The sequence below is a fragment of the Kosakonia sp. WA-90 genome (assembly GCF_039871955.1).
In the GTDB taxonomy this organism is placed as follows: domain Bacteria; phylum Pseudomonadota; class Gammaproteobacteria; order Enterobacterales; family Enterobacteriaceae; genus Kosakonia; species Kosakonia oryzendophytica.
The window spans coordinates 519043-576713 of sequence record NZ_JBDPLJ010000002.1 but is presented as its reverse complement, the minus strand read 5'-3'; the positions used below and the strand labels follow the sequence as shown (position 1 = coordinate 576713).

The window sequence follows — 57671 nt, the reverse complement described above, 5'->3', positions numbered from 1 at the left end:
CTGACGATATTGCCGCTGGATATCACTTCCGAGGGCAGCATTGCGGATGTAGTGAAAAAGGCTGGCGCGATTGACCTGCTGGTCAATAATGCTGGCTTTGGCGCCCCCGTCCCCGTTGAACTGACGCCCCTGGCAACCGCGCAGCAATTAATGAACACCAATGTCCTGGGCACACTGTCATTAACGCAGGCATTTCTCCCGCTGATGAGAGCGAAAAAATCAGGGGTGATCATCAATGTTTCTTCATCCGTGACGACCAAAGCGATGCCGCTGATTGGGCTTTATCGTGCCAGTAAAGCGGCGTTGAATGCATGGAGCGAATCATTAGCCATCGAAGCCAGGCCTTTTGGTATTCGCGTTCATGTTGTGTTACCGGGCCGCTCGCCCGAAACGAAGTTTGGCCAAAATGCGCAGGCTTATTTTGGTGGGCGAGACGATCCTGCGTATGGAAAAATGGTCGATGAGTTTATCCAGATGGTTGGCAATTCCCACGCGCCAGTAACGCATGCCGAAGATGTGGCGGAGGCCATTTTTGCCGTCGCGAACGATCAACACGCCCCGCTGTATACCGCTGCCGGTGAAGATGCCCTGCATTCTCTCACCGAAGCGCAGCATCGCTCCCCTTTTTCATACTGATTGTTCCGGGCGAAGATGAGACAAGTAAAGGCAGAGAGAGGGTATCCCTCTCTCTGTTTCTCAGCCACGCGCGGCAAGAAAGTGGCGGCGACTGTCAGTGAAACTCACGCTGCGCAAGCTGCGTTGTGAGCGTTTCGATACGCTCGGCCATTTGTCGGGTCAATTCGGTCAGATGAGTATTCTGTTTCAGCAATTCCAACAATTGTGCCGACTGCTCCTCAGCGACCATCTGGCGCTTCGCCATTGCATCATCCAGATCTTCGCGGTGTTGTGCATCGGCCAGCGCATGTGCCTGATCGCGCTCCGCCTGTCGGGTTTGCGCCAAAAGGATCAGTGGAGCTGCATAAGCAGCCTGAATACTGAACGCCAGGTTGAGCAAAATAAAGGGATAGGGATCAAACGTCACAAAGCCCGCAGTATTGAGGACAATCCACACGATCACCGCTATAGTCTGCCCAATAAGGAAAGTCGGCGTACCAAAAAAACGTGCGAAGGCTTCTGCTCTCAACGCAAACCATTCTTCGCCAAACGTATGCGTAATACCTTTCAAGGGGCGATATAAACGAAATTCTTTATCTGTATGCATATCAAAACTTCCTGCTTCGGGGCATTGCCAGCATCGCCAAAAATTCAGGTATCCGCGGAAGCTGATACCCAACTGTTCGAAAATAGAGAGTACCCTGATGTATACCTGACACTTCTCCTTCAGAAAGATCCCGGCCATTTAAGATCTGCTCATCGCGCATTGTCGCCTGTCGTGTTTTTTGTAGAGAATGGTTTTGAAGGGGAAAGGTTAATGAGTTTCCCCTAACCAACGCCCCCCGGTATCTTTTAGCCTGTACACAGATCGGCAACAACAGCGTAGAGCCAATAAGGAAGAACTGACTGGGCGCGCCAACAAATGCCCGGTCGAGGCTGTAAAGTGGATTACAGGTGTTCCGGGGTCGATAACCCGCGATCCGTCGCGGTGGTGATATTCACCGGCATGCCCGATCGTCGTTCTAACTCGTCCGTTGCCCGGTTCACATTCACCTCACTCCCCTGCATCACGGCACGCAGCGCTGGCGTAATGGGCAGTGGCACTTTGTTCGTTGATTCAAATTCAGTGCGGTTGCGCGACAACGGCTCGTGAACTTCAATCCAGCGACTGCCGTCCGGCTCGGTGGTGGCTTTCACCGGTTGATCGATAATCTGCACGCGGGTGCCGACAGGCACATTATCGAACAGGTATTTAATGTCAGCATTGCGTAACCGAATGCAACCCTGGCTGACACGCAGCCCGATACCAAAGTTGGAATTGGTGCCGTGAATGGCGTACAGCTTGCCAATATAAATGGCGTACAGCCCCATCGGATTATCCGGCCCGGCCGGAACAAACGCTGGCAGGGTTTTCCCCTGTTTGGCGTATTCACGTCGGGTATTGGGCGTCGGACTCCACGTCGGTCCTTCCTGCTTACGCTCTACGGCGGTGACCCAGTTGCGCGGCGTTTCGCGCCCCGCCTGGCCGATGCCAATCGGTAAAATCTCCACCGTATTCGTCTCTTTCGGATAATAGTAAAGGCGCATTTCCGCGACGTTCACCACAATGCCTTCGCGCACCGTGGCAGGCAAAATAATCTGCTGCGGTATGGTCAGTTGCGATCCCGCTTTCGGTAGAAAGGGATCGGCATCGGGATTGGCTTCAAGCATATTACTCAACCCCTGACCGTATTTCGCGGCGAAAGCTTCGAGCGGCAACGTGTTGTCATGGGGAACGGTGATAATTTGCGGACTGCCCACCAGCCGGCTGCCCTCCGGCGGCAATGGGTAGCTCACCGCCAGCGCGTTCGGCGCAGAAAACAGCGCAAGCAGACTGCACAGCAATGTGAATCGGGGCATCATTTCCTTCCCTCAGGGCCAGCAGATATTTTTTATATCATAGCCCGGTTTATGCTTTTTCTCCCTTTTTACAGGGCGTTACCCTCCCGGGCACCAAAACGTCATGCACGATCGCCGACAGTTCAATCCGAAAGAGAGCGTTCACAGTAAAAAACCCCGCCGGAGCGGGGTTTGCGTTTTTGCAGTTTAGCGTCAGGCTTTGGCACGGCTGGCGATAATGTCGTCCGCCACGTTGCGCGGCGCTTCCGCGTAGTGGTGGAACTCCATGCTATAGGTTGCACGCCCCTGCGACATGGAGCGCAGCGTGGTGGAGTAGCCAAACATTTCGGCCAGCGGCACATCGGCGCGGATAATCTGGCTGCCGAAGCGCTCTTCCATCCCCTGCACCATACCGCGACGGGAAGAGAGGTCGCCCATAATGTTACCGGCGTACTCTTCCGGCGTTTCCACTTCAACATGCATCACCGGTTCGAGGATCGCCGGGTCCGCTTTGCGTGCGCCCTCTTTAAAACCAAAGATCGCCGCCATGCGGAAGGCCATTTCCGAGGAGTCGACATCGTGATACGAGCCAAACGTCAGAGTCGCTTTCACATCCACCACCGGATACCCCGCCAGCACGCCGGTGCCCATGGCTTCACGCAAGCCTTTTTCCACTGAAGGAATATACTCACGCGGCACCACACCGCCTTTGGTGGCGTCTTCGAAGACAAAGCCGCTACCCGGCTCCAGCGGCTCGAGGGTTAACACGACATGGCCGTACTGCCCTTTACCGCCAGACTGGCGCACAAACTTACCTTCAATGTCTTTCACCGTTTTACGCAGGGTTTCACGGTAAGTGACCTGCGGACGACCGATGTTCGCTTCCACGCCAAACTCGCGTTTCATACGATCGACGATGATTTCCAGGTGCAACTCACCCATCCCGGAAATGATCGTCTGCCCGGACTCCTCATCCGTGTGCAGGCGGAAGGAGGGGTCTTCAGACGCCAGCCGTTGCAGCGCGATCCCCATTTTTTCCTGATCCGCTTTGGTTTTCGGCTCAATCGCCAGCGAAATCACCGGCTCCGGAAACTCCATGCGCTCCAGGGTGATCACCGCATCCGGATCGCTTAACGTGTCACCGGTGGTGACATCTTTGAGACCTACGCAGGCGGCAATATCTCCCGCGCGCAGTTCATCCACTTCGTGGCGATCGTTAGCATGCATCTGCACGATACGCCCGATGCGCTCTTTTTTGCCTTTGACCGGGTTGTAAACCGCGTCGCCTTTTTTCAGCACGCCGGAATAGACGCGAATAAAGGTCAACTGGCCAACATACGGGTCGGTCATCAGTTTGAACGCCAGCGCAGAGAATGGCTCTTCATCGCTGGGATGACGCTCAGCAGGCTGACCTTTTTCATCCACGCCCTGAATGGCCGGAATATCCAGCGGCGACGGCATCAGTTCCACCACCGCATCAAGCATGCGCTGCACACCTTTGTTTTTAAAGGCGCTGCCACACAGCATCGGCTGGATCTCCCCAGCAACGGTGCGTGCACGCAGCCCGGCGATAATGTCAGCTTCGTCCAGCGAACCGGTTTCCAGATATTTATCCATCAACGCTTCACTGGCTTCCGCTGCCGCTGAGACCATTTTTTCCCGCCACTCCTGCGCGGTCGCCAGTAATGCCTCCGGCACCGGGCCATAGCTAAAGGTCATGCCTTGTGTGGCGTCATCCCAGATGATTTCGCGCATCTTGATTAAATCCACCACACCGGTGAAATGCTCTTCTGCGCCAATCGGAATAACAATCGGCACCGGGTTAGCTTTCAGGCGATCGATCATCATCTGCACCACGCGGAAGAAATCCGCGCCGGGGCGGTCCATCTTGTTAACAAACGCCAGCCGCGGTACGTGATATTTGTTGGCCTGACGCCACACGGTTTCCGACTGTGGCTGCACGCCACCAACGGAGTCATACACCATCACTGCGCCATCGAGCACACGCATGGAGCGTTCCACTTCAATGGTGAAATCCACATGCCCTGGGGTGTCGATAATATTGATGCGGTGCGGCTCAAAGCCACGATCCATACCTGGCCAGAAGCAGCTTACCGCCGCAGAGGTAATGGTTATCCCACGCTCTTGCTCCTGCGCCATCCAGTCAGTCGTTGCCGCGCCATCGTGTACTTCACCCAGTTTGTGGCTCATCCCGGTGTAAAACAGGATGCGCTCAGTGGTGGTTGTTTTACCGGCATCGATATGCGCGGAGATACCGATGTTGCGATAACGTTCGAGAGGAATGGGTCGGGGCATGATGCGTCCTTAGTCTTTTGACTGTTCGTTCGCGGCCGGAATTGGCCGCTATTCATTCACGGCACTTATCATAGTACAACTGTACGAGTATATTCGAACTATTTTTGCTATTCTAACGATTGGTTGAGCTGCAATTGACGACGTGGCTTAAACAACGCAGTTTGCGTATAGTACCGGCCAGCCGCCGATACGGGCCGCTGCTGAAACCAGCAGCGCTACCGCCGACACAGGAAGATTATGATCGCTAACCACCCTGAACGTGAGCAATTTCGCCTCGAAAATGTGCTCTTTGCCCTTGGCAACCCTCTGCGACTGGCCATTATCAGGCGACTTGCCGACGGCAGCGAACTCAGTTGCAATGCACTGCGCCCGCAGGACGTGGCGAAGTCCACCATGACCCATCACTGGCGTGTATTGCGCGACAGCGGCGTGGTCTGGCAACGGCCACAAGGTAGGGAAAATATGATTTCGCTGCGCCGGGAAGACCTGGATATCTGTTTTCCCGGCTTGTTGGATACGCTGTTGCAGGTAATGCAACGCGAAGAGTAAGCGTTATTTCGTTTCCGGCAGCACAATGTTGCTGCCCGCCAGTGTGCCCATGTTGTTGTAAATGGCGCAGGCGGCATCCACCAGTTGCATCGCCAGCGCCGCACCGCTGCCCTCACCTAAACGCATTCCCATATTGAGATACGGTTCCAGTCCTAAGTGCTCAAGCGCAATGCGCGCGCCTTTTTCGGCGGAAAGATGCGACGGAATGAGATAAGGCTTGATCTGCGGCGCAATGCGGCACGCCGCCAGCGCCGAAGCATAGGAGAGAAAACCGTCCAGCACCACCGGCAGCCCACAGGACGCCGCGCCAAGGATCACCCCACACATCCCCAACAGATCATACCCCCCGACTTTAGCCAGCACTGCAAGGCCATCGGCAGGATCCGGTTGGTTAACCGCGATCGCTTTACGCACAACCGCCGCTTTATGACCCAGCTGTGATTCCGGTAGATTTGCGCCGATACCCACCACCGATTCAGGCGCTTCGCCGGTCAGTACGCTAACAATCGCCGCCGCTGGCGTGGTGTTCGCCATCCCCAGTTCCCCAACGCCGAACAGGTTTACCCCCTGCTTCGCCAGTTCACGGGTATAGCGGACGGTTTCCAGCAGCAGTTCTTCTGCCTGCTGCGTGCTCATCGCCGGGCCAGCCGCAATATTGCCGCTGCCGCGCGCCACCTTCATATTCACCACACCGGGGATGGGATCAGCGTCGATACCGACATCCAGCACATGCACTTTTGCCCCAGCCTGCGCCGCCAGCACACACACGCCGGTGGTTGCCTGGGTCATATTCGCCGCCTGAATAGCGGTGACCTCGCGCGGGGAGACCGCCACGCCTTCGTGCCATACGCCATGATCCGCGCACATCACCACAATCGCTTTTTCCCCTACCTGTAGGGTGCCCTTCAGTCCAGGCATTCCCGCCAGTTGAACCGCCAGCGCTTCCAGCCGCCCCAGGCTGCCAAGGGGTTTCAGTAAGCCATCAAGATGCTGCTGCGCGTGTGCCATCGCCATGTGATCGGGGGTGGGAATCGCTGCCAGGAATGCGGTCAATGTCTGCATAGTGTTTCTCATTATGTTGCGGGCTGTTTATAACAGCGCCAGAAGGAATACCAGTTCGCCAAGCTCGATTGCCGCGCCCAGTGTGTCGCCGGTCTGCCCACCCAGCGTACGTTTCAGCATCTGACCGAGCACGAAGATAGCCAGCAGGGTTGCCGCCAACGCGATCCCCCCTTTTGTCCCTAACAAACCGACCACCGCCAACGCCGTTATCACCAGAGTGACCAGCGTATCCCGACCGGAAACCTTGCCAATAAACAGATTCCCCAGCCCCTCATCGCGGGCATAGCGATGGCCGAACATCAGTAATACCGCTCCACCGCGCCCCACTGCACAGGCGGCAGCCAGCGCGGCAATCATGCTGGTGTCGCGCAGTTGCAACTCGCTGAGGGTCAGGATCTTCGCCACCACCACAAACACCAGCGCCAGACCACCGTGGGTACCAAGGCGGCTGTCGCGCATGATCTCCAGCATCCGCTCACGTCGGCGGGCGGAAAACACGCCATCGCAGGTATCCGCCAGACCATCAAGGTGAAAACCACCCGTCAGCAACGCCAGTGCCAGCACACAGAACAACGCCGCCAGCGGCCCACCGCACCAGGGTTGCAGCCCCACCAGCACGATGCCGCTGAGCGCGCCCAGCAGCAGCCCGACCAGCGGAAAAGTCACAATGCCACGCACATAATCCGCCACATCCAGCCCCTGCACACAGCGCCCGGGCACGGGTATGCGGCTGATAAACGACAGCGTGGCGAAAAAAAGCTTCATCATTTGATTTTGACTCCAATACCGGACACCACCAACCAGACATGATCCGCCGCCTGCGCCAGCCGTTGATTCACGCGGCCAGCGATGTCGCGAAAGTGACGTGCCAGACGGTTTTCCGGCACGATGCCCATCCCCACTTCATTGGTCACCAGCACCACCGGCGACGGGCAGGCCGCACAGGCGGCAATCAGCATATCAATCTCATGCTGCACCTGTGCTTCCAGCGTCGTGTAATCCCAGCTATCGGGATCGTCAGCGCCGCCATAAGCAAACAGTAGATTGGTCACCAGTGTCGTGATGCACTCCAGCAACACCGCTTCATTGGGGGCATTGTCAGGGGTAATAATTTCAGCGAGCTGTTGCCATCGCTCTTCAGTGCGCCAGTGCGCCGGGCGACTGTCCCGGTGATGCTGAATGCGCGCCGCCATCTCCTCATCGAAAATGTGCGAGGTAGCGATATACAACACCCCGTCGGCGCTGGCGACCAGCGACTCGGCATGGCGGCTTTTGCCACTGCGCGCACCGCCGGTAACAAGGGTTAACATGCTGGCTCCTGATGTTGCTGCATAATCTGATAAATGCGTTCAATATCCACATGCTCACGCATGGCGCTGGCCAGCAGATCGAACTGCTGCGCTTTATACTGCGCATAACTGACGGCGGCATCCAGCGGTGGCATGCCTTTACGCTGACGCAGGCCGTTGATGAACGCGCGGGTAAAGGCATCGCTGTCAAACAAACCGTGCAGGTAAGTGCCGAACACCTGCCCATCGTCGCTGACTGCGCCATCCGCCACGCGCTGCCCCGCTTTGTGCAGCCACAATGCCGGACGGCACCCACTGTGCAATGTGGTTTCTCCCAGATGGATTTCGTAACCACGCAAGCCAAGCCCGGCGCAGCCCGCCATCCAGCCAGGCAACGTCTCCTGCAAGGTCGCGTCGACAAGCGTTGTGGTTTTGTCACGGGCAAAACGGGTGACGGTATCCAGCAGCCCCAGACCTGGCAATGTCCCCAGCCCGGACTCCACCTCGTCAATGATCATCTCACCAAGCATCTGATAACCGCCGCAAACGCCGATCACCGGTACGCCCGTATGATGCGCATCCAGCACCGCTTTTGCCAGCCCGCACTCACGAAGCCAGGTTAAATCGCTAAGGGTGTTTTTACTGCCCGGCAGAATCACTGCATCGGCGCTGTGCAGCGCTTCCGGGGTGCGCACATACTGCACGCGCACATCCGGCTGGGCCGCCAGCGCGTTAAAATCGGTAAAGTTAGAAATGTGTGGCAACTGCACCACTGCAATCTCTACCGCCCGCTCACCGGTGCGCAGATATTTACCACGCTGCAACGCCACGCCATCCTCATCTTCCAGGTCGACGTCCAACCACGGCATCACGCCGATCACCGGCACGCCGGTCAGTGCTTCAATCTGTTTAATGCCGGGGGTAAGCAGCGCCACATCGCCGCGAAATTTATTGATAATTACCCCTTTGACCCGCCAGCGCTCATGCTCCTGCAACAGCGCCAGCGTACCGTAAATCGCGGCAAACACGCCGCCCCGGTCGATATCTGCCACCAGGATAACCGCGCAACCGGCCATCTCCGCCATCCCCATATTGACGATATCCCGGTCGCGCAGGTTGATCTCCGCCGGGCTACCCGCTCCTTCCAGTACCAGCGCGTCATACTCCTGTGCCAGGCTGTGATAAACATCGATAATCTGCTGGCGCAGACGCGGTTTATAGTCGTGGTAGCTCACCGCGTCCATATCGGTCGCGACTTTGCCCATCAGCACCACTTGCGCCTTGCGGTCGCTGGTGGGTTTAAGCAGCACCGGGTTCATTCGCACATCGGGGAGGATACCTGCGGCCTCGGCCTGAAATATCTGCGCACGTCCCATCTCCTGGCCGTCCGGCGTAATCCCCGAGTTGAGCGCCATATTTTGCGACTTAAACGGCGCGATCCTGAGTCCGTCCTGATGAAAAATACGGCACAGCCCGGCGACCAGCACGCTTTTGCCCACATCCGAAGCGGTTCCTTGCAGCATAATAGCCTGCGTCATGACGCCTCCTTCACCGGCATCGCCCGCATACGGGCATAAAATTCATCTTCGCTTTTGCACAGCGGAAACCCCAACTCGCTGTGCAATTTAACCAACCACGGCTGCGTCAGCCCGGCTTCTTCTATCAGCGCCCGGCGGGCAAACACCTCGCCTGGCGCACCGTGCGTCAGCAACTCGCCGCGTCGTAGCACGTACACGGCGTCGCAGATTTCATACATTAAATCAATGTCATGACTGGAAATCACCACATGATTTCCTTGCGCAACAATGCGCCGGATAAGGGTCAGCATCTGCGTACGCCCGGCGGGGTCAAGCCCGGCAGTAGGTTCATCCAGCAGCAGATATTTTGCCTGCAACACCAACGCGCCTGCGATGGCCACGCGTTTTTTTTGCCCGTGGCTCAGGCACTGAATAGGCTGATGACGAAACGACTGTGCATCCACCAGTGTCAACGCATCCTCTACGCGGCGGGCGATCTCGGCTTCCGGCACGCCGATATTGCGCAAACTAAAGGCAATATCGCTATCAATATCGGTATAGAAAATTTGCTGATCGGGATCCTGAAATACGGTCGTGACCTGCTGGCGCAGCGCCAGCAGTGCGCGTTTACTGTAATCCAGCGGTTTCCCCTGCCACTGCACCGTCCCCTGTTGCGGGCGTAAAATGCCGCTCAGGTTCATAAACAGCGTGGATTTGCCGCAGCCGTTCGCACCGACCAGCCCGGTTACCGGCTGGCGGGAAAAGTCGAGGCTGAGCCCTTTCAGTATGGGTTCATCCTGGTAACGGAACCACAGGTTATCGGTGGCCAGCATGCCAGATCCTCACAGGTGAAAATCACCCTGATAAAGTTTGATATCCAGCGTGGTCGCCAGCGCTTTGTAGCGCAGCAGCACGCGGGTAAATAACAGGCTGACCAGCATCGCCAGCGAGCGGTACCCCTGGGGCAAGGTGCGGTAACCAAAACGCAGCGTCTGCGCCCGGTGAATCGCCGCCGCTTCCTCCAGCAGGATAAAGATAAAGCGCCAAATGAGCAGGATCTGTTCCGTCAACAGGCGCGGCACGTGCGCGCGCTTCAGCAGCAGAATCAACTGCGGAAACGGCAGATTCAGCACCAGCCAGAAGGTCGCCGACAACGCCGCCAGACTACGCCACAGCGTGGCGTTCGCTGCCGCCAGCCCTTCCGGCAGCACACCAAGCCAGACGTGCCCCAGTTGCACGCCAAACAGTAAATGCAGCGGTTCTCGGGTCACACTGAACAGGATCGTTACGATGCCCACCAGTAAAAATCCCAGCGGAATTGCCATCCAGCGCAGCCAGCGCCACAGCGACATGCGCAGCAGCCAACAGGTGAACGCCGCGATAAAAACCAGCAAAATCCCCTGTCCGAGTGGCGGCAGAGAAAACGCCAGCGCCATCATCAATAGCCAGCAGAAGAACTTGCGCTCCGGCGCGAGCGTAGCCCAACGGCTCTGGTAGCAGAGCCGATCAAGACCGTTCGCTATCATGCTGTCTGCCTTTCATATAACCGAGAATGTAGAAAATCACCGCTGCGCCAATCGAGCCTTGCAACGTAAACAGCAGGCTTTCGATCTCGCCGCTTGCCGGTTTATACAGCGGCTGGAACCACGGCTGGTAATGCGGCGCAACCGCCTGGATCTGGCTTTCCGCTTGCCCATCGGAACCACCGTATTCGCCGCCATGGTCGATAAAGAAAGGCATGATCACCAGAGCAATCACCATCGCCAGTAAAATCAGGGTCTTTTTCATCTTACTCCTCCTGTGAGGTAATAAGCTGTCGCCGGGTAAGCTGATCGTCGATCATCACGGTCAGCAGCCCTTCAGCAATGGCAATGGGGATTTGCGTCAGGCAGAAGATGCCCATAAATTTCACCACCGATCCGGTCATCCCGTGCAACGGATCCGGAAAGGCGACACCCAGTTGCACCGATGTCACGAAATAGGTCACCAGATCGGCGAGCATGGCACAGAGAAACACCGCCACATCACGGCGGAATCCCGCACGGCAAGCCAGTTTCCACACCAGGTAGCCCGCCACCGGACCAATCACAGCCATCGACATGCCGTTAGCGCCAAGCGTGGTTAATCCGCCGTGCGCCAGCAAGAGTGCCTGAAACAGCAGCACAATCGCACCAAGGACCGCCACCACGCCCGGACCAAACAGAATCACCGCCAGCCCCACGCCAGTTGGATGGGAACAACTGCCGGTCACCGAGGGAATTTTCAGCGCCGACAAGACAAAAATAAACGCGCCACACAGCGCCAGCAGCACTTTCTGGTTGGTGTCATCCGCGACAATGCGGCGCAAGCGCACCAGTCCGTACCACAGGCAGGGCAGGAATAACAGCCACCAGGCCAGCGCCCACATTGGCGGCAGGAAACCTTCCATGATGTGCATGGCAAACGCCTCCTGCGGCACCACCATCAGCAACATGGCGGCGGCGAGGCCACTGAAGGACAACGGTTTCAGTTGGTGCACTTTCATACCCTCACCCACTGTTTATTGACCAGGATAGTCGAAAAATAGGGTAGCGGCTGATCGTCGCTAACCTCACCCAGATGCCGCCAAGATTGCTCTCCCGGTAGCGTGGCTTCCGACATCATCAGGGCGCAGTTGAGCAAGCCCGCCTCATGCAGCAACGTTTTGATGCGGGCAAAACGGCCATACACTTTCATCAGCACCAGGCTGTCGTGCTGCTGTAACGCCCGCCGGATATCACTCTCCGACGCGGTGCAGGAGAGAACCGCCAGCGACTGCTGCTCCATGGCCAGCGGCGTCTGTGTGCGCGCGGCAATGGCGGCAAACGATGTCACGCCTGGGACGATCTCCACGTGTTCCGGGTGTTGCAGGCGTTGCAACAAAAACACCCAGGTGCTGAATAACATCGCATCGCCAAGGGTGATAAAACCGACCTGCTTACCGGCCTGCACTTCCGTGTCCAGCGCGGCGGCAACCTCATCCCACACGGCTTCTTTTTCCGCGCTGTCGGCGCTCATTGGGAAATGGCAACAGCGCACGTCAGTCTGTTCGCCCAGGTATTCCCGCACAATGGAGAGTGCCAGGCTGTCTCCCCCTTTGCGCCCGGCAGGGGCATAGAGCACATCCAGGTTACCGAGGATACGCGCGCCGCGCACGGTGATCAGATCCGCCGCGCCAGGACCGGTGCTCAGGGCGTAAAGTTTGCCGCTCATGCTGCGGCCTCCAGCGTCTGCGCCAGTGCCTGTTGCAGATGGCGGACAAACATCGCCCGCACATCGGCGTTTTCCCCCAAGCCTTGCAACCACGGTGTGGCGGCAATACCAACCCGTTCAAACTGTGTTTTCCAGGAGTCGTCATCGTCAGACGCCATATCGTTGATCGCGTGATCGCCTGCCACCAGCATCAGCGGCATCAGGTGGACGGCGTTGACCCCTTCATGGCGCAACCCATCAATCAGCAGATCGATCTCCGGGTAACTCTCCACCGCGCCAACCCGCGCAGGAAAACGATGAGCGGCCATCATATGGTCGAGACAGGCGTACGCGGAAAACGCGTGATGACTGGCACCATGGCCCATAAACACCACTCGCTCATTCGGGCCAACCTGTGGCATCTGGCGGGATAGTGCCTGCATCAGATGCAGATAATCGTCATGACTGCTGAGCAGCGGCGCGCCAATCACCAGCCGTTGAAACAGCGGGCGCAGGCTCTGCACTTCGCGGACAATTTTTTCGTACTCATCACCGTTAATGATGTGCAATGACTGGATCGCCACATCCTGGTAGCCCGCGTCAGCGAGTTTTTGCAGCGCCTGCAATGGGGTATCGATATGCAGGTTGTCGCGCTGTTTCAGTTTGCGGATGATCATGCCGGAGGTGAACGCACGAAACAGCGTGCGCTCCGGGCAACTGGCCGCCAGCTCACGCTCACAGGCAACAATATTTTTCTCACACGTGTCGTGATAACTGGTGCCAAAGCTCACCACTAAAAGTGCTTTTTTCATTCTGTTCTCCTCACTGTGTCGCCAGCCAGCGTCGCAACCGCCGTGAAAATGCGTCCTGACTGTCCAGTCTCTCTTCGCCCACCACGACTGTCTGCGGACGGGTAATAACAATGCACGGAATGCCGGCTGCAAGTGCAGGCTCTATTTTTTCCAGGTACCCCCCTTCTGCACCGGAGGCTTTGGTGATCATTACTTCGACCCGGTACTGGCGGTAAAAGGCGGCGTTAAACTCCGCGCTGAACGGACCGCAGAGCGCAAAAATATCGCCCACGCCAAAGCCCTGCGCCGCACAATGCGCCACCACGTCCGGCACCGGCAACACCCGCGCCAACAGCGTTTTGCCTGGTAATCCCTCGCGCCAGCGCGCCAGATCTTTACTGCCGGTGGTGAGCAAAATGCGCTCGCCCAGCTCACGGGCTTTCTCACAGGCGTCTTCCAGCGAGGCAACATAAAACAACAACGGATGCGTTAAATCCGGCACCTGCTCCGGACGCTGGTAGCGGCTTAACAACACCTGCGCCTGTTCACAGGCATGGGCAATATTGCGGCTTACCACATCAGCGTAAGGGTGAGAGGCATCAATCACCCAGCGGGTGCGATTTTGTTGCAACCAGGCCACCATCTCGCTCGGTTCCATGCGGCCGCAACGCACCTGACCGCGAATATTCCCCGCCAGTTGTTGCCCGGCTGGCGTCGCCACCGACAGCGTGTACTCCACACCCGCCGCGTCCAGTTGCTGGCAAATCTGCCGCGCATCGCTGGTTCCGCCAATCACCAGTACGTCGCCCGCCTTCACAGGCTGTAGCCTCGCGGGGTGATCATCAGCCCGTTTTGCACATAGGTGGCGCGGTTGCCGACGATCACCAGGCTGGTCATATCAATAGGTTCAAAGTCCATCGTGCCCAGCGTAGTCAGCCACTTCTCCTCTTTTTTCCGCCCGGCGGATTTCACCACACCAACCGGGGTATCTGCGTGTTTACTGGCCGCCAACAGGTCAAACGCGCGTGCCAGGTGGCCTTCACGACCCCGGCTGCGCGGGTTGTAGAAACAGATCACAAAGTCCGCTTCACCGGCAGCAACGATACGCTTTTCAATCACTGACCATGGCGTCATCAAATCGCTGAGACTGATATGGCAGAAGTCATGCATCAACGGTGCGCCAAGCAATGCGGCGGCAGCGATACTGGCGGTCATACCCGGTACCAGACGGACGTCCACATCCCGTTGTTGTTTGCCGACCAGCTCCAGCACCAGCCCGGCCATACCGTATATCCCGGCGTCGCCGCTGCTGATCAGCGCCACGTTATGCCCGGCCTGCGCCAGTTCAATCGCCGCCTGGCAGCGTTCGATCTCTTTGCACATGCCGGTTTTGATCACCTGTTTATCACCGGTAAAGGCTTTCACCAGATGGGTGTAGGTTTTATAACCAACAACGATGTCCGCCGCTTGCAACGCTTCGACCGCTTCCATGGTCATCATTGCCTGTGAGCCAGGGCCAATCCCGATTACCGTTAACATCAGTGTGAAACTCCCAAAGTAATAGTCACGCCCTGCTCGCGCAGGGTCTCGCCCACCAGTTGCCCCCGACTCATCAGCCAGGCTGCCGGGCCGGAAACGCTCCCGACACCGGCGGTTTGCCGCACAAATTCGGAGGCGGGAAAATGGTGTTCGTGCTGACGCAGCATGTCAGCGCTGAACACTTCAAACGGCACATGCAGGCTTTGCGCAAGCTGCACCAGCCCTTGCTCATCTTGTTTAAGCGTGATGCTTCCCACCGCGCGTAGCGCCAGCGGATCGAAAGCGTGTGCATGCAGTTGCCGCTGCAACAACAACGACAACAGCGCAAACGGCGTATCCCGCCGACAGCCAATGCCCGCCACCACGCGCCTGGGCACCAGCTTGTAGACCGGTAGTGAAAGCGCAGGTAACTCAGCCTGCGTCGTCACACAGACCAATGCATCCAGCTCCGGTAACGCGTCCAGATCCGCCACCGTAATAAAGCCACGCGTATCACAGCCTGCAACGTCTTCGCGCATTGGTGCGTCGCACCACAGGCCGATGCGTTTACCGCTCACCAGCATGTGGTTGATGGTCTTTACCGCCGGGCGGAAGCCATCCATCCGCGCGTCAAGCTGGCTTGCCAGCATATCCAGCGCCGCCAGTTCGTTAACATCTGTGGCGGTGGTGATCACCGGATCGGCGTCCAGCACCCCGGCCAGATAGCGCGCCAGCGCATTGGCCCCGCCGTAGTGCCCGGAAAGCAGGCTGATCACATGCTGCCCGCGCTCATCAATCACGATCACCGCCGGATCAAAAAACTTGTCATTGACCAGCGGGGCGATAACGCGTACGGCGATGCCCGTCGCGCCAATAAAAATCACCGCCGAAGAGTGGCTGAACGCCTCACGCAAGGTCTGTGCAAAACCGCCTTCAAAGGGCGCAAACCCCTCCCTGTGCAGCTTCTCACTGGTAAAGCAGGTCATCGGCAGCGCCGGTTTCAGGCGCTCAGCCAGCGCCATACCGGCGGGCGTCAGGCAAAACAGCGCAATAGATTCAGGCTTTACGGTATTCATGGCTAAAGTCCGCCGCATAGAGCCGGGAGTAGTGATACTCCTCCCCCAGAAACGCGCCCACGAGGATCAGCGCGGTTTTGCGGATCCCGGCCTCGCGTACCTTGTCGCCGATATCGGCCAGCGTGCCGCGTACGGTCTGGCTCTCCGGCCATGTCGCTTTGTAAACAACGGCGACAGGCGTAGTGTGTGGATAGCCGCCTTCGATCAATCGCTCCGCCACGCGGTGAATGCGTTGTACGGAGAGGTAAATCGCCATGGAGGTCTGATGAGTGGCGAACGACTCCAGCTGTTCGCGTGGCGGCACCGGCGTACGCCCTTCCAGGCGGGTGATGATCAGGCTCTGCGACACCTCCGGCACGGTGTACTCCACCCCCAATTCCGCCGCCGCGCCCAAAAACGCACTGACGCCCGGGACCACCTGCCAGCGGATACCACGGCGGGTTAACACTTCGCCCTGCTCGCGCACTGAGCCATACAGCGAAACATCGCCGGTTTGCAGCCGCACCACCACTTTTCCGGCTTTAACCCCGGCTTCCATCAGATCGATAATCTGCTCAAGGTGCAGTTCAGCGCTGTCATAGCACTCGGCATCCGCCGGGCAATAATCCAGCAGTTCGGTGTTGATCAACGACCCGGCGTAAATCACCACCTGCGCCTGTTGCAACAACCGGTAGCCTTTGAGCGTAATCAGTTCCTTATCGCCCGGCCCCGCGCCAACAAACCAGACGGTATGCGCCTCCACGGTCTCAGCCATGGTGTTTCTCCTTTTCGCAGGAAATCAAATAAACGGGATTATTCGGTTTGAAGTAGTGACCACTGCCAAGCCCGGTGAGCCGGGAGACTTGGATCTGCTGGCACTCCAGCGCGGTTACATGGCGGGCGGCAAGGTGCGACAGTGCAGTGTTGAGGTTTTCCTGCAGGATAAAGGTCATCACCAGTCGGCCTCCGGGATTCAGTTGCGCCAGCGACCAGTCAATCAGTTGCGTCAGGTTGCCGCCGCTGCCGCCCATAAACACGGCGTCTGCCGGTTGTTCAACAAACAACGGTGCGACTCCGGAAACAATGGCAATGTTGCGGCAGCCAAAATGCAGGCAGTTCTCTTCCAACAGCCCAAGCGCTGCCGGGCTGCGCTCAATGGCGGTCACCCGCAACTGTGGATGAGTGAGCGCCGCTTCAATACTGACGCTGCCGGTTCCCGCGCCTATATCGATCAGGTGGCGCGCCTGTTGTAGATCCAGCTTTGACAGCGCCAGCGCACGCACCGCCTCTTTGGTCATCGGCACCTTTTCACCGCGAATAAACAGCTCATCTTTCATTGAGGATCACCACCACATTCATCTCGTATTGCGCGTGAACATCCGCTGGCCGTAACCACTGGATACGTTCGTTGTCCATGCCAAGATTTTCGCCAATCACCAGCCAACGATCGGCGGCACCACGGGCGATAAGCGCATCGGCAATGACTTTCGGACCACAGCGCGCGTCGGTGACCATCGCCACTTTGGGTTCGCGGGCAAGCCGATCAAAATCCACCTCACGCCCGTGGCTGCTGGTCAGCCAGATGTCGTTCATATCGATCCCGGTGCGCGAGCAAAGGTACTGCGCGGCGCTGATGCCGGGGATAATCTGTAACTGCGCAATGCCAAAGTGCGCGACCAGCCGGGTACCGATGCCGTAAAACAGCGGATCGCCGGAGGCCAGCACCACCACCCGTCGCGCTGTCTGTTGCTCCAGCCAGGCAAGCAGCGCGAGGATATCGCTATCCAGCGCGCGCACTTCTCCGCCAAATGCCGGAAATTGCGCCAGATGGCGCTTGCCGCCGACCAGCACATCCGCCTGCGCCACGGCCTCTAACGCCTGCGGCGTCATCAGGGCAAGATGGCCCGGCCCCATACCGGCTACCGTCAGCATTGCAGCTCCCGGGCAATCGCCTCTGGCGAGCGGTTAGCGCCCAGTATTTTGTTTTCAAAAGAGAATAAAATGGCGTCGCACTGCGGTGGGGTTTGCGTAAAGCGCAGCATCTGCTCAATACGCTGGCAAATCCGCCGCGCAAGATGGTCGTAGAGATGGTTAAACCCGGCGGCGTCGATGTGCTCCATCGCTGCTTCGGTGGTATCGCAGTCGCTGACCGCCAGCAGCAACGCGTGCGGCGCACCAAGCAACGCCAGGTGCGCGACCAGAGTTTCCATACGCGCATCAGCAATGTGGCTGTGGGTATGAAAGATACCGGCGGCGATTTTCACCAGCTTGCCAGGGTGACCCACCAGCACAATCTGCCGGTAGCCCATGCGCACCGCTTCTTCGATCATGTAGCCCACGAAATTACTCATCGTCACAACATGCTCGCCGGAGACGCCCAGTTGTTCGCGAACGAAACGCTCGCCGTGGTTGCCAGGAACGAGGATCACCCGCTCCATCCCGCCCGCACGTTTTTGCTCCAGTTCCAGCGACAGCGAACGTTTCCAGCTCTCTTCGGACATCGGCGTCACGATGCCGGTGGTGCCAATAATTGAAATACCGCCAAGGATGCCAAGCCGCCCGTTGTAGGTTTTCTTCGCCCGCGCTTCCCCTTCCGGGGCGAAAATTTCCACCTCCGCGCCGCGCGTCGGGCCAATCACTTCACGCACGGCGGCCTCAATGGTCTGCCGCGGCGTGCGATTGATCGCCGCTTCGCCCACCGCAAGGCCAATGCCTTTACGGGTTACCCTACCCACGCCTTCGCCACCGCGCAGCGTAATGTTGCCGCTGTCGTTTACCGTCACGCGGGCAAAAATCAGCATGCCGTGCGTCGCGTCCACATCATCGCCCCCGTCTTTGCGGATAGCGGCCATCGCCTGTTGCCCCTCAATATGCGGCGATTCCACGTTGAGACGCAGCGTGACGCCGGAGGGCGTGACAATCGACACCTGGTGAATGATGTGTTGGCGCAGCACCATCAGTGCGGCGACTTTTGCCGCCGCCGTCGCGCAGGAGCCGGTGGTGTAACCTTTGCGTAGCGCTTTGCCGTTATGCCACACCGGGTCGTCAAAGGCTGGCTCACTCATTGTGCCTCCCGCAGGCTGTAGAGCAATGCATTGATAATGGCAGCGGCGACGTTGCTGCCCCCTTTGCGACCACGGGCGGCAATCGCCGGTAAACCGCTTTCCACCAGCGCCTCTTTTGACTCTTCCGCCCCCACAAAACCGACCGGCACGCCCACGACGCCACTCACCTGTGCCTTATGTTCGAGCAGACGAAACAGCGCGGTGGGCGCATTGCCAAAGACAAAGATTTTTTCCCCCGCGTCACCCAGGGCCAGATCCACCGCCGCCATAGAACGGGTGATGCCGTCCGCTTTGGCTCTGCGCACCACTCGGGGGTCGGAGATATAACAACGCACTTCGCTGCCAAACTGCGCCAGCAGCGTTTTATTGATGCCGGAGAGTGCCATGGTGGTATCGGTATAGAGGGAGCAACCGCATTGAATCGCCGTACACAACCTGTCCAGCGCATCCGGGGAGAAGTGCAGAATATCCAGCCATTCGAAATCGGCGGTGGTGTGAATGACCCGTTTGATCACCGCTTCATGCAGCGGGCTGGCAAAACGGTAATCAGGACGGGTGTCATGAATGATCTCGCCGATAATGACAAAGCTTTTGGCTTCAATAGCCTGCGGTTGCTGCAGGTAATCCATTTTTTCCATCCTCAGGCTCCCGCCAGTAGGTAATGCGTCAGCGCAAACAACGCCAGCGCCAGCGTGGAGGCCACCCACATCAGGCCAATGGTTCGTGGAATGTCATCCACTTCAATGGCGCGGTGTTCATCACCAATCCAGGGTTTTTCGACGCGTTCGCCGAAGTAGTCATTCGGCCCGCCAAGACGGACACCCAGCGCCCCGGCAACAGTACCTTCCGGCCACGCGCAGTTAGGGCTGCTGTGATGACGTCGATCGCGAAAACCGATACGAAATGCGTTGCGGGCGTGGTGGCCGCATAACAGGGTCGCTGCGCTCAACAGTAACCAGCTCAGCCGTGCCGGAATGAAGTTCGCCACATCGTCCAGCCGGGCGCTGACCATGCCTATGGCACGGTATTTTTCATGTTTGTAGCCAACCATCGAGTCCAGCGTATTCACCGCTTTATAGGCCATGGCCAGCGGCGCGCCGCCGATCAGTAAGAAGAACAGCGGCGCAATCACGCCATCTACGGTGTTTTCCGCCACGGTCTCCACCACGGCGCGGGTGATCTGCGGCGGTTGCAGGTGCGCCGTGTCGCGCCCGACAATCCATGACAATTTTTCGCGGCTGTCGCTGAGCGAGCCACGGCGCAGCGCGTTTTCCACCTCCCGCGCCATATCTGCCAGGCAGCGCGTCGCCAGCGTGGTGTAGATGATCCACACCTGCACACACCAGCCAAACCAAGGATGGATAGTCGTCGCCAACGCCAGCACGCCCCAGCTCACCGCCCAGGTGATGCCCACGACCAGCAACCACATCACACCACCGCCAACGCGCAATGCGGTATCACTGTGACACCGTCGCCGCACCACGCGCTGGATGTGCGTAATCAGCGCACCAATCCAGCGTACCGGGTGCGGCCAGTGCGGCGGATCGCCAAGCAGACGATCGAGGAGAAACGCCGCACACCATGCCAGTAACGTCATAAGGCCCTCCTTGCTGCCTGAAACCAGTGGTTGAGCATCTGCGGACGTTGCCCGAAATGCAGATGCAGATAGCTGGCGAAGGTATTTCCCACCTGCCAGCCCCCCTGCCAGTGTTTCACTACCTCACCATCGCGGGTTTTGTAGCAATCCAGCACGGCAGCATGCTGCGGAGTAAAGTCGGAGTAATGGAATTCGTGCCCCCTCAAGATCTCGCCCGATGCCGCGAGTAGCGTCTGTTGCGTGGCGCGGGCCTCACAGTAACCAAAGCGCGTCAGCCGTGTGCCCATTACGCTATGACCGGGGATGACATCAGCCATCGGCCAGTGGTGGCCGTCCGCATCACACAATGTGGTACCGAGGTACATCAGGCCACCACATTCGGCGTAGATTGCCACGCCGCGCTGGTGGGCGGCCCGAATGGCGTCACGCATCGGCTGATTGGCTGACAATGCACGCGCATGCAACTCCGGGTATCCCCCGCCCAGCCACACCATCTGGCACGCTGGCAATGTGCAGTCATGCAGTGGGCTGAAACGCACAATACGAACGCCAGCGCGTTCCAGCAGCAGCAGGTTATCCGGGTAGTAAAAGTTGAAGGCGTCGTCGTCCGCCAGCGCCAGCGTCAACCCGGTCCCGGCCTGTTCCTGCTCCAGAGAAGGTATATTGCCGTCCGGCAGACGGGTAATGGCACTCAGGGCGAGCAACCGATGGATATCCACGGTCTGCGCCAGGCGGTCGGCAAAGTCGCGCCACGGCTGCGCATCCACGATGGATTCACGGGCAGTGACCAGCCCAAGATGGCGTTCGGGCAGTGCCACGCCCGGCACGGTCGGCACATACCCCAGCACCGGCACCGCGCAGAAATGTTCGATGGCCTGTTTAAGCAGCTGATAATGGCTGTCGCTATTGACGCGGTTAACAATCACGCCGGCAATCGGTAATTGCGGGTCGAAATGGCAAAAGCCCATCACCGTGGCGGCAATTGATGTGGAGACCGATTTGCCGTCTACCAGCAGGATCACCGGCACGCCAAGCTGTTTCGCCAGTCCGGCGCTGCTGCAATAGTGAGGGTCAGTGCCATAGCCATCGTAGAGCCCCATTACGCCTTCGATAACGGCAATATCAGCGGCGAGCAAATGCTGTGTAAACAGAGCATTAAGCGTGGGTTCCGGCAGCATAAAGCTGTCGAGGTTGCGGGACGGAATGCCGGTTACGGCGCTGTGCCAGGCGGTGTCGATATAGTCCGGGCCGACTTTAAAAGGCTGCACGCGCAGGCCGAGGCGCTGCAAAACGGTGAGCAACCCGAGCGTGACAGTGGTTTTCCCACAGCCACTGCCCGTGCCGGCAAGGATAAAGGCGCTGCGCCTGTCTGACATTCCTGAAGCCCCGTTGCGGGTGGGAAAGGTGGGGTCAGGACGCGCGTCTGCCCAGTCTGTCGACTGTACGCTTCTGAGCAACCCACTTCCCACCGAAGTTGTTGATAACTGCCCATCCGGTCGGTCTTCTGGCTTAGCGTCATCCTCGCCCGTCCTTCCCGATCCTGCGATCAGTGGTGATTACGGGGTTGTCAGCATCACAGCAGCGGGGGCTGCGGGGGATTTTCACCCCCTTCCCTGCCGCAACAACGTGCGGCGTAACCGGATGGATTATTCATCACGGTGTAAAATTGTCACCGCAATGTTGTCCCTGAATGCACTATATCGAAGCAGGGAAATAAAAACTGATTCAGTGTATCGGGGCGGAGACAATAATTTGTTGCGCTATAACAATGTATTGCGCACCCCGTTGATTAAAGCCTTATACAGCCTTGATTCAAATGGGTATTACGCCATATTCGAATAGCAAAATAGTGTTATCGGAAAATTCATTCCCGTCATAGTTTGCATTATTCTGCAAACGGAAGTCTGGCGGAAAACCTGGCAAAAATAGCCGGCTTGAGAAATGTCTAAATTGCGCGCAATACTGGCGATGCTCCGCCGCATGCATTACGGTGATGCACCTCGATGATGCTTCCCGCTTTCACGGAGTGGCCAGATACCTGCCAAATGCGAGTGAAGCAGTCGGTTGTCACGCTCCGGCGTTGATTGTGATGGGAGAAGTGGTGTCATAGCGGGAATCTCTGGCGTTCGCCGGGCCAAAATGACACTATCCGGGCTTTCGATTTAAAGGAGCAGCGCTGTGGCGCAGGCACACTGTCCCGCATCCTGCGGTGAACTTATCCAGGGCTGGATCCTGGGCAGCGAAAAACTGGTGTCTTGCCCGGTGGATTGGTACAGCAGCGTGGAGGTGACCTACGGCGCACCGCTGCCGGATGAGCGCCCGCTTACCCGCGCCATGATTCGGCTGCTGCTTGAGCACTGGCGGTTACCGGCAAGCCTGACGCACACGCTGCGCATTGACTGCCGCTCCACCATTCCCGTCGCCAAAGGCATGGCCAGCAGTACCGCCGACATTGCCGCCACTGCCGTTGCCGCCGCCTGCCACCTTGACCAGCCACTGGATGAGCCGACGCTGGCAAAACTGTGTGTGGCGCTGGAGCCTACCGACAGTACCCTCTTTTCCGCACTGACATTGTTCGACCATCATGACGCGCAAACACACATTGCCTGCAATGGCCTGCCGCAAATGGAAGTACTGGTGCTCGAAAGCCCGTTAACACTGACCACCGCGGATTATCACCGTCTCCCGCGCCAGCAGATTTTGCAGGATAACGCCAGAACGCTGGATCTGGCGTGGCAAAAATTACAACAGGCGTGCCAGCGCAACGACCCTTCGCTGCTCGGCGAAGCCACCACGCTCAGCGCCATGGCCAGCCAGGCATTATTACCGAAACCCGCGTTCAACACGCTACTGGAGGTCGTGGAGCGCTACGGGTTATACGGTCTGAATGTGGCTCATAGCGGCAGCGTGGTCGGGCTGTTGCTCGACAGTGCACGGCACGATGTGGATGAGGTTCGGGAGGGGTTAAATACCCTGAAGTTGCTGGCGCACTGGCCGCAAAATCATTTGCTGAAAATGGTTGCCGGGGGCATCCGGCAGGACGGCGAGAGGCGAACCTCTCACCGCTGAAGAGATTATTCCGGTTTGGCGTCAACCGGCTTCAGTTCGCCCATGGTTTTGAGTTTTTTGGAGATGTCACGACGCTCTTTCGACAGCTCGGCGTTTTTAATGATGTAGTCATCAACGCGATCTTCATAGTCGGTCTTCATGCTGGCAATGATGCCCTGGATGGCTTCAACGCTCATGCCCGGCTTGATATAGTCGCTGAGGTTGTCCAGCAGCAGTACGCGCTTCTGGTTATCACGGATCTTCTTCTCAACGTCCTGAATTTCGCGTTGCAGTTTATTCTTGCGGCGGAACAGACGCACAAACTCCAGAACATCCTGGAATGAAGGCTTACTCGTTTCCATTTTTACACCCCTGATTATGTGAGATTCGGATTCGTTAAAGCAACGGCATGGAGGCAAACCTAACCCAAAGCCATTGCATCTGACAATGATTTTTCCTTTTCCCTATCATAACCTCAAATGTAGCTGAATCGAAACAACCTGACAGTGGCAAGTGGTTATCTGCCGCTTATTTACGCAACGCCCGACAGATCAAATGCGACAGTAATTCCAGCTGGCGCGCCAGTTCCATGCTCAACCAGACATAACCGTGGATAGACGTTTCCGCGACAGCGTCCCCCTGATGCTCACCACTTAATTGCCGAAGCTCTGCGACAATCTCATTCAGTTTTTCCGTATTCGCCAGCACCGGTTGCGGGTTGCCTTCGTACAACGCATGGGCGATGGTCAGCAGCGTCTGCTGCGTCATCTGTTGTGTTTCCCGTAAAGTGTTGGCATTGATCATCACAAAATGGCTGGCGCGTGAGCTCCAGTGCGCATTAATTTGCAGCTCCAGCATGCACACCATATTGCGGCTGACGGTCTGGATAGCTTCGAAAATCGCTTTCTGAATGTGCGTCTCTTTGCAGGCCGGGGTTATCAGGCCCCGCATTTTCACCACGTCGCTGAGAATCTTTTGCAGATGTTTTTCCAGCCGTGGACGCTCCACCAGGTTGCGGGAAAACCCCGCCTGGTAGACGCGGTTAAACGCGGTGACAAAACCCGCCATCTGGATCCGCCAGTGCAAAAACGCGCGCTGCGGCCAGATACCGGTAAACAACATAGCCAGCAGTGAACCGATGATCACATCACCGCTGCGCCAGAGTGCCGTGTGCATATCCCCGGCTGGCGCGCCGACCACCACCGACAGCGTAATGCCTATCAACAAGGCCTGATACGGTTTTTTACCCAGCGCCAGCCAGCCGCAGAGAAACATCGCCGCCGCGCACCACAGCAGCATCAGCGGCAAAGAAATCAGTTCCAGCTTGAGGGCAATCAACCCCAACGCCGCGCCAAAGATAGTACCGCCGATGCGCTCAAAGGCACGCGGCACCACGTTGCCCCAAAAGGAGATCGGCCCCATCAGCACCACCAGCGTAATGAGTGGCCAGGTCCCTTCCGGTACGTTCAACAGCCGGATTATCAGAAACGTCAGGATAAACGCCAGCATCACGCGCGCACCGTGTACGATGCGATAGTGGCGATAGAGACGAATTTCAAACGGGCTAAGTGATTTGTCGCGACGCACAGCCGCTCTCCACATTCAAACGACGAAGGCGCAATTGTAGCGATATTTCTGTGGCGGAAGTCACTCTTTAAAACAAAAAAGAGGCAGGTAAGCACACGCTACCGCCTCTTTTTCACCACATAACCGCTTAAAGTACTTTCGGCTCAACCGGGATATGCATATCAATGTCCCAGTAACCGTCGCTTTGCCCGTCGTTTTGATAGACTTCAAAACAGGGTCCGGCCGCAATCTGCAACGACTGGTCGCTCAGTAACTCATCGAAAAACCGATCCCAGCACTGTTCAAACTCTTCGTTGTAGACGCGGGCATGTGCGACCGCATACTGCCCATCTGGGATGTCAGTGGTGATCACCCCTTCGCTATTGGCTGGAATCTTGAACGCACTGTCGACAGTAATGGCCACGTCGCAGCGCAGTTTTTCCGGCGGCACCTCGTCCGGGTTATCGTAATAGACGCACACCCATTCCAGCGGCTGAATCTGATTATTTTCCACCCACATTAACAACTGTTGAAAACCCTGCTTAACTTTCTCATCCCACGGTCCCACCAGATGGAAACCGGCGATACGGCGTTTTTCAAGCTGCTTAACGTTGTAGCCCATGCTGACTCCCTCACCATTACTGTTTAGACATACAGTATAGCTAATCCAGAAAGGAGCGCCATGCAGGCCAGCGTAATTATGCGAGCCGACTCGCACCCTTGCGATCCGGCCACCACGACGTCAGGATTTATGGTGCAGGTAATCGCTTAAACGGGAGAACCAGCCGCCTTTGCCGACACTATCCAGCGTCACCAACGGCCAGTGGGCCACCACCTGGTCCCGGTCGTAAAGCTGGATCTCCCCTACCCGCTGGTGTGCTGCCAGCGGAGCATCCAGCTCTTTCTTGTCCAGCACGTATTTGGCTTTGATGTTTGCCAGTTCCGCTTTTGGCAACACCATCCAGAAATCCTGATCGGTGCCAACATCCACCTGCTCTTTATCGCCGTACCAGACCCGTTCGCTACCCACTTTCTTGCCATTACGCAGTACTTCGACAGTGTCGAAATTTTGCTGGCCCCAGTGCAGCAGCTTGCGCGCCTGATCTTCACGCCCTTTCGGGCTATCGGCACCCATGATCACCGCAATTAAACGGCGCTCGCCATCAGTGCTGGAAGCAATCAGATTAAACCCCGCCCCGGAGGTATGCCCGGTCTTCAGACCATCAACATTCAGCGTCTTATCCCACAACAGACCATTGCGGTTTTGCTGCGTGATGCCATTCCAGGTCAGACTTTTTTCACTGTACATATGATAAAAATCTGGCTCACCGTGAATGATGGCGCGAGAGAGCACCGCCAGATCGTAGGCCGAACTGTGCTGGCCTGGGGCATCCAATCCATGTACGGTTTCAAAGTGGGTGTCGCGCAGGTTCAGCTTCTGTACGTACTCATTCATCATGGTCACGAACTGCGACTGACCGCCCGCAACATGATCCGCCAGCGCCACACAAGCATCGTTGCCGGAATCCACAATCAGACCACGGCTCAGGTCGCGCACCGTCAGGCGGTCACCGGGTTTCAGGAACATCAAGGAGGATCCGTCAAACACCGGGTTGCCTTTTGCCCAAGCATCATGGCCTACGGTGACAACATCGTCAGCGCTGATGCGGTGGCTATCAATCGCGCGATCCACCACGTAACCGGTCATCAATTTGGTCAAACTCGCCGGGTTACGCTGCTGATGTTCATTGCCCGCCGTTAAGATTTGCCCGGTGGTGTAGTCCATCAATACCCAGGAACCGGCCTGAATCGCCGGAGGCTGCGGGGCAAAAGGTAAGTCGTCGGCCAGGGCGCTGTTTACACAGAGCGCCAGCAAAGAAGCAGCAAACAAACGGCGTTTCAATGAAATATCCTCATAAGCATCTAAAATCGCCGTTCTTTTTACGGAACTTCGTGTGTCGTTACCTGTTTAAATTGCAATAAAATGTGACACACATCTGATATAACCCCCTGTTTTTGCGAAGCTGCACGGAATCCACGCGGGTTTTTCTTCGGCACACTGCGCGGGATGGTTTACCATAGACGGCATATTTACTGACAGGATGAGCTTCTGGTGTCTGATTCCACCGCAACACCCACTTTTCTCTTTCACGACTACGAAACGTTCGGCACCAGCCCGGCGCTGGATCGCCCGGCGCAGTTCGCCGCCATCCGCACCGATGCGGATTTCAACATTATCGGCGAGCCGGAGGTGTTCTACTGTAAACCCGCCGACGACTATCTGCCGCAGCCGGAAGCGGTACTAATAACCGGTATCACTCCGCAGATAGCCCGCGCCAGAGGCGACAATGAAGCCGCTTTTGCCAAACGCATTCATGACCTGTTTACCGTGCCGAAAACCTGCGTGCTCGGTTACAACAATGTGCGCTTTGACGATGAGGTCACGCGCAATATCTTCTATCGCAACTTCTACGATCCCTATGCATGGAGCTGGCAGAACAACAACTCGCGTTGGGACTTGCTGGATGTGATGCGCGCCTGTTACGCGCTGCGCCCGGACGGCATTGTCTGGCCGGAAAATGAGGATGGCCTGCCGAGCTTTCGCCTTGAACACCTGACCAAAGCCAACGGCATCGAACACAGCAACGCGCATGATGCAATGGCCGATGTCTATGCCACCATTGCCATGGCGCAGTTGGTCAAAGCGAAACAGCCGAAGTTATTTGATTATCTGTTCAGCCACCGCAACAAGCAGAAGCTGGCGGCGCTGATTGATGTGCCGCAAATGAAGCCGCTGGTGCACGTCTCTGGCATGTTTGGCGCGTGGCGCGGCAATACCAGTTGGGTTGCGCCGCTGGCCTGGCACCCGGAAAACCGGAATGCGGTGATCATGGTCGACCTGGCGGGCGATATGTCGCCGTTACTGACGCTGGATGCCGATGCGTTGCGCGAGCGGCTCTACACCCCGAAAGCCGACCTGGGCGATAACGCCGCCGTGCCGGTGAAACTGGTGCATCTGAACAAGTGCCCGGTCCTGGCACAGGCCAATACATTGCGCCCTCAGGATGCGGAACGGCTGGGCATCAACCGCCAGCAGTGCCTCGATAATCTACAACACCTGCGCGATAACCCGCAGGTGCGGGAAAAAGTGGTGGCGATTTTCGCCGAGGCCGAGCCTTTCACGCCCTCAGAGAATGTTGATGCGCAGATCTACAACGGCTTTTTCAGCGACGCCGATCGCGCGGCAATGAAAATTCTGCTGGAAACCGAGCCGCGCAATTTGCCCGCGCTGGATATCACTTTTGCCGACAGCCGTATTGAGAAGTTGCTGTTTAACTACCGTGCACGTAATTTCCCTGGTACGCTGGATGAAAACGAGCAGCGGCGCTGGCTTCAGCACCGACGCAATGTCTTTACCCCTGAGTACCTTCAACAGTACGCCGACCAGCTACAGGCACTGTTCCAGCAGCACGATGGCGACAGCGAAAAACAGGCGCTGCTGAAAGCTCTGTGGCAGTATGCCGAAGAGATCGTGTGAGACGCGTTCCCTGACTGACAGGCATAAAAAAACCGGAGGCATGACCTCCGGTTTTTTATGTGCTGCAGCGTAAACGTTACTGCACGATATCTTCGTACTGCGGCACCGGATTACGGAAGCTGCGGGTTACGCAAGCCAGATAAACCAGCCCGATCCCACCCCAGATAAGGCCAAGGATCATCGAGCTCTGCTCCAGGTTCACCCACAGCGCCCCAACGGTCAGCGCGCCGCAGACCGGCAGCACCAGGTAGTTAAAGTGCTCTTTCAGCGTTTTGTTGCGTTTTTCGCGGATCCAGAACTGGGAGATCACCGACAGGTTAACGAAGGTGAACGCTACCAGTGCACCGAAGTTAATCAGCGCCGTTGCAGTGACCAGGTCGAAACGGATCGCCAGCAGCGCGATAGCGCCAACCAGCAGCACGTTCCACGCCGGTGTGCGCCATTTCGGATGCACATAGCCGAAGAAACGGGTCGGGAAAACACCATCACGGCCCATCACATACATCAGACGGGAAACGCCCGCATGCGCCGCCATACCGGATGCCAGTACGGTCACGCTGGAGAAAATCAGCACGCCCCACTGGAAGGTTTTACCGGCAACGTACAACATGATTTCCGGCTGGGATGCGTCCGGATTTTTAAAACGGGAGATATCCGGGAAGTAGAGTTGCAGGAAGTAAGACGCTGCGATAAAGACCACCCCACCGAGCAGTGCGGTCAGGAAGATGGCGCGTGGGATGACGCGTTCTGCATCTTTCGTCTCTTCAGAAAGAGAGGAGATGCCATCGAAGCCCAGGAACGAGAAGCACAGAATCGTCGCGCCGGTGATCATCGGCACAACATGTGCACCCTCAGACCAGAATGGGCGTGAGCTTACCAGCGTACCTGAACCTTCACCGTGCGACACGCCGTAGATAATCAGGCCAACGATCACCGCAACAATCCCCATCTGCAAAATCACGATCAGGGTGTTGAAGTTTGCGACGGTCTTGATGCTGCGCAGGTTGGAGATGGTCATAAAGGCCACCAGCGCAACCACGAACAGCCACGACGGAACGGAAGGTACCAGCGCTTCGAAGTAAATTTTGGCCAGCAGGATGTTGATCATCGGCATGAACAGATAGTCCAGCAGCGATGACCAGCCCACCATAAAGCCCACTGCCGGGGAGATAGATTTCTGCGCATAGGTATACGCGGAGCCCGCCGACGGGAAGCGGCGCACCAGCTTACCGTAGCTCAACGCAGTAAAGAGGATAGCGATAAGCGCAAACGCATACGCGGTCGCCACGTGGCCATCGGTCAGGCCAGAGACGATACCAAACGTATCGAACAGCGTCATCGGCTGCATATAGGCCAGGCCCATCATTACAACCGGAATCAGCGTAAGGGTCTTACGTAATTCCACGCGAGAGGTTTTTGGAGTAACGTTATGCGTCATGGCTTTCCCCCTGTACGGCGAGAGCCGGCGCAAAAGCAGATAATTGCCCCATTTTCGTTCTTTCCTCAGCGACAACGACTGTCGGTTTTTAAATGTGTATCTATCCGGTACGAAGCCCGGCCTCTTTTATTGAATGACGTTTTGCCTGCAAAAAAATAACCGACGTGTTTGGCGTCGGTTAATCTCTTCATTTTTGCAGCGACATATTTTGCACCAGATTGGAGCGTGATGACAATACGGTGAGACGTAACTCACTCATTTATCATCGCTAACCGTATGATTTGTAGACTATCGCTGAATGATTCGCCACAACAATAGCATTATTTGTTAAAAAATTGATTCCAGCGGCATCTGCAACGGATCCGGATAGAGGTACTCAAACCCCAGTTCATGACAGATACGACTGCCATCCACCAGTTTACCTTTCTCCTTACTGTGGGAAGCGGTAAATTGCGGCGGCGTCACGCCAAGCTGACGCGCCATTGCCGGATAGAACATCGCGCGTGTCGGGTGCTCCGGGGCGCAGAGATTATAAATATGGCCGCCTTTTGGCGATTGCAGCAGCAGTGTAATCGCCGCAATGACATCTTCCAGATGCACCAGGTTAACGCCGTGATCACCGTCCGGTGCGGTTTTCCCGGCAAAAAAGCGGCCAGGATGCCGGGCCGGGCCAACCAGCCCCGCCAGCCGAAGAATATCCACCGACGTGCCAGGCAGATTATGCAGCCAGTCTTCCAGCTCTTTCAGCGTGCGTCCGCTGGCAGTGACCGGATTGCGCGGCGAGTTCTCTTTCACCACACCGGAAACATCGCCATACACAGAGGTGGAACTGGTGAAAATAATCCGCGGAATGCGGTACGCCAGCGCACTGTCTACAATCTCCTGCATTGCCTGCAGGTAGAACTCCTCGCCAGGCCCGCTACGACGCGCGGGTAACGTGATGACCAGCGCATCCACACTCATCAGCGCATCGAGGTCATCTGGTTCGCAGACCAGATCGGGAGTGAGATTCAGCACATAGCTTTCGATCCCGCACATGCGGGCCGCTTCCACGCCATCCTGGCGAGTTTTACTGCCAGTGACTCGCCAACCGCGCGCCGTTAATGACAACGCTAACGGCATACCCAGCCACCCCAGACCAATAATCGCGACCTTTTTCATGTGCCCCCCTGTTCTCTTGCTTCCACCTTTCAAGGCTACGCCAGCCAGGGATAACTGACAATTCATAGAGCGTATATGAAATGATTTAAAGATAAAAAAAGGCCTTGCCTTTGCCGACCAAAGTGGTTTAGGTTAAACGACAACATATGAATAAGCATTCATCGAGAATTTTATGACACGCGTTCAATTTAAACACCACCACCATCACCATCATCCTGACTAGTCTTTCAGGCGATGTGTGCTGGAAGACATTCAGATCTTCCAGTGGTGCATGAACGCAGAGAAAGCCCCCGGAAGATCTTCTTCCGGGGGCTTTTTTTTGAACCAAATTCAGCAGGATAAAGAGGACAACAAAATGTTAGATAACTCGCGTTTACGCATAGCTATTCAGAAATCCGGTCGCCTGAGTGAAGACTCACGCGAATTGCTGGCCCGCTGCGGCATCAAGATCAATCTGCATACACAACGATTGATCGCCCTGGCCGAAAACATGCCGATTGATATTCTGCGCGTACGCGATGACGACATCCCGGGTCTGGTGATGGACGGCGTTGTTGATCTGGGGATCATTGGCGAAAACGTACTGGAAGAGGAACTGCTGAACCGCCGTGCGCAAGGCGAAGACCCTCGCTACTTCACGCTGCGTCGTCTTGATTTTGGTGGCTGCCGCCTGTCGCTGGCTACCCCCGCTGATGAAAGTTGGAGCGGCCCGGCGGCGCTGGACGGCAAACGCATCGCCACCTCTTACCCGCACCTGCTGAAACGCTATCTGGATCAGAAAGGCGTCTCCTTTAAATCCTGTCTGCTGAATGGCTCCGTCGAAGTGGCCCCGCGCGCAGGTCTGGCCGACGCGATTTGCGATCTGGTTTCCACTGGCGCCACGCTTGAAGCCAACGGCCTGCGCGAAGTGGAAGTGATTTACCGTTCCAAAGCCTGCCTGATCCAGCGTGATGGCGAAATGATGGATGCCAAACAACAACTGATCGACAAACTGCTGACCCGCATCCAGGGCGTGATTCAGGCGCGCGAATCTAAATACATCATGATGCATGCACCGAGTGAACGTCTGGAAGAGGTGATCGCCCTGCTGCCAGGCGCTGAACGCCCGACGATTCTGCCGCTGGCGGGCGATCAGCAGCGTGTGGCGATGCACATGGTGAGCAGCGAAACCCTGTTCTGGGAAACCATGGAAAAACTGAAAGCGTTGGGCGCAAGCTCCATTCTGGTGCTGCCGATTGAGAAGATGATGGAGTAACGCCATGAGCTTCAATACCGTAATCGACTGGAACAGCAGTAGCGAAGAGCAGCAGCGCGCCTTATTAATGCGCCCGGCGATCTCCGCGTCTGACAGCATTACCCGCACGGTGGTGGAGATCCTCGACACCGTTAAAGCACGCGGCGATGATGCACTGCGTGAATACAGCGCAAAATTCGACAAAACGCAGGTTGACGCGTTGAAAGTCACCGATGATGAGATCCGTGCCGCCAGCGCTCGCCTGGGCGACGATATCAAACAGGCCATGGCCGTGGCCGTGAAAAATATCGACACCTTCCACAATGCGCAAAAACTGCAAACGGTGGATGTGGAAACCCTGCCCGGCGTGCGTTGCCAGCAGGTCACTCGTCCGATTGCGTCGGTTGGTCTTTATATTCCTGGCGGTTCCGCCCCGCTGTTTTCGACAGTATTGATGCTCGCGACCCCGGCACGTATTGCCGGTTGCCAGAAAGTGGTGCTCTGCTCACCACCGCCGATTGCCGACGAAATTCTCTATGCTGCGCAGCTCTGCGGTGTGCAGGAGATCTTTAAAGTGGGCGGCGCGCAGGCGATTGCGGCGCTGGCCTTTGGTACCGACTCCGTCCCCAAAGTCGATAAAATCTTTGGACCGGGCAACGCCTACGTTACCGAAGCGAAGCGCCAGGTCAGTCAGCGTCTGGATGGCGCGGCCATTGATATGCCCGCCGGCCCTTCGGAAGTTCTGGTGATTGCCGATAGCGGTGCAACACCGGATTTTGTCGCCTCCGATTTACTGTCGCAAGCCGAACACGGCCCGGACTCACAGGTGATCCTGTTGACGCCGGACAGCACAATGGCGACCCGCGTGGCGCAAGCCGTTGAGCGTCAGCTGGCCGATCTGCCGCGCGCGGAAACGGCTCGCCAGGCGCTGTCCGCCAGCCGTCTGATTGTGGCGCGAGATCTGGCTCAGTGCGTCGCTATCTCGAATCAGTACGGTCCGGAGCACCTGATTATTCAAACCCGCGACGCCCGTTCACTTGTAGAGAGCATCACCAGCGCCGGTTCCGTGTTCCTGGGAGACTGGTCACCAGAATCCGCCGGCGATTACGCGTCCGGCACCAACCATGTGTTGCCGACCTATGGTTACACCGCCACCTGCTCCAGCCTGGGTCTGGCGGATTTCCAGAAGCGCATGACGGTCCAGGAGCTTTCCCGTGAGGGTTTTGCCGCGTTGGCAAGCACCATTGAAACGCTGGCGGCGGCCGAACGCCTGACCGCTCACAAAAACGCCGTCACCCTGCGCGTCAATGCGCTGAAGGAGCAAGCATGAGCATCGAAGAACTGGCGCGCAAAAATGTGCGTGAACTGACGCCGTACCAGTCGGCCCGCCGTCTTGGTGGTAAAGGCGACGTCTGGCTGAATGCGAACGAATTCCCGACGGCTGTCGCGTTCGACCTCACGCAGCAATCCCTGAACCGTTACCCGGAGTGCCAGCCGAAAGCGGTAATTGAAAACTATGCGCAGTACGCAGGCGTAAAACCGGAACAAGTACTGGTCAGCCGTGGTGCGGATGAGGGTATCGAATTGCTGATCCGCGCTTTCTGCGAGCCGGGTAAAGATGCCGTGCTGTTTTGTCCGCCGACCTACGGTATGTACAGCGTCAGCGCCGAAACCTTTGGCGTTGAATATCGCACCGTGCAGACGCTGGAAAACTGGCAGTTGGATCTGCAGGGTATTGCCGACAAGCTGGACAACGTGAAAGTGGTCTATGTTTGCAGCCCGAATAACCCCACCGGGCAGATTATCAACCCACAAGACCTGCGCGTACTGCTGGAAATGACCCGCGGTAAAGCGATTGTGGTAGCGGACGAAGCCTATATTGAGTTCTGCCCTCAGGCAACGCTGGCAGGCTGGTTGAGCGAATATCCGCACCTCGTTGTTTTGCGTACGCTGTCGAAAGCTTTTGCGCTGGCGGGCCTGCGCTGCGGCTTTACGCTGGCTAACGAAGAGGTGATCAACCTGCTGCTGAAAGTGATCGCACCGTATCCGCTGTCAACGCCTGTCGCAGACATCGCGGCGCAAGCGCTGAGCCCGCAGGGCATTGTGGCAATGCGTGAACGCGTAGCGCAGATCCTTACTGAGCGTCAGTATCTGGTCACCGCGTTAAAAGAGATTCCGTGCGTGGAACAGGTGTTTGATTCCGAAACCAACTACATCCTGGTGCGTTTTACTGCGTCCAGCGCCGTGTTTAAATCTTTGTGGGATCAAGGCATTATCCTGAGAGACCAGAACAAACAACCTTCTTTAAGCGGCTGCCTGCGCATCACCATCGGCACCCGTGCAGAGAGCCAGCGCGTCATTGACGCTTTACGTGCGGAGCAAGTATGAGCCAGAAGTACCTGTTTATTGACCGTGACGGAACATTGATTTCCGAGCCACCAACCGATTACCAGGTGGATAAATTCGACAAGCTGGCGTTTGAGCCCGGGGTGATCCCGGTGCTGCTGAAGCTGCAAAAAGCGGGTTATAAGTTGGTGATGATCACCAATCAGGATGGTCTGGGCACCAGCAGTTTCCCACAGGCAGATTTCGATGGCCCGCACAATCTGATGATGCAGGTCTTCACTTCTCAGGGCGTCGAATTTGAAGAGGTCCTGATTTGCCCCCACTTCCCTGGCGACGCGTGCGATTGCCGAAAACCAAAAGTGAAGCTGGTGGAGCGTTGGTTGGCGGAAGGGGTGCTCGATGCGGCCAACAGTTATGTGATTGGCGATCGTGCAACGGATATTGAGCTGGCGAACAATATGTCCATTTCCGGCCTGCGTTATCACCGCGACACGCTGAACTGGGCGATGATTGGCGAGCAGCTCACCCGTCGCGACCGCTATGCGCACGTGGAGCGTCACACCAAAGAGACGCAAATTGATGTCAAAGTGTGGCTGGATCGCGAAGGCGGCAGCAAAATCCACACTGGCGTCGGCTTCTTCGATCATATGCTGGACCAGATCGCCACGCATGGTGGCTTCCGTATGGAGATTACCGTCAAAGGGGATCTCTATATTGACGATCACCACACCGTGGAAGACACCGGCCTGGCGCTGGGTGAGGCGCTGAAACTGGCGCTCGGCGATAAGCGCGGCATTAACCGCTTCGGCTTCGTGCTGCCGATGGATGAGTGCCTGGCCCGTTGTGCGCTGGATATCTCCGGCCGTCCGCACCTGGAGTATAAAGCCGAGTTTACCTATCAACGGGTGGGCGACCTGAGCACCGAGATGGTTGAGCACTTTTTCCGCTCGCTCTCTTACACCATGGCCGTGACGTTGCACCTGAAAACCAAAGGCAAGAACGACCACCACCGGGTGGAAAGTCTGTTTAAAGCGTTCGGTCGCACGCTGCGTCAGGCCATCCGTGTGGAAGGCGACACCCTTCCCTCCTCGAAAGGAGTGCTGTGATGAATGTGGTGATCCTCGATACCGGCTGCGCCAATCTCAATTCCGTCAAATCCGCCATTGCCCGTCACGGCTATGAACCGCAAGTGAGCCGTGATCCGGACGTGGTTTTGCGCGCCGATAAACTCTTTCTGCCAGGCGTGGGTACCGCACAAGCGGCGATGGATCAGTTACGCGAGCGTGAGCTGATTGAACTGGTTAAGGCCTGCACCCAGCCGGTGCTAGGCATCTGCCTTGGCATGCAGTTACTCGGGCGTTTTAGCGAAGAGAACCACGGCGTCCCGCTGTTGGGCATCATCGATCAGGATGTACCCAAAATGAAGGATGTCGGTCTGCCGCTTCCCCATATGGGCTGGAATCAGGTCTACCCGAAAGCGGGTAACCGCCTGTTTCAGGGCATTGAGGACGGCGCGTATTTCTATTTTGTGCACAGCTACGCCATGCCGGTTAACGCCAATACCATCGCACGTTGTGATTATGGTGAACCCTTTACTGCGGCAGTGCAGAAAGAGAATTTCTATGGCGTACAGTTCCACCCGGAACGCTCGGGCCGTGCAGGCGCGCAACTGCTGAAAAATTTCCTGGAGATGTGATGATTATTCCCGCACTAGATTTAATTGATGGCACCGTGGTGCGTCTCCATCAGGGGGATTACGCGCAGCAACGGGACTATGGTAATGATCCGCTGCCGCGCTTGCAGGATTATGCGGCCCAGGGCGCGGAAGTGCTGCACCTGGTGGACTTAACCGGCGCCAAAGATCCGGCGCGCCGGCAGATCCCTTTGCTGAAAACGCTGGTGGCCGGCGTGAATGTTCCTGTCCAGGTTGGCGGCGGCGTACGCACCGAAGAAGACGTAGCAGCCTTGCTGGATGCGGGTGTTGCCCGCGTAGTGATCGGTTCAACGGCAGTAAAATCGCCTGATGTGGTCAAAGGCTGGTTTACCCGTTTTGGCGCTGACAAGCTGGTGCTGGCGTTGGATGTGCGCATTGACGAACAGGGAACCAAACAGGTAGCCGTGAGCGGCTGGCAAGAGAACTCCGGCGTCACACTGGAGACATTGGTGGAAACCTACCTTGCGGTCGGTCTGAAACACGTGTTGTGCACTGATATCTCACGCGACGGTACCTTAGCTGGCTCCAATGTCTCGCTGTATGAGGAAATTTGCGCGCGCTGGCCGCAGGTGGCGTTTCAGTCTTCCGGCGGTATCGGCGGTATCAATGATATTGCCGCTCTGCGCGGTACGGGCGTGCGCGGCGTCATTGTCGGGCGGGCGCTGCTGGAAGGTAAATTCACGGTGAAGGAGGCCATTCAATGCTGGCAAAACGGATAATCCCTTGTCTTGACGTGCGCGATGGCCAGGTGGTGAAAGGCGTGCAGTTCCGCAATCACGAAATCATTGGCGATATCGTCCCACTGGCGAAGCGTTACGCTGAAGAAGGCGCGGATGAACTGGTGTTTTACGATATTACGGCCTCCAGCGACGGTCGTGTAGTGGATAAAAGCTGGGTGTCGCGGGTCGCTGAGGTGATTGATATTCCCTTCTGCGTGGCCGGGGGCATTAAATCTGCTGATGATGCAGCGAAAATCCTCTCTTTTGGCGCAGATAAGATTTCCATTAACTCCCCTGCACTGGCGGATCCGACGCTGATTACCCGACTGGCGGATCGCTTTGGCGTGCAGTGTATTGTGGTGGGTATCGACACCTGGTTTGACGCAGCAACCGGTAAATACCACGTTAACCAGTATACCGGTGATGAAAGCCGTACCCGGGTCACGCAGTGGGAGACACTGGACTGGGTACAGGAAGTGCAAAAACGCGGCGCCGGGGAAATCGTGTTAAATATGATGAATCAGGATGGCGTGCGGAACGGTTACGACCTTGAGCAACTGAAGAAAGTGCGTGCGGTGTGCCATGTTCCGCTGATTGCGTCCGGCGGTGCCGGTACGATGGAGCACTTCCTGCAAGCCTTCCGGGATGCGGATGTCGACGGCGCGCTGGCCGCATCGGTCTTCCACAAACAAATTATCAACATTAGCGAATTAAAAACGTACCTGGCAGACCAGGGCGTGGAGATAAGGGTATGTTAACAGAGCAACAACTGGCCCAACTGGACTGGGAAAAAACCGACGGACTGCTGCCCGCCGTGGTGCAGCATGCGGTTTCTGGTGAAGTCCTGATGCTGGGATACATGAATCAGGACGCGCTGGCAAAAACGCTGGAGAGCGGCAAGGTCACCTTTTTCTCCCGCACCAAAGGCCGCCTGTGGACCAAGGGCGAAACCTCCGGGCATTTCCTCAATGTGGTCAGTATCGCGCCGGACTGCGACAACGATACCCTGCTGGTGCTGGTCAACCCAATCGGCCCGACCTGCCATACCGGTACGTCGAGTTGCTTTGGTGATAACAGCCATCAGTGGTTGTTCCTGTATCAACTGGAAACGCTGTTAGCCGCGCGGAAAACTGCCGATCCGGCCAGTTCTTACACGGCAAAATTGTATGCCAGCGGCACTAAGCGTATCGCACAGAAAGTGGGGGAAGAAGGCGTGGAAACCGCGCTGGCCGCTACGGTGAATGACCGCGAAGAGCTGGTTAATGAGGCTTCAGATCTGATGTATCACCTGTTGGTATTGCTGCAAGACCAGCAACTTGATTTGACAACAGTGATTGAAAACCTGCGTAAGCGGCATAAGTAAAGTACCCGGGGAGCCACCACGCGCTCCCCTTATTTATCAGAGATAAAGCAGTTACCATTCTTTCCCACAGCAGGTATCATCCCCCCACAGTTTTACGCATCACACGTTATGCATACCAAACATTGAGGTTGAAGATGAAATTTCTGGTTACCGGCGCGGCCGGCTTTATCGGCTTTCACGTCTGCGGGCGTCTTCTGCAAGCGGGCCATCAGGTCGTAGGGATTGATAACCTTAATGATTACTACGACGTCAGCCTGAAGCAGGCGCGCCTGGATTTGCTCCAGTCTCCTGCGTTCAGCTTTCACAAAATCGATCTCGCCGACCGCGAAGCAATGAGCCACCTGTTCGCCAGTAAGAAATTCGATCGCGTCATCCATTTAGCCGCACAAGCGGGCGTACGGTATTCCCTTGAAAATCCACATGTTTATGCTGATTCAAACCTGATCGGTCATCTCAACGTGCTGGAAGGTTGTCGCCACAATAACGTGCAGCATTTACTGTACGCTTCTTCCAGCTCTGTTTATGGTCTGAACCGTAAGATGCCGTTCTCCACCGATGATTCCGTGGATCATCCGGTGTCGCTGTATGCGGCCACCAAAAAAGCCAACGAGCTGATGTCGCACACTTACTCTCATCTGTATGGTTTACCGACCACCGGGCTGCGTTTCTTTACCGTTTACGGCCCGTGGGGGCGCCCGGATATGGCGCTGTTTAAGTTCACCAAAGCGATGCTGGAAGGTAAAAGCATTGACGTGTACAACTACGGGAAGATGAAGCGTGACTTCACCTACGTGGATGACATTGTTGAGGCCATTATCCGTATGCAGGATGTGATCCCGCAGGCAAACCCAGAGTGGACCGTAGAAAGCGGTTCTCCGGCTACAAGCTCCGCGCCTTATCATGTCTATAACATCGGCAACAGCTCGCCGGTGGAATTGATGGATTACATTACCGCGCTGGAAGAGGCATTAGGCATTGAAGCACAGAAAAATATGATGCCGATTCAGCCTGGCGATGTGCTGGAAACCAGCGCCGATACACAGCCGCTGTATGAGACAATTGGCTTTAAGCCGCAGACTACGGTCAAAGAAGGCGTGAAGAAATTCGTCGAATGGTATAAAGCCTATTACAACGCGTAACAGAAAAACGGCCCTGACGGGCCGTTTTCGTATCAGTCATTGCCAAACAAATCGCGGGTATAGACTTTCTCTTCCACATCCGCCAGCTCTTTCGCCATGCGGTTTGAGATAATCACATCAGATTCTTGCTTGAATGCTTCCAGATCGCGCACGACGCGGGAGTGGAAGAATTCATCTTCTTTCATCACCGGCTCATAAATGATGACCTGCACGCCTTTTGCTTTAATACGCTTCATGATCCCCTGAATCGAAGAAGCGCGGAAGTTATCGGAGCCGCTCTTCATAATCAGACGATACACACCCACGACTTTTGGTTTGCGGGCAAGAATTGAGTCAGCAATAAAGTCTTTGCGTGTACGGTTTGCATCCACTATGGCCGAGATGATGTTGTTCGGCACAGACTGATAGTTTGCCAGCAACTGCTTGGTGTCTTTCGGCAGACAGTAGCCACCGTAACCGAAGGAAGGGTTGTTGTAGTGGTTACCAATACGCGGGTCCAGGCAAACGCCTTCAATAATCTGGCGGCTATTCAGCCCCAGGCTTTCGGCATAGCTGTCCAGTTCATTAAAGTAGGCAACACGCATCGCCAGATAGGTGTTCGCGAACAATTTAATGGCTTCTGCTTCGGTGGAGTCGGTAAACAGTACCTGAATATCTTTCTTGATAGCCCCTTCCTGCAGTAGGGAAGCGAACCGCTCCGCACGTTCAGAACGTTCGCCAATCACAATACGAGACGGATAGAGGTTGTCATAAAGCGCTTTGCCTTCACGCAGGAACTCCGGCGAGAAGATGACGTTATCAATGCCCAACTTCTCTTTAATGGATTCGGTAAAGCCGACCGGAATGGTGGACTTGATGATCATGACCGCTTGCGGGTTGATTTCATGCACATCGCGGATCACCGCTTCCACTGAACTAGTGTTGAAATAGTTGGTTTTCGGATCGTAATCCGTCGGTGTAGCAATAATCACAAAATCCGCGCCGCGGTAGGCATCATGCTTGTCCGTCGTTGCACGGAAATTCAGCGGCTTATTCTGCAAATACTCCTGGATTTCCTTATCAACGATGGGAGAAATCTTCTTGTTCAGCATATCGACTTTGTCCTTCACGATATCCAGCGCCACGACCTCATGGTGCTGCGCGATCAGGATCCCGTTCGATAGACCAACATAACCTGTTCCGGAGATTGTTATTTTCATTCGATAAGCAACTTTTGTGAGTGTATGAACCGGAGGTGGCGACTCCGCCGCCACCGCTTAATATCAATAACTGTTGGGGTTTTTACCTCTTCTGTTGAGGGACTGTCAAGGCGTCAAACGGCGTACAATAGCGGCGTTTATGCGCGGTTTAGCAGGTAACAGACAGTAAAATGAAGAGGACTTCCCGTAATAACGGCGATTCAGCGGAAAAAAAAGCCCGGTTGCAGTAACCGGGCTTGCTTTTAGAGACGACTGATTATCAGATTAATCCAGCCATTCGGTATGGAACACGCCGTCTTTGTCGATGCGTTTGTAAGTATGCGCGCCAAAGTAATCACGCTGCGCCTGAATCAGGTTGGCAGGCAGCACCGCAGAACGGTAGCTGTCGTAGTAAGCGACGGCGGCAGAGAAAGTCGGAACCGGAATACCATTCTGGACCGCATAAGCAACAACATCACGCAGTGCTTGCTGGTAGTCATCCGCAATTTGCTTGAAGTACGGTGCCAGCAGCAGGTTAGCAATGGCCGGCGTTTCCGCATAGGCATCGGTGATCTTCTGCAGGAATTGTGCACGGATAATGCAACCCGCACGGAAAATCTTCGCGATTTCGCCGTAGTTGAGATCCCATTTGTGCTCATCCGAAGCCGCACGCAACTGAGAGAAGCCCTGCGCATAAGAGACGATTTTACCGAGGTACAGTGCGCGACGGACTTTCTCGATGAATTCAGCTTTGTCACCAGCCGGTTTAGCCTGCGGACCGGACAGCACTTTTGATGCCGCAACACGCTGATCTTTCAGCGAGGAGATATAGCGAGCGAATACGGACTCGGTGATCAGCGACAGCGGTTCACCCAGATCCAGCGAGCTCTGGCTGGTCCATTTACCGGTGCCTTTATTTGCTGCTTCATCCAGAATCACATCAACCAGGTATTTACCTTCTTCATCTTTTTTAGTGAAGATATCTTTGGTGATGTCGATCAGGTAGCTGCTCAGCTCGCCAGCGTTCCACTCACTGAACGTTTTCGCCAGCTCTTCATTGGAGAGGTTCAGACCGCCTTTCAGCAGGGCATACGCTTCTGCGATAAGCTGCATATCACCGTATTCAATGCCGTTGTGCACCATTTTGACATAGTGACCCGCACCGTCCGGACCGATATAGGTCACGCATGGCTCGCCATCTTCGGCAACCGCAGCGATTTTCGTCAGGATCGGTGCAACCAGCTCGTAAGCATCTTTCTGGCCGCCAGGCATGATAGACGGGCCCTTCAGGGCACCTTCTTCACCACCGGACACACCGGTACCAATAAAGTTGAAGCCTTCCGCAGAGAGTTCGCGGTTACGACGAATGGTGTCCTGGAAGAACGTATTGCCGCCATCGATAATGATGTCGCCTTTTGCCAGATAAGGTTTCAGGGACTCGATAGCTTTGTCGGTGCCCTCACCCGCTTTCACCATCAGCAGAATGCGACGCGGGGTTTCCAGGGATTCAACAAATTCTTTAACGGTGTAGTAAGGAACCAGCTTTTTACCAGGGTTTTCGGCAATCACTTCTTCGGTTTTTTCGCGGGAGCGGTTGAAAACGGAAACGGTATAGCCACGGCTTTCGATGTTAAGCGCCAGGTTGCGCCCCATCACGGCCATACCAACAACGCCGATTTGTTGCTTGGACATTACATACTCCTGTCAGGTGTGGTTACCCTGCCGTCAACGGATCCGGCGGGTCGTAAGTGAATGGTATGTTAGCCTAAAAATGCGTAATGAACGAGAGTGTCAGGCAGGAAAAGCACAAAGCAAACACGCAGCAACCCTGCCTGATGAAAGGGCGTCACCTTAGAGTTCCATATAATTGAGAATAATTGCTTGCTATAGTAGCATCCACGCAACGTTATAACTTTAAAGCCAAATACATGTCGTCGTCGCGCAAAACTGATAATTCTATACGATATCGCCCAGAGATTGATGGAATACGAGCCATCGCTGTTGTTTCGGTTGTGTTGTATCATTTTTTCCCCCACCTGGTGCCTGGCGGGTTCATCGGTGTCGATATATTTTTTGTGATATCCGGTTACCTCATTTCATCCATTATTCTTAATAAAAGTAAAAAGAATACCTTCAGTATCCTTGATTTCTATGCCAGACGTATAAAAAGGATCTTTCCGGCCCTCTCCGTGGTACTTATTGCCTGTATCGTCTTTGGCTGGTTTGCCCTGCTGACCGATGAATACAAACAGCTCGGAAAACATGTAGCTGCCAGTACGCTCTTTGCGCAGAACCTCATGTTGCTCTCGGAAGCCAATTATTTTGATAACGCCAGCATAACTAAGCCACTGCTTCATTTATGGAGTCTTGGCATTGAAGAGCAGTTTTATCTGATTTGGCCAATCGTTATTTATGTTTGTACCCACCACAAGAAAAATATCATAGCTTCAATAGCCTTTGCCGGGTTTGCTTCATTTTTTATCGGGTTGTGGTATTTGCATAGGGGTTTCACATCGGCTGCGTATTACTCACCGGACTCGCGTGCATGGGAATTGCTGGCCGGTGCGGCGCTAGCATGGTTTCATAGCGGTAGCCGGAGCATCAGAAAAGTAACCAGACTGGATACACTATTGGCTGCCAGCGGGTTATGCATGCTCGTTTTTGGTCTTTATTTTATTGATAAGACAAAAAATTTCCCCGGCCTGTATGCGCTAATCCCGGTTGTAGCAACCTGCATGCTTATCTTCGCGCAGTCTGAAAACGTTATCAGTAAGGCGTTTTTATCTTCTCGTGTAATGGTCTTTGTGGGTCTGATCAGTTATCCGTTGTATCTATGGCACTGGCCGTTAATCTCATTTGCCTGGATTATTAACGGTAGCGATCCGGCAACAAACATGAAAATAGCGCTGATCTTTGTTGCATTTCTTCTGGCATGGCTGACATTCCGCATCGTTGAAAAGCCATTCAGAAAATCCAGTTATTCGCAGCGCGCTATTTTCAGTCTTGTCGCGGTACTTATCATCACCAGTATTGCCGCTTGCACCCTTTATTTCAGACAGGGGCTACCGCAGCGTCAGAATGCTACGCTCCATGGATACCCTGGCGATATTGGTCATGATGAATTTCATAAATATATTGCGACGCATTTTGTACTCTGTACGCCAAAAAGTATCGCTACGACAGCGCTGAAATGGAACAATTACACGCGTTGTATGCAATCAAAAGAAGGCAACAATATTGATATTGTGTTGCTGGGCGACAGTCATGCCGAACATCTTTTTATTGGTATGGCCGAGGCGCTTAAGAATAAAAATGTGGCCTTTTATATCGAAGATGGTTCACCCTTCCTGGGTAATGCTAAGTTTGCGAGGCTTTACGAAGAAATATTGCGTAACCCACATATTAAAACCGTGGTGTTGACCATGTACTGGAACGGTCGTTATGGTGAAACACCCTCGGGAAGTTCGCTTGAAAAAGAGATCGGCGCAACAGCAAAACGATTCACCGATGCCGGGAAGAAAGTCATTTTAACTGATGATGTAGCAGACTTTCCCTTCACACCGGACAAGTGCAAAGGGCGCCGCTGGTTATCATTTAGCGATAGCACCTGCGAAATTACGCGTGCGGAGTCAGATAAACAGAAAGAGAGATATCTGCCTGAACTCCAAGCGATTGCCAGCAAAAACGTAAACGTTGAGTTGCTCGCTGAAAGAGAGTATCTGTGCGATACGGCGAATTGCAGTATGATAAAAGATGGGAAACTAATGTATCGCGACACGCACCATTTGAATATTAATGGTTCACGATACATTGGGGAAAAGATTGTTGCAGACAATCCACAAGCCTTTCAGTAAAGATGCAGACGGGCTAAAGCTATTTTAGCCCGTCTTATTATCAATGCTCTATTTCTTGATGCAGGGTGCGATAAATAGCTGAAAATTTATTAATAATGGCCTCGTCCGAATAATCATACCGCACTTTGTCATAAAGTCGCTCGGCAAATAACAATGCCTCATCGGTATTCTCGAAAATATGCTCAAGTGTGCCCTTCAATTCATTAGCATCACCTGGTGTAACCAGGTATCCGTTAATATTATTTTCAATAAATTCATTACAGCCCTGAACGTTTGTGGTCAGTACAGGTACGCCGCAGAATGCCGCTTCGATTAATATCCGCGGAATGCCCTCACCATACCGGGTGGGTAAAACAACCAGATCAGACTCACCGATGACATTTTCCATGTCGGTGCGATGTCCGAGCCAGTGCACATACTCGCGTTTGCTTATCTGCTCTATCTCGTCTGGTGTATACGCATTTCTCGCCTGTGAGTCATAGATGCCAGCAATATTGAGCACAAAATCCTGACGGCCAATGTAAAGCGCATCCAGAGCGGTAAGGAGCGTATCAAGTCCTTTATCTTTGAGTAACCTTGCAGCAAAGAGAATATGTTTCTTGTCTTGCTGAAACGCATTCCGTACGGGAAAAAAGCGTTTAGGATCTACGCCAGCACCTTCTACGAAATAGAGACTCTGTGAATCAGTAATATTGTTGCGCTTGAAGAAAATCAGATCATGATTATTTTCAAACACAAACGCACCATGTCTCGAAGAGCCAGCTATCCTGTACAGATTCGTAACTATAGGACGGATAGTTCTGAAGAACAATGACTCATTAGAAAATATAACACCTAATCCGGTGACACTTTTCACTACCGGACGATGAATAATCCTGCCGATAATCCCCGAATAAATATTAGGTTTGACAGTAATCGAATGGATAATATCAGGCTGAATTTTACGCGCCAGCTTCAAGATGGCGTAAAGCGTCATAAGCTCAAAAAAAGGATTAATACCACTACGTGACATTTTAATATGGTGACATTCAATGCCATTTTTTTCTAACTCACTGCTCAGGCCAGGTGTATCAAAACAAGAAATAACAACGACTTTGTATCCATTCGCGATATTCGCCATAGCGCGGTTAAACCAATGCAATTTGAAATACCAATCAGCATTTACAACATAAAGTAATACGTTATCTTTCATAAGGGCCTGTACGTCCCAGGATTCCATGTAAGAATCCTTTGGTTATATATTTGAAATGCATATAGCGTGGCGACAAAAAAAACGTAAAAATGATTGCCTGCATAAGTGACTTAACACTTACATTTATTTTCCAGCCGACAGGCATGTATTTGCGTTTCAGTAACAAGACAACATTGCGGAAAAAATAGTAGTGCCTTAAAGGGGAATGGGTCGTGATCTGCCGACCAAACAAAATGAGTGGTTTGTCGCCAATTTTATGATCCATCCGGGCCGCTTGCGCGACCACACACACCCTTCCCTTCGCCCTCGCCCGATAACCCCACTCAATGTCAACACAGTCGATAAAAAGTTCATTTTCCATAAGCCCAATTGTATCCAGTGCTTCAATGCTAATCAAAGAACCGGAGGCGATAATAAAATCGGCGGTAAAATACGCAGATTTAAAATCTGGAGTGACGAGCTTCAATGTCAATGCTTTCGCACAAATAAAGCGTGAAGGCGATCCGGAATCAAGATCAAAATGAACCGGTCCCACAGCAGCAACATTTATGCCATCCCGGGTCGCGATGTCTCTGGCATCCAGCAAGTCTTGTACCAGCGTTGGCGATGGAACAGAGTCTTGATCGAAAAGAATCACATCACGAGATCCCCATTCCTTAGCTTTGGCAATACCGATATTTTGTGCCTGAGCAATACCAACATTTCTACCAAGATGGTGAATGACCACTTTAGATAACGATGAAGTTAAAGAAAATTGTGAATTAACCGGGCTGTTATCAATGATTAAAACATGATCGACCTGACTGGCAAGGCATGAAGCCAAGGATAACACACGTTCCCGTTCGGGGAGATAAGTGATAATAATTGCCGAAATCATAGCCAGTACGTTTACTCAACTAAACTCGTTTTTACGCCAGTGAAAATGAATTCGTCACGGCTGCCGTCAGGTAAATCGATCCTGATAAAATCTGGAGAAACCGTATCGTTGGCGTTCAAATAGAGTGGATTTTCACCTTTCAATACCGGGAAATGTATGCTGTTTTGTTCAGCGTAGTCCGGCTCGTTTTTAATCAAATAGTAAGCCTGAAACTGGGTTGACACAGGCGATGCTACGGAAAAGTGGAATGCAGCATGTGCTTGCATACTTTGTGTCTTATGAGTACCAAACACGATGTATGGATCATCACCACTCACCCGGACGCTAAAACCATTTTCCAGCGCTGTGATCACAACATTGTGAACAGAGACAACGCCCAGCACAGGTAATTGCCCCATATCAGCGGTAGCATTGCGCTGCACAAGGACCGGCGGAACAAGTTTTCCCAGCAGTGGCATTGAATACAGGTTAGATAATTTGCAGCGTTGCTGAAACATCTGCCGTTGTTCTATTGTCAGGCTGTACGATTCTGAATGAAAAACCCAGTTCTCCGGTGGAATAGAGACGAGCAAACCATCCCCACTGTCCTTTTCCGCAAAAAGATAATTGCAATATTCGGCAGTCCACAATGGCGAAGAAGAGAATTTAGTAGCAGGTTTACCTAATTCAAACGTTTTGCCAACTGAAAGCAGCATCGGCACAACCAAAATTACACATACAATTTTGGCAAAGACCGTTTTATCCACAAGCATTAGCAACGCAACGACAAACAGTATATTGAGCCCGAGAAAATATCTATCCGGAAAGGTTACAGTATAATCAAAAAATAATGAACTTAACCCTCTACGCATAACGACGATAGAAAGATAATAGATGCCGAACGAAGCCCAAACAAACAGGATTGCTAACAGCCTTTTATCGATAATAATTTTACCGTTATTAAAGAAACGTTTCGCCGCATAAAACATAACACCCAGCATGCAAAAAACAACAGCAATAACAGCAATATCGTTCAGATGATGATAGATGCTAAAAAGTACGGGGTATAACAATACTCGCGCCAGGGAAAACTCAATCAATGCAGATACTTTGACAGGAAAATCAGCCCCCCCACTATCATGGATTGCATTACCCGATATCGCGATCATGGACGCCAATACGATCGCGACGCTGAATGCCGCCAGCGAGTAGAAATAGCGAGACTTATTTTTAAAGCCATTATAAATACAAACTATCCCAAAAATAACCTGCACACCTACCCCTACAGGCAAGGTCAGGCAGGATAGCAACGCCGTAACCATAACCACAACGGCCAGGGGTATAGATTGCTTATTCAGCAATAATGCGCTAAGCAGTAACACCTGCAATACCGGGAAAATAAAACCAAGATTAAGCAGTCGCCCATAGATTTCATTGCCGTCTAATCCTACTGGCATCAGCACCATTGCGAGCAACAAACATACAAGGCTACTTTGGGATAATAAATTCCTGAGTGCAAAATATCCAGCCAGCACACACAGCGAAAAAAAGATATTCGATAGAATGAAATATATTAGCGGTAGATAGAAAAGATTACCATTGCAAAATAAATCAAGCAGGACTAATGCAATTTTATAAAAAACAGCAAAACCAAGGATAGGGAACACACGAGTGTGGAATGCAGTATTCCAGAAACCGTGATCAATAACTTTCCCTGTCCAGACTGCATCCTCCGCATAGACTGTTGGATACAGAATCGGGTCAAGGTTTCTCAGTGAGAACAAGAGGAACAATACAAGTAGCGATCCTACAAGAAGTAACGCTTTTTTATATGCACTATTCTGTATTTTTTCTGTCGCCATTAAGTTTTTCCAACGATATATTTTGAAGCTACGAAGTTGATATACAAATTAAAGGGAGTAACGATCACCTTTGCTATAAATGCAGACGCCGTCAGTGATATAACATTTCCAAACATTCCGTGTAAAAAATAGCTTAAATACTGAATCAACACTGAGAAAGCTGCAATAACGACAACACTATATGCGCAATAAGCTATATATCCGGCGAAAGCTTTTTGTTCAACCTTCTTATCGAACACGGCAAGTCGCGAAACCCAATAAACGAAGGTTACTGCAAGTGTCGCGCTACAGAGATTGGCGATGACAGGTTCCAGTCCCAGATAAACAAGGATGGTCATGGTCACTAAGTCAATCGACCATCCCGTTCCTGATATCACAATAAAGCGGATAGGTTTACTTTTCATGCTTAACGATAAAGACATTGGCCCTGGCGGAAGTCGCTGAATCAATCCCGACTTGAGAATCTTCTAAAGCAATACAATTAGCAATATTAACGCCTAGCATATTTGCGGCAGCGAGATAGGGTTCGGCATGTGGCTTGGCATTAACCACATCATCACCACTGATAATCACATCGAAAAAACCTTCCAGTTGGTGATAGCGCAGCAGTTCCTCTACCGCCTGCCGTGAGGCCGTGGTCACAAGGCCAACAGGCGCAAACTGTTTAGAATGTGTGAGAAAATCGAACACGTCCTGATAAACCGACGTAAGTGAGAAAAAATCCGCATACTTACTCTTTTTGAGCTCAGCCACTGCTTTATGCGTGTCACTGTCAGCGTCAGGTAGTATTTGCGGCAAGAATCGCTTCCACGACATACCCGCATAGTTATGCTGAAATTCTTCTGGGGTAATCTCACCACCATATTGTGCAATGGCATAACAATATGCGGACGCGTTAGCCTTCTCGGTATCGATCAACGTGCCATCCATATCACTTAATATCGCTTCAATCATAGCGTATTCTCAAGCTCCAGATACTCATCGATGAGCAGCAGCATGCAAGCGGTAAATGCATTTCCCGTTGCCTTATCCTTACGGAATTTATACGGAACGAGTCGTGTATAATGAATAATTTCATGCAGCATAACTTCTTTCAGGAATTCCTGACCAAAGTTTTCAACAATCCATTGTTTATATTTTTCATAAATTGCTGCATATTGTGAGGATCTGAAAATGCTAACGGTTATCTCGTCATTTTCAACATGACAGTTAATCGAACGGTTTAGTGATTCATAACCAAGATGCAATGACTGCATCAGTTTAGCGTAATCCAGCAAGGGCGACTCAAAAAAGTTCCCAATATTAGGGTCGATAATAAACCAACCATTCTCATGTTTTTTATCGATGATAATATTTTCGATAGTCAGATCACCATGAATAACGGACGTCTCTCTAAATTTGAAATCATGATTGCGTGCCGAATCATTAATCCAGTCTGAAATAGCATCAAGATCGATGTTACGCCCGTTGATAACAACTTGTGACTTATCAAAAAAGATCGATGACAAGCTTTTAATATTATTAAAGTTACCAGCCATCTTGGCAGAAATGTAACTCTCAATCATTGAGTCATCAGCCAGCCCAGTATTTTTTCTGGCATGAAAATCTTTGATGGAATTCAACACTTCAGCAAGATACCCCCACGAGGTATCGAGTGAGGATGAGTGGATGAATTCATAAAAATCAATAGAGGTATGGCTGTAAGGCATATCATAAATATAGCCATTATCAAGTTTCTTATCGCTTGCTACGCTTGCCAGTACAAGTTCATTGGCGTACTCACAAAGCCATTTTTTTTGCGCCTGCAATTTACCAGAACCCAACTCAGAAGCAAATTTTCTGACATACATGGAGTTATTGAAAGAAATCAGCGCAGTTAACGCATCTGAACCGCCATGGAAAATGCGATACAGAATAACATCATTACCCATACCTTTTTTATAAAACTCAGAGATGAGATCAACATCGTTTCTGAAGTTCCTTACAAGGAACATTTTATATTGTTCTTCAGTATAAAAAAGGTCACGTTTGTTAGGTACTGTATCATTATTAAACTCAAACCAACGCAATACTTTTCCTGGTTCAAAGCTGTATTTATTCTTAATCAAATAATAGGCAAAAATAAACAAAACCGGACTAAGAAAGAATAAAGTCAGAACAGTAAAGACCTGCGCGGAATAGACATCCTGCAGTGCGTTAAATGTTGAACTGAGCGGTGTGTCAAATAAAGAATAAATGAGCATCGAAGCCGAAGCCCCGGTGCATCTGGCAATCAGGTGATAACTGGCCAGGTACGCAGCCCACATCAATGCGCTATTGACGATGTAAGAAAGAAGGTTCTTTCTAAAACAGATATAGACTTCATTGAGACACCAGAAAAAATGTCGCAACGAATAAGAAATTTCATCGTTAAATATGCCAGTGAGACTGTTAAGTGCTTTTTTTACATTTTTATTCGAACCAATAAGTGAGCACAGAGTAAAGAACAGAAATACACTGACCAGCACCACCAATGATTCTGTAAGATTGAATTTGAGGTTTGAGGTCGAATTGAACCAAATCAGGATGGCCCCCCAGACCAGCAAATCAAAAACACGCTCAAAGAAGACCGACGCGAAAGACAATGCAAAGCTCTGCCGCCCCAGATATGAAAAAACGCCCGCACGCACTATCTCACCAAGGCGCAATGGTACAAAAAAGTTTACAACATAGCCCAAAGAAAGTGATGTAAATTGAATGCTGCGTGCAGTGTCATCTCGTCCCGGTAAAAGATTGTTCCAGCGCTTGACACGAATAGAATGCCCGAGAATCAGAAAAAATACTGCCACCAGGAAATAAAGAACCGCTATCATTATTTAATCCTTGCTTATAGCCATTTATGGAATAATTTTTTATGTTCCGCTTCTTTTAATTCTTCTGGAGTACCGAAAGACAAATGGTTATCCAGCAAAATACCTTTTACCGTATATCCCTGTTCACACAATGTATTGTAGATACCGCTAATGAAAATTTCATTATAGCTACAATTTTGTTTATATAAGGAATAGTTTTCAGTGACCACACGCTTATTAGCAAAGATATAAGCGCCAGAAATAGCAAATCTGCTGATAACGATTTTCTCAGCAGTTTTCACTAATCGTTCATTTTCGTACAAAGCGTATGAATACGCCGGCGAGTCTGACTCAAAATTACAAAGGTATGCCATAACATCACCACCAGGCGCCATCTGACTGATAAACGACGGTAGGTCCTTTATTTCGAAGGCCTGATCGCAATCGTTAAAAATAACCGGGAAGTCGTTATCAATCAACGTCAAGCCACACATGGCAGTATCCAGAGCCCCATCGGTCACCTTATCCAGAACAACAAACTTAGCTTGCGGATAAAAATGATGAACCTGCTGAATGATATCATGTTCAACAACATGCTCTTTTAAAACAACACAGATTAACTCGCTGATTTCAATGCTACGTCGTACAGACTCAATAGCCCACCAAAAAAAAGGCTTACCATCAAGTTCAACTAAAGGTTTCGGCAACGTATATCCTTGTTTAGAAAAGCGACTACCTCTCCCTGCCATTGGTATCACCAGATTAATCATTTTTCTTATTCCATGTAAATTTTTCTTGCAGGGTTACATCATCAAAATCAATGGTATTATTACCAAGCGCCAATAATCCATTCACTCCTCTAAAAAGATAATTGACCGCGATTTTTAATGTGCGTGTTGCTTGCGAAAACAACTTCACATTTGATATCTGATCATCCTCGCGCCATTCAACAGGAAAATATTTAATTTTCTGTCTTTGACTTATGGAGAATAAAAGAAGGAAGCAGTTGAACGTCAGATCGTTTGAAAATCTGATAATTCTTGAATCCGCAATAGCAGAGACTTTATAGATATTTAAACCTGCACCCAGGTCTTTTACTACGTGGAATGAACAGACGGAGTAGATAAAATTAAATATATAATTACCAAATATTCTGAATTTTGCATATCCTTTCAGACGGGAAGCTCGACTGAAACGGCTTCCCAGACAGCAATCGTAATTATTTATCTGACCGCTATCAATAATATCGATCAAGTCATTAATATTGCCTTGATCGTCACCATGAAGTACCGCAATATGCGTTGCGTTAGTGCGTTGTGCATGTCGAAACGCTACTTTATGTGTTCCGCCAAGTCCAACATTCTGACTGTTAGTATAGATTCCTACATTAGGCAAACCTAACGATTGAACAGTCGCAACAGACCTATCGACTGTGCTGTCTGTACTTCTGTTGTCAATAACCAGAATCTCATGAAATTTCTTATAGTTGTCATTTTCTTTGAGACTGTTTAATACTCGAGAAATTTGATCCTGACAGTTATAACATGGGATAAAAAGTACGATTTTATTTCCCGATTCCATTTATTCCCCCAGAATGTTTTGAACTATATTTTTCGCAAAGCTGAACTCGGTTTCTTTTGAAAACAGATTATCTTCGTAAATGACTGTCGAAGCATTCTCATGTTCTTCACAAAGTTTTATCAAACTTTCAGCAATGGATTCAGGCGTAAAATTTGCCGGTTCTATAATATTTTTACTTCTGGCTGACAGTTTTTTATTCGCATAACCATTACTTACGACACGAATGCCAAAGCTGGCCATTTCGAGCGGAGGATAGCTTGGATGCGGTGAAAGCATCAATGACAATCCAACTGACGAGGTCGAAAGTTGGTGAATATATTGATCGAGGGTCAATTTACCCAATGACTCCAACTTTACCCCTCTTCCCAGTTCAATATCCGCATGGCTTTCACCCGCGGAAACAATGGTCCATTGCTCTGCCTTATCATAGGCTTGAGCCCAGGCACGCAACGCCAGCACAACAATATTAAAGAGGTTGCGCTCTACGCCAGGGCGACCATAAACCAGGATTTTCCTATCTTTATCAACAGAGGCTGCTTGTTCGCAGGCTGCCGATAAGACAGGGTTAATGCGTGGTTCAAAGAAATAATGTTCATTGAAAACGTAGCCGCTATTAATGAAAAAATCTTTCAATAGCGCTGTATTAAAGACAGGAATAGTTTGTTCCGCATGAGCGTAAGTTGAATCAGCCAAGGCAAACCGAGAGGACCAGGCATAGAATCCCGGTTCATAATCCTGAATAAAGTAGATTGATTTACGTCCTTGTGTACCGAACATTGCGCTCTGCCATGCAAGCGCTTTGAATGTGTTATAAGCGGTCCACCATGCAGTCGAGACAAAATAATCATTCTCAGCAACATTGAGTGATGCACCACTGCGATTTCCGGCAACGACGATACAATTTTCCGCACAATCCGCACCTGAAAGATCGGTGAGTTGCCAGTCTGAGTAGAATTGCCCTGCTTTGAGTTCAACGCTCACTTCATCAGTAACAATAATACGCGCCAGAGGAAAATCATGACGGATAGCTTCAAAAAAGCGTAGTGCTGTCGCAATGCCACCGAAAACATGTTTTTCCGATAATGCAGGAACAAATAAGTTAATACGTCTGGCATCAACATTGCTTTTGACAAAATTGAATGGCGTTATCTCTGGTATGTCATAATTTGCAGGGTTACATGTGGATGCTTTATTTGATTCATACGCATTTTTTGCAATCCTGTAAACAACCCGGTTAGACAACAACTTTTTTACTATAAAGTTAATCATAATTTGATCGTTGGTTTATTATTAAATTTATCGAGATTAATATTATAAAAAGGATCGTAAGCTTCTGTTCGGTATGGTTCGTACTTTATTCTGGAACGTAGGAAATCGCATTCTGGAACAAAGCTGCTGCGACTTTTAGATTCAAGATGGAACAATTTCGTCTGAGCCAGATAGACGTTTTGATAACCCGCATTGTATGCCCTGATACAGAGCTCGATATCGCTGCCACAGATCTCGAACTTTTCGTCATATCCTCCAAGGCGGAAAAATACTTCACGAGATATCACATGACATGCCCCCGTCAGAGCCAGAACGTTTCGGTTCAGCGCGGGTGAAACAAACGGGCCGACATGATGCGCAGTGCTCTGGCCTTTAAAGACGTGTTCTGCCCATCCGAACATACCAACAACAACCCCGGCATGCTGAATAGTGCCATCTTCATACAAAAGTTGCGGTCCAACAACACCGACATCCGGCAACAGCGCCCATGAGGCAAGATTTTCAAGCCATTCAGGGGTGATTACCAACGTATCGTTGTTGAGGAAAATTAAAACATCACCCTCAGCGAGGGATGCGCCATTGTTATTCAGTTTTGACCAATTAAATGGCGAATCATCCCGCAGTACTTTACAATTTCCTTTCGATGTTAATTCAGCAAGATAATTATGAGTTTGCTCTTCGACTGAACCATTATCAATTATGATGATTTCATAATTTGTCCAGGTTGTTTTTGCGTTAATGCTATCAACGAGATCAGCAAGCAGGCTAATTTTATCTCTGATCGGTATGATCAATGATATTTTTGTCTCTGGGTTGACACGGAACTTTGGCTCATAGGTAAATAAATGCTCTCCATCCGCGACCTCTATAAAATTATTCGGATAGGCCGTTTTAAAATAGTTCGTCAGCGCCATTTTACCCGCATCATGGGCATAAGGCTTGGAGTCTGCATTCATGGCCGTGGATTGCGGATGCTCGCGCCAATGATAAAGAATGCGCGGAATGTGGATAATATTCTCTGCAATAGCGCTAGCGCGCAATACAAGATCATAATCCTGTGCACCTTCAAGCCCCACGGTAAATCCGCCAATCTGATTTATCAGCTTTCGGGAAATACAGGTTATGTGACCGATATAATTCTGGCTATAAAGTAATGCTGGTGACCAGTCTGGCTTGAGGAACGGTGCTTTTCGTTCACCTGTAGCAGTGACATGGTCTTCATCCGTATAAATAATATCCGGACACTGGTTATCATTAATCGCCTGTGCGAGATAATGCAACGCATTAGCATGCAACAGATCATCATGATCGAGTAAGACAATATATTGTCCAGAAGCCAATCCAAGCGCCTGATTAGTAGTATGCGAAATATGGCTATTTTTATCATTACAGATTATCTTTACCCTGCTGTCAGTAGCATATTTGTTAAGCATCTGAGTCAGTTCAGGGGAATTTGATGCATCATCGCAAATGCATAATTCCCAGTGGGAATAACTTTGCGAAAATACGGAATCAATGCACTCCTGCAGAAACTTAAGGTCGCTCTTATAGACGGGTAACAGAACGGAAATGAGAGGACTGTTTTCCTTAGTAAGGGATCTTGCTATTTTTTCTATTTCATACTGATTTCGTTTTTTATCATGCGCGATAAAATCCGCGTATGAAACTTCGATGTTTCCTTTGCCCAGTCTTTTTAAGCGGAAGAATATTTTACGCAGCGTCGCAGAAAGCCCTTCTTTCCTGATTGTCCGGACAACGAGCAAAGGCGCAGCCCGCAGATTTAGCGCTTTTATCTGGCGCAGCAGATTTATCGCCAGTCGTTTAACTTTCTTTACCACTCGCACGCCAAAGCGTAATGGTTTGGTTATCTTCCACGACGTTGATGCCAGTAACTGCTGACGCGACTGGACTAAATCATCAATGACGGTTGAAATATCACTCGTGTTGCTCAACACACCAATACTAATATCAACTTTGGCATTGGTGCTCTTTAATTTAGAGCTGTCTACACGAAATGTAAAAGCCGGATCGTTGTGGAAGCAGTAGATAACGGCTTTATCCATATCCAGCTGACAAACTTTCGTATTCTCATCCTGGGGCCGGATATCCGTCAGCGGAATAACTTGCAGGATTTCATCTGCATGCGATTTGATAGTAATATTGAAGAGGTAACAACACATCGGCTCTTCACATAAATCAATTCTTATTTCTTCAAAAGTGCGATCTTTTGGTAAGTCCAAACTAATAGTAGCATTTTGATCACTATATGGAATCAGTTTTTCGATGCAATCGGCATCGCTATACATCCCATCGAGATCGCGCCAGTAAAGCTTAGCCCTGTATTTAAACTGTTTTCCGCTCTGCGGCTGTGCTTTTTGTTCAACGGTTTTAGCTTTACTGTCTGCAAATGAACACTGCGCAACAAATTGATAGGCATTAACATCCGGGAAGATGTCAATAAGTTGATTAAGGCGACCAGCATTACTGATGTTTACATTAGCTGAAAACTCAGAATCATTATTAATGAGTCGAATATCTTTGATTATGTCAGCGTGCAGACCAGCATTTGTTATTAATCTCTTTAGGCTCTTACGCGTAAAAAAGCGCAGATGAGTTTTATCCAAAATCCCGGTCTGTCGATAATAAAACTCACCATTAGCTAACTCAGTAATCACACCTTGATACCCGATATTTGGTACCGAGATGATGACTTTACCGGACTCTTTCAAACAAGCTATTGCATTTTTAAGCACCATCGCTGGATCATATAAGTGCTCCAGAACATCCGCAAAAATAATGCAATCATATTTAGTATTGAGCGTTGAAAAAATATTATTGGAATTAAGATCGGCAACTTTGACATCACGGTAAACTTGACGCGCAACAGCTGCTGCTGCGTCTTCATATTCAATACCATCGACGACACACCCTTTCTCAGAAATTAAATATTTCCCGAGGGCACCTTCATAACATCCAATATCCAGCACTTCAGAACCATCATTGATAAATGAGGATACGACAAATAACGAATCTTCGCTATTCCCTAGCTGTTCCCGGCTATATTTGTGATTATCAGTCATTTCAATCTCATTTAATCGGTTGGGGATTGGAACCATTCATGCTCTATACAAAATACACCTTCGCCTTCATAGTCATTATAAACCGTGAATTTTTCCGCGTCGGTAATATAATCAAATCCAATTAAACTCCGGTCTCCCATGACTCCAATATCAAAACTGAAGGACCCAGGGAGTAAAGGCAATACCGGAATTTTATATTCTACGGTATATATACCCTTCTTATTAGAAATTACGAAGTTA

Annotated in this window: 57 protein-coding genes, 1 riboswitch and 1 other annotated feature (2 of these 59 only partly in view); of the genes, 15 read left to right on the top strand and 42 right to left on the bottom strand. The window is 52.5% G+C overall.

Annotated elements, in window-relative coordinates:
* Positions 1-636 carry the 3' portion of an SDR family oxidoreductase gene (locus ABGA49_RS05890; RefSeq protein WP_061494188.1) on the top strand. The gene continues 135 nt to the left of window position 1, outside the view, so 636 of the gene's 771 nt are visible here — the last part of the coding sequence; the start codon falls outside the window, past its left edge; the stop codon is at positions 634-636.
* Between the two features lie 94 nt (positions 637-730).
* On the opposite strand, the gene ABGA49_RS05885 is transcribed toward ABGA49_RS05890, so the two are convergent.
* From ABGA49_RS05885 to fusA, 3 genes are all read right to left on the bottom strand, one after another.
* Positions 731-1222 (bottom strand): DUF1003 domain-containing protein, encoded by a 492-nt coding sequence (locus tag ABGA49_RS05885; protein WP_061494187.1) that lies wholly within the window; start codon positions 1220-1222, stop codon positions 731-733.
* Between the two features lie 341 nt (positions 1223-1563).
* Positions 1564-2517, bottom strand: a complete 954-nt coding sequence (gene ldtA / locus ABGA49_RS05880; protein ID WP_347665276.1) for a L,D-transpeptidase — start codon at positions 2515-2517, stop codon at positions 1564-1566.
* A gap of 189 nt (positions 2518-2706) precedes the next feature.
* Complete coding sequence (fusA, locus tag ABGA49_RS05875; RefSeq protein WP_061494185.1) at positions 2707-4809, bottom strand: elongation factor G; 2103 nt, start codon at positions 4807-4809, stop codon at positions 2707-2709.
* Positions 4810-5046: 237 nt separating this feature from the next.
* On the opposite strand from fusA, the gene ABGA49_RS05870 reads away from it, so the two are divergent.
* Positions 5047-5358 carry a helix-turn-helix domain-containing protein gene (locus ABGA49_RS05870; RefSeq protein ID WP_061494184.1) on the top strand — a complete coding sequence of 104 codons (312 nt, stop codon included), beginning with the start codon at positions 5047-5049 and terminating at the stop codon, positions 5356-5358.
* Positions 5359-5361: 3 nt separating this feature from the next.
* On the opposite strand, the gene cobT is transcribed toward ABGA49_RS05870, so the two are convergent.
* From cobT to ABGA49_RS05770, 20 genes are read right to left on the bottom strand one after another with little or no spacing between them, the layout of a single operon-like run.
* Positions 5362-6420 carry a nicotinate-nucleotide--dimethylbenzimidazole phosphoribosyltransferase gene (gene cobT, locus ABGA49_RS05865; protein WP_347665275.1) on the bottom strand — a complete coding sequence of 353 codons (1059 nt, stop codon included), beginning with the start codon at positions 6418-6420 and terminating at the stop codon, positions 5362-5364.
* A gap of 27 nt (positions 6421-6447) precedes the next feature.
* Entirely contained in the window at positions 6448-7188 is a 741-nt protein-coding gene (cobS, locus tag ABGA49_RS05860; protein WP_061494182.1) for an adenosylcobinamide-GDP ribazoletransferase, read from the bottom strand.
* Positions 7185-7730 (bottom strand): bifunctional adenosylcobinamide kinase/adenosylcobinamide-phosphate guanylyltransferase, encoded by a 546-nt coding sequence (cobU, locus tag ABGA49_RS05855; RefSeq protein WP_134317948.1) that lies wholly within the window; start codon positions 7728-7730, stop codon positions 7185-7187. The genes cobS and cobU overlap by 4 nt, the downstream gene beginning before the upstream one ends.
* Positions 7724-9247: a cobyric acid synthase gene (locus ABGA49_RS05850; RefSeq protein WP_347665274.1), complete on the bottom strand. Its 1524-nt coding sequence runs from the start codon at positions 9245-9247 to the stop codon at positions 7724-7726. Before ABGA49_RS05850 ends, cobU begins: the two co-directional genes overlap by 7 nt.
* Complete coding sequence (locus ABGA49_RS05845; RefSeq protein ID WP_347665273.1) at positions 9244-10059, bottom strand: energy-coupling factor ABC transporter ATP-binding protein; 816 nt, start codon at positions 10057-10059, stop codon at positions 9244-9246. The genes ABGA49_RS05850 and ABGA49_RS05845 overlap by 4 nt, the downstream gene beginning before the upstream one ends.
* A gap of 9 nt (positions 10060-10068) precedes the next feature.
* A complete protein-coding gene (locus ABGA49_RS05840; protein WP_347665272.1) occupies positions 10069-10752 on the bottom strand; it encodes an energy-coupling factor ABC transporter transmembrane protein in 684 nt (227 codons plus the stop codon).
* Entirely contained in the window at positions 10733-11014 is a 282-nt protein-coding gene (locus tag ABGA49_RS05835; protein WP_347665271.1) for an energy-coupling factor ABC transporter substrate-binding protein, read from the bottom strand. The genes ABGA49_RS05840 and ABGA49_RS05835 overlap by 20 nt, the downstream gene beginning before the upstream one ends.
* A gap of 1 nt (position 11015) precedes the next feature.
* Positions 11016-11750 (bottom strand): cobalt ECF transporter S component CbiM, encoded by a 735-nt coding sequence (gene cbiM / locus ABGA49_RS05830; RefSeq protein ID WP_088238026.1) that lies wholly within the window; start codon positions 11748-11750, stop codon positions 11016-11018.
* Positions 11747-12457, bottom strand: a complete 711-nt coding sequence (locus ABGA49_RS05825; protein WP_347665270.1) for a cobalt-factor II C(20)-methyltransferase — start codon at positions 12455-12457, stop codon at positions 11747-11749. The genes cbiM and ABGA49_RS05825 overlap by 4 nt, the downstream gene beginning before the upstream one ends.
* Positions 12454-13248: a sirohydrochlorin cobaltochelatase gene (locus ABGA49_RS05820; RefSeq protein WP_061494171.1), complete on the bottom strand. Its 795-nt coding sequence runs from the start codon at positions 13246-13248 to the stop codon at positions 12454-12456. Before ABGA49_RS05820 ends, ABGA49_RS05825 begins: the two co-directional genes overlap by 4 nt.
* A 10-nt stretch (positions 13249-13258) precedes the next feature.
* A complete protein-coding gene (locus ABGA49_RS05815) occupies positions 13259-14044 on the bottom strand; it encodes a cobalt-precorrin-6A reductase (protein ID WP_061494169.1) in 786 nt (261 codons plus the stop codon).
* Positions 14041-14766, bottom strand: coding sequence for a precorrin-3B C(17)-methyltransferase (locus tag ABGA49_RS05810; protein ID WP_347665269.1), 726 nt, complete (start codon positions 14764-14766; stop codon positions 14041-14043). The genes ABGA49_RS05815 and ABGA49_RS05810 overlap by 4 nt, the downstream gene beginning before the upstream one ends.
* Entirely contained in the window at positions 14766-15821 is a 1056-nt protein-coding gene (gene cbiG, locus ABGA49_RS05805; RefSeq protein WP_347665268.1) for a cobalt-precorrin 5A hydrolase, read from the bottom strand. The genes ABGA49_RS05810 and cbiG overlap by 1 nt, the downstream gene beginning before the upstream one ends.
* The gene (locus ABGA49_RS05800; RefSeq protein ID WP_347665267.1) at positions 15802-16575 is read right to left on the bottom strand and encodes a cobalt-precorrin-4 methyltransferase; all 774 of its coding nucleotides are present in this window, start codon (positions 16573-16575) and stop codon (positions 15802-15804) included. The genes cbiG and ABGA49_RS05800 overlap by 20 nt, the downstream gene beginning before the upstream one ends.
* Complete coding sequence (locus ABGA49_RS05795) at positions 16568-17137, bottom strand: decarboxylating cobalt-precorrin-6B (C(15))-methyltransferase (protein WP_061494162.1); 570 nt, start codon at positions 17135-17137, stop codon at positions 16568-16570. The genes ABGA49_RS05800 and ABGA49_RS05795 overlap by 8 nt, the downstream gene beginning before the upstream one ends.
* The gene (gene cbiE / locus ABGA49_RS05790; protein ID WP_347665266.1) at positions 17127-17732 is read right to left on the bottom strand and encodes a precorrin-6y C5,15-methyltransferase (decarboxylating) subunit CbiE; all 606 of its coding nucleotides are present in this window, start codon (positions 17730-17732) and stop codon (positions 17127-17129) included. Before cbiE ends, ABGA49_RS05795 begins: the two co-directional genes overlap by 11 nt.
* On the bottom strand, positions 17726-18865 hold the full coding sequence (gene cbiD / locus ABGA49_RS05785; protein WP_061494159.1) for a cobalt-precorrin-5B (C(1))-methyltransferase CbiD: 1140 nt from the start codon (positions 18863-18865) through the stop codon (positions 17726-17728). The genes cbiE and cbiD overlap by 7 nt, the downstream gene beginning before the upstream one ends.
* The gene (locus tag ABGA49_RS05780) at positions 18862-19494 is read right to left on the bottom strand and encodes a cobalt-precorrin-8 methylmutase (RefSeq protein WP_061499863.1); all 633 of its coding nucleotides are present in this window, start codon (positions 19492-19494) and stop codon (positions 18862-18864) included. Before ABGA49_RS05780 ends, cbiD begins: the two co-directional genes overlap by 4 nt.
* 11 nt (positions 19495-19505) lie before the next feature.
* Entirely contained in the window at positions 19506-20462 is a 957-nt protein-coding gene (gene cbiB, locus ABGA49_RS05775) for an adenosylcobinamide-phosphate synthase CbiB (RefSeq protein ID WP_134317939.1), read from the bottom strand.
* The gene (locus tag ABGA49_RS05770; RefSeq protein WP_347665265.1) at positions 20459-21838 is read right to left on the bottom strand and encodes a cobyrinate a,c-diamide synthase; all 1380 of its coding nucleotides are present in this window, start codon (positions 21836-21838) and stop codon (positions 20459-20461) included. The genes cbiB and ABGA49_RS05770 overlap by 4 nt, the downstream gene beginning before the upstream one ends.
* 100 nt (positions 21839-21938) lie before the next feature.
* Positions 21939-22119: riboswitch (cobalamin riboswitch) on the bottom strand.
* 521 nt (positions 22120-22640) lie between these two features.
* On the opposite strand from ABGA49_RS05770, the gene ABGA49_RS05765 reads away from it, so the two are divergent.
* A complete protein-coding gene (locus ABGA49_RS05765) occupies positions 22641-23531 on the top strand; it encodes an L-threonine kinase (RefSeq protein ID WP_347665264.1) in 891 nt (296 codons plus the stop codon).
* A 5-nt stretch (positions 23532-23536) separates the two neighbouring features.
* Here ABGA49_RS05765 and ABGA49_RS05760 read toward each other — a convergent pair whose 3' ends face one another.
* From ABGA49_RS05760 to dacD, 4 genes are all read right to left on the bottom strand, one after another.
* Positions 23537-23872, bottom strand: coding sequence for a DUF496 family protein (locus ABGA49_RS05760; protein WP_347665263.1), 336 nt, complete (start codon positions 23870-23872; stop codon positions 23537-23539).
* 166 nt (positions 23873-24038) lie between these two features.
* Positions 24039-25097, bottom strand: coding sequence for an FUSC family protein (locus ABGA49_RS05755; protein ID WP_347665262.1), 1059 nt, complete (start codon positions 25095-25097; stop codon positions 24039-24041).
* Between the two features lie 127 nt (positions 25098-25224).
* Entirely contained in the window at positions 25225-25698 is a 474-nt protein-coding gene (sbmC, locus tag ABGA49_RS05750) for a DNA gyrase inhibitor SbmC (protein WP_347665261.1), read from the bottom strand.
* 120 nt (positions 25699-25818) lie between these two features.
* The gene (gene dacD / locus ABGA49_RS05745; RefSeq protein WP_061494145.1) at positions 25819-26979 is read right to left on the bottom strand and encodes a serine-type D-Ala-D-Ala carboxypeptidase DacD; all 1161 of its coding nucleotides are present in this window, start codon (positions 26977-26979) and stop codon (positions 25819-25821) included.
* Between the two features lie 210 nt (positions 26980-27189).
* Between dacD and sbcB the strand changes: the two genes are divergently transcribed.
* Positions 27190-28614 carry an exodeoxyribonuclease I gene (sbcB, locus tag ABGA49_RS05740; RefSeq protein WP_347665260.1) on the top strand — a complete coding sequence of 475 codons (1425 nt, stop codon included), beginning with the start codon at positions 27190-27192 and terminating at the stop codon, positions 28612-28614.
* A gap of 76 nt (positions 28615-28690) precedes the next feature.
* On the opposite strand, the gene ABGA49_RS05735 is transcribed toward sbcB, so the two are convergent.
* The gene (locus ABGA49_RS05735; protein WP_061494141.1) at positions 28691-30052 is read right to left on the bottom strand and encodes an APC family permease; all 1362 of its coding nucleotides are present in this window, start codon (positions 30050-30052) and stop codon (positions 28691-28693) included.
* A 327-nt stretch (positions 30053-30379) separates the two neighbouring features.
* Positions 30380-31213, bottom strand: coding sequence for an SDR family oxidoreductase (locus ABGA49_RS05730; RefSeq protein ID WP_347665259.1), 834 nt, complete (start codon positions 31211-31213; stop codon positions 30380-30382).
* Between the two features lie 172 nt (positions 31214-31385).
* Here ABGA49_RS05730 and hisL point away from each other — a divergent pair, with 172 nt between their 5' ends.
* From hisL to ABGA49_RS05680, 10 genes are all read left to right on the top strand, one after another.
* Positions 31386-31436 (top strand): his operon leader peptide, encoded by a 51-nt coding sequence (hisL, locus tag ABGA49_RS05725; protein ID WP_001364200.1) that lies wholly within the window; start codon positions 31386-31388, stop codon positions 31434-31436.
* Positions 31412-31534 (top strand) — a sequence feature (His leader region). Its footprint overlaps the gene before it by 25 nt.
* 34 nt (positions 31535-31568) lie before the next feature.
* Positions 31569-32468: an ATP phosphoribosyltransferase gene (gene hisG / locus ABGA49_RS05720; RefSeq protein WP_088238235.1), complete on the top strand. Its 900-nt coding sequence runs from the start codon at positions 31569-31571 to the stop codon at positions 32466-32468.
* 4 nt (positions 32469-32472) lie between these two features.
* Positions 32473-33777, top strand: a complete 1305-nt coding sequence (hisD, locus tag ABGA49_RS05715) for a histidinol dehydrogenase (protein ID WP_061494138.1) — start codon at positions 32473-32475, stop codon at positions 33775-33777.
* Complete coding sequence (gene hisC / locus ABGA49_RS05710) at positions 33774-34835, top strand: histidinol-phosphate transaminase (protein ID WP_061494136.1); 1062 nt, start codon at positions 33774-33776, stop codon at positions 34833-34835. Before hisD ends, hisC begins: the two co-directional genes overlap by 4 nt.
* The gene (gene hisB, locus ABGA49_RS05705) at positions 34832-35899 is read left to right on the top strand and encodes a bifunctional histidinol-phosphatase/imidazoleglycerol-phosphate dehydratase HisB (protein WP_088238040.1); all 1068 of its coding nucleotides are present in this window, start codon (positions 34832-34834) and stop codon (positions 35897-35899) included. Before hisC ends, hisB begins: the two co-directional genes overlap by 4 nt.
* Entirely contained in the window at positions 35899-36489 is a 591-nt protein-coding gene (hisH, locus tag ABGA49_RS05700) for an imidazole glycerol phosphate synthase subunit HisH (protein WP_088238041.1), read from the top strand. Before hisB ends, hisH begins: the two co-directional genes overlap by 1 nt.
* Entirely contained in the window at positions 36489-37226 is a 738-nt protein-coding gene (hisA, locus tag ABGA49_RS05695) for a 1-(5-phosphoribosyl)-5-[(5-phosphoribosylamino)methylideneamino]imidazole-4-carboxamide isomerase (RefSeq protein WP_061494130.1), read from the top strand. Before hisH ends, hisA begins: the two co-directional genes overlap by 1 nt.
* On the top strand, positions 37208-37984 hold the full coding sequence (gene hisF / locus ABGA49_RS05690) for an imidazole glycerol phosphate synthase subunit HisF (RefSeq protein WP_347665258.1): 777 nt from the start codon (positions 37208-37210) through the stop codon (positions 37982-37984). Before hisA ends, hisF begins: the two co-directional genes overlap by 19 nt.
* A complete protein-coding gene (hisIE, locus tag ABGA49_RS05685; protein WP_061494123.1) occupies positions 37978-38589 on the top strand; it encodes a bifunctional phosphoribosyl-AMP cyclohydrolase/phosphoribosyl-ATP diphosphatase HisIE in 612 nt (203 codons plus the stop codon). Before hisF ends, hisIE begins: the two co-directional genes overlap by 7 nt.
* Before the next feature lie 134 nt (positions 38590-38723).
* The gene (locus ABGA49_RS05680) at positions 38724-39728 is read left to right on the top strand and encodes an NAD-dependent epimerase (protein ID WP_061494121.1); all 1005 of its coding nucleotides are present in this window, start codon (positions 38724-38726) and stop codon (positions 39726-39728) included.
* A gap of 32 nt (positions 39729-39760) precedes the next feature.
* Here ABGA49_RS05680 and ugd read toward each other — a convergent pair whose 3' ends face one another.
* Together ugd and gndA are read right to left on the bottom strand one after the other, a co-directional pair.
* Positions 39761-40927: a UDP-glucose 6-dehydrogenase gene (ugd, locus tag ABGA49_RS05675; RefSeq protein WP_088238045.1), complete on the bottom strand. Its 1167-nt coding sequence runs from the start codon at positions 40925-40927 to the stop codon at positions 39761-39763.
* A 264-nt stretch (positions 40928-41191) separates the two neighbouring features.
* Positions 41192-42598 carry an NADP-dependent phosphogluconate dehydrogenase gene (gene gndA, locus ABGA49_RS05670; protein ID WP_061494116.1) on the bottom strand — a complete coding sequence of 469 codons (1407 nt, stop codon included), beginning with the start codon at positions 42596-42598 and terminating at the stop codon, positions 41192-41194.
* 185 nt (positions 42599-42783) lie between these two features.
* Here gndA and ABGA49_RS05665 point away from each other — a divergent pair, with 185 nt between their 5' ends.
* Positions 42784-44760: an acyltransferase family protein gene (locus ABGA49_RS05665; protein ID WP_347665257.1), complete on the top strand. Its 1977-nt coding sequence runs from the start codon at positions 42784-42786 to the stop codon at positions 44758-44760.
* Positions 44761-44800: 40 nt separating this feature from the next.
* Here the strand turns inward: ABGA49_RS05665 and ABGA49_RS05660 are convergent, their stop codons facing one another.
* The 11 genes in view from ABGA49_RS05660 to ABGA49_RS05610 are tightly spaced (at most 14 nt apart) and all read right to left on the bottom strand, a layout consistent with a single transcriptional unit that may run on beyond the window.
* On the bottom strand, positions 44801-45979 hold the full coding sequence (locus ABGA49_RS05660) for a glycosyltransferase family 4 protein (protein ID WP_347665256.1): 1179 nt from the start codon (positions 45977-45979) through the stop codon (positions 44801-44803).
* Positions 45942-46829, bottom strand: a complete 888-nt coding sequence (locus ABGA49_RS05655) for a glycosyltransferase family 2 protein (protein WP_347665255.1) — start codon at positions 46827-46829, stop codon at positions 45942-45944. Before ABGA49_RS05655 ends, ABGA49_RS05660 begins: the two co-directional genes overlap by 38 nt.
* Before the next feature lie 11 nt (positions 46830-46840).
* A complete protein-coding gene (locus ABGA49_RS05650; RefSeq protein WP_347665254.1) occupies positions 46841-48670 on the bottom strand; it encodes a hypothetical protein in 1830 nt (609 codons plus the stop codon).
* Positions 48670-49074: a GtrA family protein gene (locus tag ABGA49_RS05645; protein ID WP_347665253.1), complete on the bottom strand. Its 405-nt coding sequence runs from the start codon at positions 49072-49074 to the stop codon at positions 48670-48672. The genes ABGA49_RS05650 and ABGA49_RS05645 overlap by 1 nt, the downstream gene beginning before the upstream one ends.
* Positions 49064-49624, bottom strand: coding sequence for an HAD family phosphatase (locus ABGA49_RS05640; RefSeq protein WP_347665252.1), 561 nt, complete (start codon positions 49622-49624; stop codon positions 49064-49066). Before ABGA49_RS05640 ends, ABGA49_RS05645 begins: the two co-directional genes overlap by 11 nt.
* Complete coding sequence (locus tag ABGA49_RS05635) at positions 49621-51522, bottom strand: lysylphosphatidylglycerol synthase transmembrane domain-containing protein (RefSeq protein WP_347665251.1); 1902 nt, start codon at positions 51520-51522, stop codon at positions 49621-49623. The genes ABGA49_RS05640 and ABGA49_RS05635 overlap by 4 nt, the downstream gene beginning before the upstream one ends.
* Positions 51523-51536: 14 nt before the next feature.
* Positions 51537-52271, bottom strand: a complete 735-nt coding sequence (locus ABGA49_RS05630) for an NTP transferase domain-containing protein (RefSeq protein WP_347665250.1) — start codon at positions 52269-52271, stop codon at positions 51537-51539.
* Positions 52264-53082, bottom strand: a complete 819-nt coding sequence (locus tag ABGA49_RS05625) for a glycosyltransferase family 2 protein (RefSeq protein ID WP_347665249.1) — start codon at positions 53080-53082, stop codon at positions 52264-52266. The genes ABGA49_RS05630 and ABGA49_RS05625 overlap by 8 nt, the downstream gene beginning before the upstream one ends.
* A complete protein-coding gene (locus ABGA49_RS05620) occupies positions 53083-54351 on the bottom strand; it encodes a hypothetical protein (protein ID WP_347665248.1) in 1269 nt (422 codons plus the stop codon).
* A complete protein-coding gene (locus tag ABGA49_RS05615) occupies positions 54348-57431 on the bottom strand; it encodes a glycosyltransferase (RefSeq protein ID WP_347665247.1) in 3084 nt (1027 codons plus the stop codon). Before ABGA49_RS05615 ends, ABGA49_RS05620 begins: the two co-directional genes overlap by 4 nt.
* 11 nt (positions 57432-57442) lie before the next feature.
* Positions 57443-57671 carry the 3' portion of an ABC transporter ATP-binding protein gene (locus tag ABGA49_RS05610; RefSeq protein ID WP_347665246.1) on the bottom strand. It continues 986 nt past the right edge of the window, so the window shows 229 of its 1215 coding nt (coding positions 987-1215); its start codon lies off the right edge, out of view — the gene reads right to left on this strand; it ends in the stop codon at positions 57443-57445.

Bases quoted from the DNA above. Each gene is read 5' to 3' on its own strand.
- fusA (WP_061494185.1), bottom strand. From the start codon at position 4,809: ATGCCCCGACCCATTCCTCTCGAACGTTATCGCAACATCGGTATCTCC.
- hisH (WP_088238041.1), top strand. From the start codon at position 35,899: ATGAATGTGGTGATCCTCGATACCGGCTGCGCCAATCTCAATTCCGTC.
- ABGA49_RS05655 (WP_347665255.1), bottom strand. From the start codon at position 46,829: ATGATTTCGGCAATTATTATCACTTATCTCCCCGAACGGGAACGTGTG.
- hisF (WP_347665258.1), top strand. From the start codon at position 37,208: ATGCTGGCAAAACGGATAATCCCTTGTCTTGACGTGCGCGATGGCCAG.
- ABGA49_RS05730 (WP_347665259.1), bottom strand. From the start codon at position 31,213: ATGAAAAAGGTCGCGATTATTGGTCTGGGGTGGCTGGGTATGCCGTTA.
- ABGA49_RS05620 (WP_347665248.1), bottom strand. From the start codon at position 54,351: ATGATTAACTTTATAGTAAAAAAGTTGTTGTCTAACCGGGTTGTTTAC.
- ABGA49_RS05680 (WP_061494121.1), top strand. From the start codon at position 38,724: ATGAAATTTCTGGTTACCGGCGCGGCCGGCTTTATCGGCTTTCACGTC.
- ldtA (WP_347665276.1), bottom strand. From the start codon at position 2,517: ATGATGCCCCGATTCACATTGCTGTGCAGTCTGCTTGCGCTGTTTTCT.
- ABGA49_RS05845 (WP_347665273.1), bottom strand. From the start codon at position 10,059: ATGCTGGCCACCGATAACCTGTGGTTCCGTTACCAGGATGAACCCATA.
- ABGA49_RS05850 (WP_347665274.1), bottom strand. From the start codon at position 9,247: ATGACGCAGGCTATTATGCTGCAAGGAACCGCTTCGGATGTGGGCAAA.
- cbiE (WP_347665266.1), bottom strand. From the start codon at position 17,732: ATGCTGACGGTAGCCGGTATGGGGCCGGGCCATCTTGCCCTGATGACG.
- cbiM (WP_088238026.1), bottom strand. From the start codon at position 11,750: ATGAAAGTGCACCAACTGAAACCGTTGTCCTTCAGTGGCCTCGCCGCC.
- cbiD (WP_061494159.1), bottom strand. From the start codon at position 18,865: ATGAGTGAGCCAGCCTTTGACGACCCGGTGTGGCATAACGGCAAAGCG.
- ABGA49_RS05870 (WP_061494184.1), top strand. From the start codon at position 5,047: ATGATCGCTAACCACCCTGAACGTGAGCAATTTCGCCTCGAAAATGTG.
- hisA (WP_061494130.1), top strand. From the start codon at position 36,489: ATGATTATTCCCGCACTAGATTTAATTGATGGCACCGTGGTGCGTCTC.
- gndA (WP_061494116.1), bottom strand. From the start codon at position 42,598: ATGTCCAAGCAACAAATCGGCGTTGTTGGTATGGCCGTGATGGGGCGC.
- ABGA49_RS05645 (WP_347665253.1), bottom strand. From the start codon at position 49,074: ATGAAAAGTAAACCTATCCGCTTTATTGTGATATCAGGAACGGGATGG.
- ABGA49_RS05885 (WP_061494187.1), bottom strand. From the start codon at position 1,222: ATGCATACAGATAAAGAATTTCGTTTATATCGCCCCTTGAAAGGTATT.
- ABGA49_RS05650 (WP_347665254.1), bottom strand. From the start codon at position 48,670: ATGGCGACAGAAAAAATACAGAATAGTGCATATAAAAAAGCGTTACTT.
- hisG (WP_088238235.1), top strand. From the start codon at position 31,569: ATGTTAGATAACTCGCGTTTACGCATAGCTATTCAGAAATCCGGTCGC.
- ABGA49_RS05640 (WP_347665252.1), bottom strand. From the start codon at position 49,624: ATGATTGAAGCGATATTAAGTGATATGGATGGCACGTTGATCGATACC.
- ABGA49_RS05810 (WP_347665269.1), bottom strand. From the start codon at position 14,766: ATGTTAACGGTAATCGGGATTGGCCCTGGCTCACAGGCAATGATGACC.
- cobT (WP_347665275.1), bottom strand. From the start codon at position 6,420: ATGCAGACATTGACCGCATTCCTGGCAGCGATTCCCACCCCCGATCAC.
- ABGA49_RS05795 (WP_061494162.1), bottom strand. From the start codon at position 17,137: ATGAAAGATGAGCTGTTTATTCGCGGTGAAAAGGTGCCGATGACCAAA.
- cbiG (WP_347665268.1), bottom strand. From the start codon at position 15,821: ATGAATACCGTAAAGCCTGAATCTATTGCGCTGTTTTGCCTGACGCCC.
- hisIE (WP_061494123.1), top strand. From the start codon at position 37,978: ATGTTAACAGAGCAACAACTGGCCCAACTGGACTGGGAAAAAACCGAC.
- cobS (WP_061494182.1), bottom strand. From the start codon at position 7,188: ATGATGAAGCTTTTTTTCGCCACGCTGTCGTTTATCAGCCGCATACCC.
- ABGA49_RS05820 (WP_061494171.1), bottom strand. From the start codon at position 13,248: ATGAAAAAAGCACTTTTAGTGGTGAGCTTTGGCACCAGTTATCACGAC.
- cbiB (WP_134317939.1), bottom strand. From the start codon at position 20,462: ATGACGTTACTGGCATGGTGTGCGGCGTTTCTCCTCGATCGTCTGCTT.
- ABGA49_RS05825 (WP_347665270.1), bottom strand. From the start codon at position 12,457: ATGAGCGGCAAACTTTACGCCCTGAGCACCGGTCCTGGCGCGGCGGAT.
- ABGA49_RS05835 (WP_347665271.1), bottom strand. From the start codon at position 11,014: ATGAAAAAGACCCTGATTTTACTGGCGATGGTGATTGCTCTGGTGATC.
- cobU (WP_134317948.1), bottom strand. From the start codon at position 7,730: ATGTTAACCCTTGTTACCGGCGGTGCGCGCAGTGGCAAAAGCCGCCAT.
- ABGA49_RS05770 (WP_347665265.1), bottom strand. From the start codon at position 21,838: ATGTCAGACAGGCGCAGCGCCTTTATCCTTGCCGGCACGGGCAGTGGC.
- ABGA49_RS05625 (WP_347665249.1), bottom strand. From the start codon at position 53,082: ATGGAATCGGGAAATAAAATCGTACTTTTTATCCCATGTTATAACTGT.
- ABGA49_RS05735 (WP_061494141.1), bottom strand. From the start codon at position 30,052: ATGACGCATAACGTTACTCCAAAAACCTCTCGCGTGGAATTACGTAAG.
- hisD (WP_061494138.1), top strand. From the start codon at position 32,473: ATGAGCTTCAATACCGTAATCGACTGGAACAGCAGTAGCGAAGAGCAG.
- ABGA49_RS05760 (WP_347665263.1), bottom strand. From the start codon at position 23,872: ATGGAAACGAGTAAGCCTTCATTCCAGGATGTTCTGGAGTTTGTGCGT.
- ABGA49_RS05635 (WP_347665251.1), bottom strand. From the start codon at position 51,522: ATGATAGCGGTTCTTTATTTCCTGGTGGCAGTATTTTTTCTGATTCTC.
- ABGA49_RS05800 (WP_347665267.1), bottom strand. From the start codon at position 16,575: ATGGCTGAGACCGTGGAGGCGCATACCGTCTGGTTTGTTGGCGCGGGG.
- hisC (WP_061494136.1), top strand. From the start codon at position 33,774: ATGAGCATCGAAGAACTGGCGCGCAAAAATGTGCGTGAACTGACGCCG.
- sbmC (WP_347665261.1), bottom strand. From the start codon at position 25,698: ATGGGCTACAACGTTAAGCAGCTTGAAAAACGCCGTATCGCCGGTTTC.
- ABGA49_RS05780 (WP_061499863.1), bottom strand. From the start codon at position 19,494: ATGGATTACCTGCAGCAACCGCAGGCTATTGAAGCCAAAAGCTTTGTC.
- ABGA49_RS05840 (WP_347665272.1), bottom strand. From the start codon at position 10,752: ATGATAGCGAACGGTCTTGATCGGCTCTGCTACCAGAGCCGTTGGGCT.
- ugd (WP_088238045.1), bottom strand. From the start codon at position 40,927: ATGAAAATAACAATCTCCGGAACAGGTTATGTTGGTCTATCGAACGGG.
- hisB (WP_088238040.1), top strand. From the start codon at position 34,832: ATGAGCCAGAAGTACCTGTTTATTGACCGTGACGGAACATTGATTTCC.
- ABGA49_RS05630 (WP_347665250.1), bottom strand. From the start codon at position 52,271: ATGATTAATCTGGTGATACCAATGGCAGGGAGAGGTAGTCGCTTTTCT.
- ABGA49_RS05615 (WP_347665247.1), bottom strand. From the start codon at position 57,431: ATGACTGATAATCACAAATATAGCCGGGAACAGCTAGGGAATAGCGAA.
- ABGA49_RS05660 (WP_347665256.1), bottom strand. From the start codon at position 45,979: ATGGAATCCTGGGACGTACAGGCCCTTATGAAAGATAACGTATTACTT.